The 56670-nt window shown below is 64.2% G+C and carries 50 protein-coding genes and 1 pseudogene (2 of these 51 cut by a window edge); 34 read left to right on the forward strand and 17 right to left on the reverse strand.

Translation table 11 applies throughout. The annotated features are described in order from the left end of the window. The 3 genes in view from pheS to ihfA are tightly spaced (at most 59 nt apart) and all read left to right on the forward strand, a layout consistent with a single transcriptional unit that may run on beyond the window. Window positions 1–393, forward strand: partial view of a phenylalanine--tRNA ligase subunit alpha gene (gene pheS, locus HOP51_RS02425; RefSeq protein ID WP_234272353.1) — the 3' end only. 627 nt of this gene lie to the left of the window's left edge; 393 of the gene's 1020 nt are visible here — the last part of the coding sequence; the start codon falls outside the window, past its left edge; the stop codon is at window positions 391–393. Window positions 394–421: 28 nt separating this feature from the next. Next, a complete protein-coding gene (gene pheT, locus HOP51_RS02430; protein ID WP_234272354.1) occupies window positions 422–2803 on the forward strand; it encodes a phenylalanine--tRNA ligase subunit beta in 2382 nt (793 codons plus the stop codon). Window positions 2804–2862: 59 nt separating this feature from the next. Beyond that, window positions 2863–3168, forward strand: coding sequence for an integration host factor subunit alpha (gene ihfA / locus HOP51_RS02435; protein ID WP_159552279.1), 306 nt, complete (start codon window positions 2863–2865; stop codon window positions 3166–3168). Window positions 3169–3288: 120 nt separating this feature from the next. On the opposite strand, the gene HOP51_RS02440 is transcribed toward ihfA, so the two are convergent. After that, on the reverse strand, window positions 3289–3501 hold the full coding sequence (locus tag HOP51_RS02440) for a DUF2788 domain-containing protein (protein WP_234272355.1): 213 nt from the start codon (window positions 3499–3501) through the stop codon (window positions 3289–3291). Window positions 3502–3695: 194 nt separating this feature from the next. Between HOP51_RS02440 and HOP51_RS02445 the strand changes: the two genes are divergently transcribed. Both HOP51_RS02445 and HOP51_RS02450 read left to right on the forward strand, forming a co-directional pair. Beyond that, complete coding sequence (locus tag HOP51_RS02445; protein WP_234272356.1) at window positions 3696–4160, forward strand: flavodoxin domain-containing protein; 465 nt, start codon at window positions 3696–3698, stop codon at window positions 4158–4160. Window position 4161: 1 nt separating this feature from the next. Further along, window positions 4162–4527 carry a hypothetical protein gene (locus HOP51_RS02450; RefSeq protein WP_234272357.1) on the forward strand — a complete coding sequence of 122 codons (366 nt, stop codon included), beginning with the start codon at window positions 4162–4164 and terminating at the stop codon, window positions 4525–4527. Between the two features lie 255 nt (window positions 4528–4782). On the opposite strand, the gene ppnN is transcribed toward HOP51_RS02450, so the two are convergent. Next, entirely contained in the window at window positions 4783–6147 is a 1365-nt protein-coding gene (ppnN, locus tag HOP51_RS02455) for a nucleotide 5'-monophosphate nucleosidase PpnN (protein ID WP_267957581.1), read from the reverse strand. A gap of 210 nt (window positions 6148–6357) precedes the next feature. Between ppnN and HOP51_RS02460 the strand changes: the two genes are divergently transcribed. Continuing rightward, window positions 6358–7272, forward strand: coding sequence for a LysR family transcriptional regulator (locus HOP51_RS02460; RefSeq protein WP_234272358.1), 915 nt, complete (start codon window positions 6358–6360; stop codon window positions 7270–7272). A 65-nt stretch (window positions 7273–7337) separates the two neighbouring features. On the opposite strand, the gene gcvP is transcribed toward HOP51_RS02460, so the two are convergent. Together gcvP and gcvH are read right to left on the reverse strand one after the other, a co-directional pair. Beyond that, window positions 7338–10232 carry an aminomethyl-transferring glycine dehydrogenase gene (gene gcvP / locus HOP51_RS02465; protein WP_234272359.1) on the reverse strand — a complete coding sequence of 965 codons (2895 nt, stop codon included), beginning with the start codon at window positions 10230–10232 and terminating at the stop codon, window positions 7338–7340. A gap of 76 nt (window positions 10233–10308) precedes the next feature. Further along, a complete protein-coding gene (gene gcvH / locus HOP51_RS02470; protein ID WP_234272360.1) occupies window positions 10309–10701 on the reverse strand; it encodes a glycine cleavage system protein GcvH in 393 nt (130 codons plus the stop codon). Window positions 10702–11176: 475 nt separating this feature from the next. Here gcvH and HOP51_RS02475 point away from each other — a divergent pair, with 475 nt between their 5' ends. Together HOP51_RS02475 and gcvT are read left to right on the forward strand one after the other, a co-directional pair. Further along, complete coding sequence (locus HOP51_RS02475; RefSeq protein WP_234272361.1) at window positions 11177–12586, forward strand: alanine/glycine:cation symporter family protein; 1410 nt, start codon at window positions 11177–11179, stop codon at window positions 12584–12586. Between the two features lie 100 nt (window positions 12587–12686). Next, on the forward strand, window positions 12687–13799 hold the full coding sequence (gcvT, locus tag HOP51_RS02480) for a glycine cleavage system aminomethyltransferase GcvT (RefSeq protein ID WP_234272362.1): 1113 nt from the start codon (window positions 12687–12689) through the stop codon (window positions 13797–13799). Between the two features lie 102 nt (window positions 13800–13901). Here the strand turns inward: gcvT and HOP51_RS02485 are convergent, their stop codons facing one another. From HOP51_RS02485 to HOP51_RS02500, 4 genes are read right to left on the reverse strand one after another with little or no spacing between them, the layout of a single operon-like run. After that, a complete protein-coding gene (locus HOP51_RS02485) occupies window positions 13902–16010 on the reverse strand; it encodes a YjbH domain-containing protein (RefSeq protein ID WP_234272363.1) in 2109 nt (702 codons plus the stop codon). Then, window positions 16007–16795, reverse strand: a complete 789-nt coding sequence (locus HOP51_RS02490) for a capsule biosynthesis GfcC family protein (protein ID WP_234272364.1) — start codon at window positions 16793–16795, stop codon at window positions 16007–16009. Before HOP51_RS02490 ends, HOP51_RS02485 begins: the two co-directional genes overlap by 4 nt. 14 nt (window positions 16796–16809) lie before the next feature. After that, window positions 16810–17532, reverse strand: a complete 723-nt coding sequence (locus HOP51_RS02495) for a YjbF family lipoprotein (protein ID WP_234272365.1) — start codon at window positions 17530–17532, stop codon at window positions 16810–16812. Window positions 17533–17564: 32 nt separating this feature from the next. Beyond that, window positions 17565–17909 carry a hypothetical protein gene (locus HOP51_RS02500; protein ID WP_234272366.1) on the reverse strand — a complete coding sequence of 115 codons (345 nt, stop codon included), beginning with the start codon at window positions 17907–17909 and terminating at the stop codon, window positions 17565–17567. Between the two features lie 803 nt (window positions 17910–18712). Between HOP51_RS02500 and HOP51_RS02505 the strand changes: the two genes are divergently transcribed. From HOP51_RS02505 to HOP51_RS02605, 21 genes and pseudogenes are all read left to right on the forward strand, one after another. Next, the gene (locus tag HOP51_RS02505) at window positions 18713–19831 is read left to right on the forward strand and encodes a polysaccharide export protein (protein ID WP_234272611.1); all 1119 of its coding nucleotides are present in this window, start codon (window positions 18713–18715) and stop codon (window positions 19829–19831) included. A 9-nt stretch (window positions 19832–19840) separates the two neighbouring features. After that, window positions 19841–20299: a low molecular weight protein-tyrosine-phosphatase gene (locus HOP51_RS02510; protein ID WP_234272367.1), complete on the forward strand. Its 459-nt coding sequence runs from the start codon at window positions 19841–19843 to the stop codon at window positions 20297–20299. A 38-nt stretch (window positions 20300–20337) separates the two neighbouring features. Continuing rightward, window positions 20338–22554 carry a polysaccharide biosynthesis tyrosine autokinase gene (locus HOP51_RS02515; protein WP_234272368.1) on the forward strand — a complete coding sequence of 739 codons (2217 nt, stop codon included), beginning with the start codon at window positions 20338–20340 and terminating at the stop codon, window positions 22552–22554. 125 nt (window positions 22555–22679) lie between these two features. Beyond that, window positions 22680–23996, forward strand: a complete 1317-nt coding sequence (locus HOP51_RS02520) for a nucleotide sugar dehydrogenase (protein WP_234272369.1) — start codon at window positions 22680–22682, stop codon at window positions 23994–23996. A gap of 29 nt (window positions 23997–24025) precedes the next feature. After that, entirely contained in the window at window positions 24026–24976 is a 951-nt protein-coding gene (locus HOP51_RS02525; RefSeq protein WP_234272370.1) for a Gfo/Idh/MocA family protein, read from the forward strand. Window positions 24977–24984: 8 nt separating this feature from the next. Further along, window positions 24985–25569: pseudogene (locus HOP51_RS02530) on the forward strand (acyltransferase); the annotation flags it as partial. Window positions 25570–25584: 15 nt separating this feature from the next. Next, window positions 25585–26718 carry a DegT/DnrJ/EryC1/StrS family aminotransferase gene (locus tag HOP51_RS02535; protein ID WP_338073033.1) on the forward strand — a complete coding sequence of 378 codons (1134 nt, stop codon included), beginning with the start codon at window positions 25585–25587 and terminating at the stop codon, window positions 26716–26718. A 26-nt stretch (window positions 26719–26744) separates the two neighbouring features. Beyond that, window positions 26745–28190, forward strand: a complete 1446-nt coding sequence (locus HOP51_RS02540) for an oligosaccharide flippase family protein (protein WP_234272371.1) — start codon at window positions 26745–26747, stop codon at window positions 28188–28190. Next, entirely contained in the window at window positions 28187–29833 is a 1647-nt protein-coding gene (locus tag HOP51_RS02545; RefSeq protein WP_234272372.1) for an asparagine synthase-related protein, read from the forward strand. The genes HOP51_RS02540 and HOP51_RS02545 overlap by 4 nt, the downstream gene beginning before the upstream one ends. Further along, window positions 29830–30492: a GNAT family N-acetyltransferase gene (locus tag HOP51_RS02550; protein WP_234272373.1), complete on the forward strand. Its 663-nt coding sequence runs from the start codon at window positions 29830–29832 to the stop codon at window positions 30490–30492. Before HOP51_RS02545 ends, HOP51_RS02550 begins: the two co-directional genes overlap by 4 nt. Next, window positions 30489–31415, forward strand: coding sequence for a GNAT family N-acetyltransferase (locus HOP51_RS02555; protein ID WP_234272374.1), 927 nt, complete (start codon window positions 30489–30491; stop codon window positions 31413–31415). Before HOP51_RS02550 ends, HOP51_RS02555 begins: the two co-directional genes overlap by 4 nt. Window positions 31416–31420: 5 nt before the next feature. Beyond that, a complete protein-coding gene (locus tag HOP51_RS02560; protein ID WP_234272375.1) occupies window positions 31421–32872 on the forward strand; it encodes a polysaccharide deacetylase family protein in 1452 nt (483 codons plus the stop codon). Between the two features lie 19 nt (window positions 32873–32891). Next, entirely contained in the window at window positions 32892–34235 is a 1344-nt protein-coding gene (locus tag HOP51_RS02565; protein WP_234272376.1) for a hypothetical protein, read from the forward strand. Then, complete coding sequence (locus tag HOP51_RS02570) at window positions 34195–35313, forward strand: glycosyltransferase family 4 protein (protein ID WP_234272377.1); 1119 nt, start codon at window positions 34195–34197, stop codon at window positions 35311–35313. The genes HOP51_RS02565 and HOP51_RS02570 overlap by 41 nt, the downstream gene beginning before the upstream one ends. Window positions 35314–35324: 11 nt before the next feature. Then, window positions 35325–36575 (forward strand): glycosyltransferase family 4 protein, encoded by a 1251-nt coding sequence (locus HOP51_RS02575; protein ID WP_234272378.1) that lies wholly within the window; start codon window positions 35325–35327, stop codon window positions 36573–36575. Beyond that, the gene (locus HOP51_RS02580) at window positions 36572–37171 is read left to right on the forward strand and encodes a sugar transferase (RefSeq protein ID WP_234272379.1); all 600 of its coding nucleotides are present in this window, start codon (window positions 36572–36574) and stop codon (window positions 37169–37171) included. The genes HOP51_RS02575 and HOP51_RS02580 overlap by 4 nt, the downstream gene beginning before the upstream one ends. Further along, the gene (locus tag HOP51_RS02585) at window positions 37164–37886 is read left to right on the forward strand and encodes an acetyltransferase (RefSeq protein ID WP_234272380.1); all 723 of its coding nucleotides are present in this window, start codon (window positions 37164–37166) and stop codon (window positions 37884–37886) included. Before HOP51_RS02580 ends, HOP51_RS02585 begins: the two co-directional genes overlap by 8 nt. Continuing rightward, a complete protein-coding gene (locus HOP51_RS02590; protein ID WP_234272381.1) occupies window positions 37886–39067 on the forward strand; it encodes a DegT/DnrJ/EryC1/StrS family aminotransferase in 1182 nt (393 codons plus the stop codon). The genes HOP51_RS02585 and HOP51_RS02590 overlap by 1 nt, the downstream gene beginning before the upstream one ends. 48 nt (window positions 39068–39115) lie before the next feature. Continuing rightward, window positions 39116–41083 (forward strand): polysaccharide biosynthesis protein, encoded by a 1968-nt coding sequence (locus HOP51_RS02595; protein WP_234272382.1) that lies wholly within the window; start codon window positions 39116–39118, stop codon window positions 41081–41083. 128 nt (window positions 41084–41211) lie between these two features. Further along, the gene (glmS, locus tag HOP51_RS02600) at window positions 41212–43062 is read left to right on the forward strand and encodes a glutamine--fructose-6-phosphate transaminase (isomerizing) (protein WP_234272383.1); all 1851 of its coding nucleotides are present in this window, start codon (window positions 41212–41214) and stop codon (window positions 43060–43062) included. Window positions 43063–43208: 146 nt separating this feature from the next. Next, window positions 43209–44483 (forward strand): O-antigen ligase family protein, encoded by a 1275-nt coding sequence (locus tag HOP51_RS02605; RefSeq protein ID WP_234272384.1) that lies wholly within the window; start codon window positions 43209–43211, stop codon window positions 44481–44483. A gap of 22 nt (window positions 44484–44505) precedes the next feature. Here the strand turns inward: HOP51_RS02605 and HOP51_RS02610 are convergent, their stop codons facing one another. The 4 genes from HOP51_RS02610 to HOP51_RS02625 all read right to left on the reverse strand — a co-directional run bounded on the left by HOP51_RS02610 (window position 44506) and on the right by HOP51_RS02625 (window position 47903). Further along, window positions 44506–45105: an alpha-ketoglutarate-dependent dioxygenase AlkB family protein gene (locus tag HOP51_RS02610; RefSeq protein WP_234272385.1), complete on the reverse strand. Its 600-nt coding sequence runs from the start codon at window positions 45103–45105 to the stop codon at window positions 44506–44508. Between the two features lie 22 nt (window positions 45106–45127). After that, window positions 45128–46090, reverse strand: a complete 963-nt coding sequence (locus HOP51_RS02615; RefSeq protein WP_234272386.1) for a LysM peptidoglycan-binding domain-containing protein — start codon at window positions 46088–46090, stop codon at window positions 45128–45130. Continuing rightward, window positions 46039–46908, reverse strand: coding sequence for an acyltransferase (locus HOP51_RS02620; RefSeq protein WP_234272387.1), 870 nt, complete (start codon window positions 46906–46908; stop codon window positions 46039–46041). The genes HOP51_RS02615 and HOP51_RS02620 overlap by 52 nt, the downstream gene beginning before the upstream one ends. A gap of 101 nt (window positions 46909–47009) precedes the next feature. After that, window positions 47010–47903, reverse strand: coding sequence for a LysR family transcriptional regulator (locus HOP51_RS02625; RefSeq protein ID WP_234272388.1), 894 nt, complete (start codon window positions 47901–47903; stop codon window positions 47010–47012). A 130-nt stretch (window positions 47904–48033) separates the two neighbouring features. On the opposite strand from HOP51_RS02625, the gene HOP51_RS02630 reads away from it, so the two are divergent. Together HOP51_RS02630 and HOP51_RS02635 are read left to right on the forward strand one after the other, a co-directional pair. Next, window positions 48034–48735 (forward strand): CoA transferase subunit A, encoded by a 702-nt coding sequence (locus HOP51_RS02630; protein WP_234272389.1) that lies wholly within the window; start codon window positions 48034–48036, stop codon window positions 48733–48735. A 78-nt stretch (window positions 48736–48813) separates the two neighbouring features. Further along, window positions 48814–49473, forward strand: coding sequence for a CoA transferase subunit B (locus HOP51_RS02635; RefSeq protein WP_234272390.1), 660 nt, complete (start codon window positions 48814–48816; stop codon window positions 49471–49473). Window positions 49474–49658: 185 nt separating this feature from the next. Here the strand turns inward: HOP51_RS02635 and HOP51_RS02640 are convergent, their stop codons facing one another. From HOP51_RS02640 to HOP51_RS02650, 3 genes are all read right to left on the reverse strand, one after another. Then, complete coding sequence (locus HOP51_RS02640) at window positions 49659–50426, reverse strand: VOC family protein (protein WP_234272391.1); 768 nt, start codon at window positions 50424–50426, stop codon at window positions 49659–49661. A gap of 142 nt (window positions 50427–50568) precedes the next feature. Then, on the reverse strand, window positions 50569–50829 hold the full coding sequence (locus HOP51_RS02645; protein ID WP_234272392.1) for a GrxA family glutaredoxin: 261 nt from the start codon (window positions 50827–50829) through the stop codon (window positions 50569–50571). 259 nt (window positions 50830–51088) lie between these two features. After that, on the reverse strand, window positions 51089–51910 hold the full coding sequence (locus tag HOP51_RS02650) for an inositol monophosphatase family protein (protein ID WP_234272393.1): 822 nt from the start codon (window positions 51908–51910) through the stop codon (window positions 51089–51091). A 98-nt stretch (window positions 51911–52008) separates the two neighbouring features. Here HOP51_RS02650 and hybE point away from each other — a divergent pair, with 98 nt between their 5' ends. Together hybE and HOP51_RS02660 are read left to right on the forward strand one after the other, a co-directional pair. Continuing rightward, window positions 52009–52455: a [NiFe]-hydrogenase assembly chaperone HybE gene (gene hybE, locus HOP51_RS02655; protein WP_234272394.1), complete on the forward strand. Its 447-nt coding sequence runs from the start codon at window positions 52009–52011 to the stop codon at window positions 52453–52455. A gap of 92 nt (window positions 52456–52547) precedes the next feature. Beyond that, window positions 52548–53321, forward strand: coding sequence for a 3-hydroxybutyrate dehydrogenase (locus HOP51_RS02660; protein WP_234272395.1), 774 nt, complete (start codon window positions 52548–52550; stop codon window positions 53319–53321). Window positions 53322–53505: 184 nt separating this feature from the next. Here HOP51_RS02660 and HOP51_RS02665 read toward each other — a convergent pair whose 3' ends face one another. Beyond that, window positions 53506–54045: a response regulator transcription factor gene (locus tag HOP51_RS02665; RefSeq protein ID WP_234272396.1), complete on the reverse strand. Its 540-nt coding sequence runs from the start codon at window positions 54043–54045 to the stop codon at window positions 53506–53508. A gap of 14 nt (window positions 54046–54059) precedes the next feature. Then, window positions 54060–55325 carry an ATP-binding protein gene (locus HOP51_RS02670; RefSeq protein ID WP_234272397.1) on the reverse strand — a complete coding sequence of 422 codons (1266 nt, stop codon included), beginning with the start codon at window positions 55323–55325 and terminating at the stop codon, window positions 54060–54062. A gap of 186 nt (window positions 55326–55511) precedes the next feature. On the opposite strand from HOP51_RS02670, the gene HOP51_RS02675 reads away from it, so the two are divergent. Then, window positions 55512–56670, forward strand: the 5' portion of a protein-coding gene (locus HOP51_RS02675) for a peptide chain release factor 3 (protein WP_234272398.1). 431 nt of this gene lie beyond the right edge of the window; the window shows 1159 of its 1590 coding nt (coding positions 1–1159); the start codon lies at window positions 55512–55514; its stop codon lies beyond the right edge, outside the window.

Consider the following 56670-nt stretch of genomic DNA (forward strand, 5'->3'; position numbering starts at 1 on the left):
GAAGGGCTGTTGGTCGATGAGGACGTGAGCTTCGCCGATCTCAAGGGCACCATCGAGGACTTCCTGCACGCCTTCTTCGAGCGCGACGACCTTTCGGTGCGGTTCCGGCCTTCCTACTTCCCCTTCACCGAGCCCTCCGCCGAGGTCGATATCCAGTGCGTGATGTGCTCCGGCGAAGGGTGCCGGGTCTGTTCGCACAGTGGCTGGCTCGAAGTGATGGGCTGCGGCATGGTGCATCCGGAGGTGTTCCGCCATTCCGGCATCGACTCGGAGCGCTACAAGGGCTTCGCCTTCGGTATGGGCGCCGAGCGCCTGGCGATGCTGCGCTATGGCGTCAACGATCTGCGCATGTTCTTCGATAACGATCTGCGCTTCCTGCGCCAGTTCGCCTGACCGACCGCTGCAGAACACAGGATTTATCATGAAATTTTCCGAACAGTGGCTGCGTGAATGGGTATCGCAGCAGCTTGGCGCACAGGGTCTGGCCGACCAGATCACCATGGCCGGCTTGGAAGTCGATGCCGTCGAGCCTGTCGCATCCGCCTTCGATGGCGTGGTGGTGGCCGAGGTCGTCGACAAGCAGCCGCATCCCGATGCCGACAAGCTCAATGTCTGTCAGGTGGACGACGGCAGTGGCGAGCCGGTGCAGGTGGTGTGTGGTGCGACTAACGTGGCGGTGGGGCAGAAGGTACCCTTTGCCCGGGTGGGGGCGGTGCTGCCTGGCGACTTCAAGATCAAGAAGGCCAAGCTGCGCGGCGTCGAATCGCGTGGAATGATCTGCTCGGCTTCCGAGCTGGGCCTGGCCGAGGAAACTTCGGGGGGCATTCTGGTGTTGCCTGCCGATGCGCCAGCCGGCGAGGATTTTCGCGCCTGGATGGGGCTCGACGACCATACCGTCGAGGTCGACCTGACGCCCAACCGCGGCGACTGCCTGAGCCTCAAGGGGCTGGCGCGGGAGGTTGGCGTGCTCAACCGTCTGCCGATCACGCCGCCCGTCATCGAGCCGGTCGCTCCCCGTCATGACGAGACGTTCCCCGTGCGCGTCGAGGACGGCGGACGTTGCCCGCGTTACATCGGTCGGCTGATCAAGGGTGTCGACGTCACCGCCGCCACGCCGCTGTGGATGGTCGAGCGTCTACGACGCAGTGGCATTCGCTCCATCGACCCGGTAGTCGACGTCACCAATTACGTGATGCTCGAACTCGGCCAGCCGCTGCACGCTTTCGATCGCGACAACTTGCACGGTGCCGTAGTGGTGCGACTGGCCCGCGAGGGTGAGCGGCTGGTATTGCTCGATGGCCAGGAGATCACTCTGGGTGCCTCCACGCTGGTGATCGCCGATGAGCGCGGTCCGTTGGCGATTGCCGGGGTGATGGGTGGTGAGTCTTCCGGCGTTGGGCCGGCAACGCGGGACATTTTCCTCGAGTCGGCCTTTTTCTCGCCGCTGGCGGTGGCGGGCCAGGCGCGCTCCTACGGGCTGCACACCGATGCATCGCACCGCTTCGAGCGCGGTGTCGATCCGCAGCTCACACGTGAAGCGGCAGAGCGTGCCACGGCGCTGCTGATCGAGATTGCCGGCGGCGAGCCGGGGCCGCTGGTGGAGGTAGCGAGCGAGACCGACCTGCCCGCCGAGCGCGAGGTCACGCTGCGTGCGGCGCGGCTCGAGCAGGCGCTGTGCAAGGCGTTGCCCAGCGCTGAGGTGCAGGACATTCTCGAGCGGTTGGGCATGCAGGTGAGTGTCGTCGAAGCCGGGTGGCAGGCGCGGGTGCCGAGCTGGCGCTTCGACATTGCCATCGAGGAGGATCTGATCGAGGAGGTGGCGCGCATTCATGGCTATAACCGCCTGCCGGTGCGTCGTCCGGCGGCGCGTCTGGCGCTGCGCCCCGACCACGAGGCGCGTACCCCTCTGGCACGTTTGCGCCGCCAGTTGGTAGCGCGTGGTTATCAGGAGGCGGTTACCTACAGCTTCGTCGCTCCCGAACTGCAGCAAGCCCTGCTGCCGGATGCCGTGTCGCCACGCCTGGCTAATCCCATTTCCAGCGATCTGGCGGTGATGCGGGCGAGCCTGTTCCCGGGGCTGGTGCGAGCGTTGGAGTACAACCTCAACCGTCAGCAGACCCGTGTGCGCCTGTTCGAGACCGGACTGGTGTTCCGCGGCGACCTCGATGAGCTGGAGCAGGCCCCCATGGTCGGTGCCCTGGCCTGCGGTGAACGCTTCCCCGAAGGCTGGGCCGGTGGTCGCGAGAAGGTCGATTTTTTCGACCTCAAGGGCGACCTGGAGAGCCTGATCGCTCTTGGTGGCGAAGAGGGCGCCTGGCGCTTCGAGCCCGGCGAGCACCCGTCGCTGCATCCGGGGCAGAGTGCGCGAGTCATTCATCGCGGCGAACCGGTCGGCTGGATCGGTGCGCTACATCCGGGGGTGAAGGCCGAGCTGGGTCTCAAGGTCGAGGTCTTCCTGTTCGAGGTTCGCCAGGATGCACTGACCCATGGTCGACTGCCGACGTTCGAACCGCTCTCCCGTTACCCGGAAGTGCGGCGGGACCTGGCATTCCTGCTTGGAGCGGAGCGTCCCGTCCAGGCGCTGCTGGATTGTGTCCGCGCGCAGGCAGGACAGTGGCTGCGGGAGCTTCGCTTGTTCGACGTTTATCAGGGCAAGGGGGTACCCGAAGGTCGCAAGAGTATCGCTTTGGGCTTGACCTGGCAGCATCCTTCGCGCACGCTGAATGACGAGGAAATCAATCAGTTGGTCGATGCCATCGTCGCTGAATCGCATCAGCATCTGGGGGCCGAGCTGCGCGGTTAGCGCAGCACGCCGGAAGCCATGCAGGCGGCGGGCTGGACCGCCACTCTGAGGAAGTAGACATGGGAGCGTTGACCAAGGCGGAACTGGCCGAACACCTCCACGCCGAGTTGGGGCTGACCAAGCGTGAGGCCAAGGCCATGGTGGAGGCCTTCTTCGAGGAGATCCGGGCGTGTCTGCGCGAGAACGAGCAGGTTAAGTTGTCGGGATTCGGCAATTTCGATCTGCGTGACAAGCGCGAGCGGCCCGGGCGCAACCCGAAAACCGGGGAGGAAATCCCCATTTCGGCGCGTCGTGTCGTGACCTTCCGGCCCGGGCAGAAGCTCAAGAGCCAGGTAGAGCGTTACGAAGGTCCGGCGTCCAGCTGATCCGGCTGATGTAGCACCCGCCAGCCCGCCCTCTCGTACGTCGCGAGAGAGCGGGCTGGTGTCGTTTCATCTCCCCAGGCTTCGCCTGAAAAGCCGGTGCGCAAAGATGAGGCCGTTTCTCTAGATGCCGCCGCTCTCCATCAACCAGGTGATGATTACTTTGAAGATGTAGCCCATCATGCCGGCGCCGAGCACGACGAAGAGCATGATGGTGCCGAAACGTCCGGCCTGGGATTTCTTGGCCAGGTCCCAGATGATGAAGCCCATGAACAGGATCAGGCCGCCAATGAGCAGGGGAGTGATCCAGGCTTCGAACGTTTGCGTCTGCAGCATGTTGCCTCCTCGAACGAGAGGCCAACCATTATACTCGGGCATTGCCTGAGCCGCATGCGACAACCCGTCGCTGAGAGTCTCGACGACTTGCTGCGCTTTGCCACGTGCGCTCCTGTCTCATCGAGGCTGGCTGCCTGCGGCAAGGGGCGGGTCGTGGTACCATCGCGTCGAACGAATTCAGGTTTATTCCCGACATGCCAATGCTGAAGATCTTCGTAGGAACCATGTATGGTGGCGCGCTCGATGTCGCCGAACAGGTCGCTCCGCTGTTCGAGGCGGCCGGCTATGAGACTGCCATTCTGGAGCAGCCCACGCTGGAGGATTTGACCGAGGAACGGCCCGACCTGGCGCTGTTCTGTGTCTCCACCACCGGTAGCGGCGACTTTCCCGGCAATTTCGTACCCTTTGCCCGCGGGCTGGATGAGCAGAGTCCGGCCCTTGTCGGCCTTCGCTATGGCCTGATCGCCTTGGGTGACAGCTCCTACGGCGATACCTTCTGTGGCGCCGGGCGTCGGCTGGACGCAATGCTCGAGGATCTAGGCGCCACCCGTCTGGGAGAGCGTCTGGAAATCGATGCCATGGAGACTTTCATGGCTGACGATGCCGCATTGCCCTGGGCCGAGGAGTGGATCGAAACCCAGCAGCTCACGGTGGCCTGAGATGAGTGCGACACCGACCGCGGAGCGACTGAGCCTGTTGGTGGGGCTGCTGGTCCTGATGCTGGCCACTGTGCCGCGCTACCTTGCCGGCGGCCATGAGAACCGCCTGAACCTGATCACGATTGCCTTGCTGGTGGTTGCCGCGGTGGCTGTGATGAACTGGCGCATGCTCGATGCCGGTGAGCGGGGTAGGCTGCCCGGATTGGGCAAGCGTCTGTGCGTGTCACTGGTAGTGGGCTTGGGGGCGATGGGCCTATGGCATGCGCTATTCACCGCCTGGATCAGCTGGCAGCTGCTGATTGCACATGGGGCCACCCTGGGGCTGCTGTTGTATGCCGTGTGGCTATGGTGGCGTCCTGCCGAATAGGCTCTGTACGAAAACTGTCTGCGCTCGCCCATACGGCGTTAAAAATCGGCTCAAAGTACTCATTTACACCCCGTAAACTCCGTCTTTTCGCCGATTTTTGCCTTGCGACCCACAGGGATGTGGGAAGTGCGTTGGCCCGTAGGGAACGGGCCTAGCCCTGGCCATCGCTCGCCGACTTTTCGTACAAAACCTAGCGCAGCCAAGCGGTGCCATGCGCGGCGCCGCTTGGCCTGGTGAGGGTGCGGTCGTGTACCCTCAAACCAGCCGGTAACAGGGCACGTACTCCTGCCCGGGCAGCTTCATGCGACCCTGGGCGACGAAGGAGCCGAGCAACTCGTCCAGGCGACGCATCAATTCCGACTCGGCGTGCAGTTGGAAGGGGCCGTGGGCCTCGATGGCACGTAGGCCGCGTTCCTTCACGTTACCCGCCACAATGCCCGAGAATGCCCGGCGCAGGTTGGCCGCCAGCTCGTGCACCGGCTGATTGCGATGAAGCGCCAGGCCGGCCATGGCCTCGTGGGTGGGCTCGAACGTTTCCTGGAAATCGCGGGCGATGGTCAGGCGCCAGTTGAAATGGAAGGCGTCCTGGTGGGCGCGACGGAACTCCGTGACGCTGTCGATGCCCTGGCGCATGGTGCGGGCGACCTCGATGGGGTCATCGACAATGATGCGGTACTTGCTGCGTGCCGCCTCGCCCAAGGTGTAGACCAGGAATTCGTCGATCCGCTGGAAGTACTCGGCCGAATTGGCGGGGCCGGTGAAGATGACCGGCAAGGCCATGTCGTCATTATCGGGGTGGAGCAGAATGCCCAGCAGGTAGAGGATCTCCTCGGCGGTACCGACGCCTCCAGGGAAGACCACGATGCCATGGCCGAGCCGCACGAAGGCCTCCAGGCGCTTTTCGATGTCGGGCATGACCACCAGCTCGTTGACCAGCGGGTTGGGTGCTTCGGCGGCGATGATGCCCGGCTCGGAGACACCCAGATAGCGACCGTCGGCGATACGCTGCTTGGCATGGGCCAGGTTGGCCCCTTTCATCGGCCCCTTCATGGCGCCGGGGCCGCAGCCGGTGCAGATATCCAGTTCGCGCAGGCCAAGCTGATAGCCGACGTCCTTGGTGTACTCGTACTCCTCGCGGGTGATGGAGTGCCCGCCCCAACACACCACGATACCGGGATCGCGCCCGGGTTTCATCGTGCCGGCCTTGCGCAGGATATGAAACACCGCGTTGGTGGTACCTTCTCCGGTGGTCAGGTCGAAGCGGGAGTGGCGCTGAATTTCGTTGTAGACATAGACGATATCGCGCAGCACCGAGGAAAGATGCTCGCGAATGCCGAGGATCATCTTGCCATCGACGAAGGCTTCGGCCGGGGCATTGGTCAACTTGAGGCGAATGCCGCGGTCCTGCTGGATCACTTCGATATCGAAGTCATGATAGGTCTCCATCAGTACCAGGCTGTCGTCGGTCATGCTGCCGGAGCTGAGGACGGCAAGCGAGCAGCGCCGCAGCAGGTCGTGCAGGCCGGCCTTGGAGGTATCGCGCAGGCGATTGACCTCATGTTGCGAAAGCACTTCCAGGCTTCGCAGGGGAGAAACGGTGGTGGAGATAGTATCGGGCATGCAACGATCCTTGGGTCGTCGGAGTCTCCCGTCGAGGCCGGTGGATGCCAGCACGTGGCTGGGCCGACAGGAGAGTCATTCATTCTTCATCGAGTCGTAATGCGATGCTATCACGGCGGCTGACACGGCGCAGCGCTGCAGCACTGGGCATGCAGTGGTAGGATTAAGCGATCCGGTTTCGACCTCGTCCCTGACTTCAAGCGATGTGCCATGTTCAACGCCCAGTATTTCCGCACCTTCATCACACTGGTCGAAACGGGTAGCTTCACGCGCACCGCACGACACCTCGACATGACGCAACCTGGCGTCAGCCAACATGTGCGCAAGCTTGAGCAGTATCTCGACAAGCCGCTGCTGGAGCGCCAAGGACGACGCTTCACACTGACCGAGGCCGGGCGGCGGGCCTATGACTACGGCCTGAGGCTGTTCTCCGAGCACGAGCAGTTTCGCCACTCGCTCGATGACGACGCGCTCGATACCGGAGAGTGCCGGATTGCCTCGCCGGGCAGCGTCGGTCTGATGTTCTACCCCTATATTCTCGGTCAGCAGCAGATGTCGCCCGGGCTGACGGTCAACTACAGCTTCGCCTTCAGCCACGAGATCGCCTCCGATGTGCTGGCGGGGCGTCACGACCTGGGGATCGTCACCGAAACGATTCGACACCCGGAGTTGGAGTGTCGGCTTTGGCATCAGGAGCCGCTGTGTCTTGTGGTGCCGGCCGATTTCGCCGGTACGTCGCTCACCGAGCTGATGGGTATCGGCTTCCTCAACTACTCCGACGGCATCAATCATGCGGGGGCACTATTGCGCAGCAACTTTCCCGACGAGTTTCGCTCCATGAGCCAGTTCCGCCGCCAGGGCTTTACCAACGAGGTGGGAATGGTGCTGGATGCGGTGGCTCGTGGCCTTGGGTTTACCGTGGTGTCGCGACTGGTACTGGAAACCTCGCCCTGGCAGCGCCAGGTCAAGGAACTCGACCTGCCGGTGACCGAATACGAGACGCTGCACCTGGTCAGCCGCTCCGGTGCCAAGATACCGCGTCGCTATGTGCGGTTGCTGGAGGGATTCCGCGAGCAGCGCATGCGCGAGCGTTTCGGGCATGGGGATATCGTGTCGCCGCTGTAGGTGGGCAAACGGCCCGCCGATCGCTCGGCGGGCCGTTTCGCTTTGCTGCTGCAGTCGGCGACGCGTCAGTCGCGGTAATCGTCGATGCTGGGGCAGGAGCAGATCAACTGGCGGTCACCGAAGACGTTGTCGACGCGATTGACCGCCGGCCAGTACTTGGCTGCCTTGACCGCTTCCGCGGGGAAGGCGCCGACCTCGCGGGAGTAGGAACGCTCCCAGCCCGAATCCATCATGTCGGCCATGGTATGCGGTGCGTTCACCAGCGGGTTGTCGTCGGCCGGCCACTCGCCGCTCTCGACCTTCGCGATCTCCTCGCGGATGGCGATCATGGCGTCGCAGAAACGGTCGATCTCGTAGCGCGACTCCGACTCGGTGGGCTCCACCATCAGCGTGCCTGGCACCGGGAAGGACATGGTCGGTGCATGGAAGCCGTAGTCCATCAGGCGCTTGGCGATGTCCTCCTCGCTGATGCCGGAGGCCGCCTTGAGTGGGCGGATGTCGATGATGCACTCATGCGCCACGGTGCCATTGACACCGCGGTAGAGCACCGGGTAGTGCTGCTCGAGACGCTTGGCGACGTAGTTGGCGTTGAGGATGGCCAGTTCGGTTGCCTGGCGCAGGCCGCGCGCGCCCATCATCTTGATGTAGGCCCAGGAGATCGGCAGGATCGAGGCGCTGCCGTAGGCTGCCGCGGAGACGGCGCCACAGTTCTCGTTGACACCGGCAATGGGTGTCACCACGTGGTTGGAGACGTAGGGCGCCAGATGTGCCTTGACGCCGATCGGACCCATGCCTGGACCGCCGCCGCCATGTGGGATGCAGAACGTCTTGTGCAGGTTGAGGTGACTGACATCGCCGCCGAAGTCGCCGGGGCGGGACAGGCCGACCTGGGCGTTCATGTTGGCACCGTCGATGTAGACCTGGCCGCCGTGGCGATGAACGATGGCGCACGCCTCGCGGACGCCCTCCTCGAATACGCCATGGGTCGAGGGGTAGGTGAGCATGATTGCCGACAGGGCTGCGCTGTGCTGTGCGGCCTTGGCGCGCAGGTCGTCGAGATCGATGTTACCCATTTCGTCGCACTCGACCACCACCACCTTCATCTGCGCCATGGCGGCGGAGGCGGGGTTGGTGCCATGGGCGGAACTGGGGATGAGGCACACGTCGCGATGCCCTTCGCCCTGGGCGGCCTGATAGCGGCGGATGGCCACCAGACCGGCGTATTCGCCCTGGGCGCCGGAGTTTGGCTGCATCGAGATGTGGTCGTAGCCGGTGATCTCGACCAGGAAGGCCGCCAGCTCGTCGATCATCTGCTTGTAGCCGACCGCCTGATCCTGCGGTACGAAGGGATGCAGCTGACCGAACTCGGGCCAGGTAATGGGAATCATCTCGCTGGTGGCGTTGAGTTTCATGGTGCACGAGCCTAGCGGGATCATCGCATGGGTGAGCGAAAGATCCTTGTTCTCGAGGCGCTTGAGATAGCGCAGCATCTCGGTTTCGCTGCGGTAGCGCTGGAAGGTCGGATGTGTCAGGAACTCGCTCTGGCGACGGCTGGCGGCGGGAATGCCGCTGATGCCTTGGCTGGCTACCTGCTCGTCCAGCGCGCTGATCGAGAGACCGTGCTCTTCGTCGAGCAGCACGTCGAACAACACGTCGAGATCGTGGGCGGTCGTGGTTTCGTCCAGGCTGACACCGATGTCGCCATTGTCGAAATAGCGCAGGTTGATCTCGTGGGTCAGAGCGCGGCCATGGATCTTGCCGGCATCGACGCCGGTCAGGCGCAGGGTATCGAACCAGCTATCGTGTACCAGCGCCACCCCTTTGGCCTTGAGCCCTTCGGCCAGGATGGTGGTGAGGCGGTGGATGCGCGTGGCGATGGTGGTGAGGCCTTCGGCACCGTGATAGACGGCATAGAAGCCGGCGATGTTGGCCAGCAGTGCCTGGGCGGTACAGATGTTGGAGGTGGCCTTCTCGCGACGGATGTGCTGCTCACGGGTCTGCATGGCCATGCGCAGGGCGGTGTTGCCGCGGGCATCCTTGGACACGCCGATGATGCGGCCCGGGATCGAGCGCTTGAGCTTGTCGGTAGTGGCGAAGTAGGCAGCGTGGGGACCGCCGTAGCCCATCGGTACGCCGAAGCGCTGGGTGTTGCCGACCACGATGTCGGCACCCAGTGCACCGGGTTCCTTGAGCAGCACCAGGCTCATGATGTCGGCGGCCACGCAGGTCATCACGTGCTTTTCGCGTGCGGTGGCGAGCAGCGGGGCGAGGTCGTGGACTTGGCCGCTCTCGCCGGGATACTGCAGCAGGGCACCGAATACGTCGTGCTCGGCCAGGCTTTCGGCGGGGCCGACGATCAGTTCGAAACCGAAGTAGTGGGCGCGGGTACGTACCACATCCAATGTTTGCGGCAGCACGTCATCGGCAACGAAGAAGGCGTTGCTCTTGGATTTCTTGTTGGCCCTCTGACACAGCGCCATAGCCTCGGCGGCGGCGGTGGCCTCGTCGAGCAGCGAGGCGTTGGCCAGCTCCATGCCGGTGAGGTCCATCACCATCTGCTGGAAATTGAGCAGGCCCTCGAGGCGGCCCTGGGCGATTTCCGGCTGGTAGGGCGTGTAGGCGGTGTACCAGCCCGGGTTCTCCAGCACGTTGCGCTGGATCACGGCGGGCACATGCGTGTTGTAGTAACCCTGGCCGATATAGGTCTTGAAGACCTTGTTCTGGCGCGCCAGGCGCTTGAGATAGTCGAGCGCTTCGGCTTCGCTGCGTGGCGGATCGAGATCCAGCTCGCGGCCCAGGCGGATGTCCGCCGGTACGGTACGTTCGACCAGAGTATCGAGGCTGTCCATGTCCAGCGCCGCCAGCATGGCGGCTACATCTTCGGCTCCGGGGCCGTTGTGGCGGCGGATGAAGGCGTCATGATCGGCCAGTTCGGCCAGGCGGCGGGTGTCGTTAACCATGGAGAACCCTGTCGTTGAGACATGTAAAGGAAGAAAGGAACCCGGCCGCTCGGCCGGGCGCGCCGGGACGTTGCGTTCAGGCTTCGCTGTCGACCACGGCCTGGTAGGCATCGGCATCCAGCAGGGCTTCCACTGCGGCTGCATTCTCGACGCGAACCTTCATGATCCAACCCTTCTCGTAAGGAGATTCGTTGACGGTTTCAGGCGCGTCCTCCAGTGTCTCGTTGACCTCGACGATCTCGCCGGCCAACGGGGCGTAGAGGTCGGAAGCCGCCTTGACCGACTCGATTACGCCGAACTCTTCGCCCTTTTCCAGGGTGCGGCCGACCTCGGGAAGCTCGACGAAGACGACGTCTCCCAGGGCTTCCTGAGCATGATCGGTGATGCCGATGGTGACGGTGCCGTCGCCGTTGTCCAGCACCCATTCATGACTGTCGTTGTAGCGCAGGTTGGCAGGAATCGAGCTCATGATGATTTTCCTATAAGAAAAGGTTTTCCGACTGGGCGAATGCTAACGCCATTGGCGGCGTTTGGCGAGCCTGAAGGCGGGCCCTCTTCCAGGCCAGTCTCGACTCGTCGCATCCATAGCGTGGCGCGCCCCGGGACGAGCGTCTAGTCCCATTCGTCTATGGTAGATGACGCGAGGCATGGCGACGGTAATTCGACACTGCTGCCATGGCTCACTAATCTAACCAAGGAACGCTGTCGTAGCCCCGGCTCCCGAGGCATGTCGCCAATCTGAAAGTTGATGTGGCGCTGACATTTGTTTCCGATACGAAACACGGGCTAAGCTAGCGCAGACGCAATACTCGTCGAGAAGTGTGCAGCAGGCATTTCGTCGAGGTGGTGCTTTCCTGGCATTTTCCGCTATGGTACGCCGTCTCGACGTATCGATACTTCGAGAAAGGCAACAAAAACAGTCCGTACAACAGAGGGAAACGTTCGTGGAAACCTTGACTTCGATCTTCACCTCCATCAACGGCGTGGTCTGGGGACCGTTGATGCTCATCCTGCTGCTTGGGGTGGGTCTCTACCTGCAGATCGGCTTGAAGCTGATGCCCATCCGCAAGCTGGGCACCGGCTTCAAGCTGATGTGGCAGGGGCGTGATGCCAAGCCCGCGCCTGGCGAGGCCAAGAAAGCGGATGAAGAGGGTGAGATCTCGCCCTTCAATGCGTTGATGACAGCGCTCTCTGCCACCATCGGCACCGGTAACATTGCCGGGGTGGCCACTGCCATCGCGCTGGGTGGCCCCGGTGCGGTGTTCTGGATGTGGATCACTGCGCTGGTCGGCATGGCCACGAAGTTCTCCGAGGCGGTGTTGGCGGTGCGTTACCGCGAAACCGACAGCACCGGCTACCACATCGGCGGGCCGATGTTCTACATCAAGAATGGCCTGGGCAGGAAATGGCTGTGGCTGGGCGGTGCCTTTGCCTTCTTCGGGGCCGTGGCGGCTTTCGGTATCGGCAACACCGTGCAGTCCAACTCCGTGGCCGATGCGCTGGATTCGACCTTCGGCATTCCTCACTGGCTCACCGGCGTCGTCATCATGGTGCTGGCAGGGGCCGTGATCCTGGGCGGTATCAAGCGCATCGCCAAGGTGGCCGGCAAGCTGGTGCCGATCATGGGTATCGCCTACGTGCTGGCGGGCCTTGCAGTGTTGGTCGTCAATGCCGGCCAGATCGGCGATGCCTTCAGCATGATCTTCTACTATGCCTTCAACCCGCATGCGGCCATGGGTGGCTTTGCCGGCGCCGCGGTGATGGCGGCCATCCGCTTCGGCGTGGCACGCGGTATCTTCTCCAACGAGGCTGGCCTGGGGAGTGCACCCATTGCCCACGCGGCGGCCAAGACTCGCAACCCGGTACGCCAGGGTATGATCGCCATGCTCGGTACCTTCATCGATACCATCATCATCTGCACCATTACCGCGTTGGTGATCCTGACCTCCACGGTGTGGGTCGAGGGCGAGGCGGGCGCCTCACTGACGGCGCTCTCCTTCGATGCCGCGTTGCCCGGCTGGGGCAATCAGATCGTGTCGCTGGCGCTGGCGGTATTCGCTTTCACCACCATCCTGGGCTGGTCGTTCTACGGTGAGAAGTGCTTCCAGTTCCTGTTCGGCACCCGTTCGATCATGCTTTACCGGGTGCTGTTCGTGCTGGCGATTCCGCTCGGTGCGATTGCGCAGCTTGGCTTCATCTGGTTGATGGCCGATACCTTCAACGCCATGATGGCCATTCCCAACCTGATTGCCCTGGCGCTGCTGTCACCGGTGGTGTTCAAGGTCACGCGCGACTACTTCGACGGCAAGGAAGTGCTGCCGGGTGAGGATCTTGACCACAACGCTCGACCCTAGCACTCGGCTACAACAGGGGATCGGAGGCTCGCGTACGACGAGGCGCCACGTGCGCCTCGTCTCGCCTCCTTTGCCCACCATCATGTCACGAGGAATTTGCATGAGCCAACTCAAGCGCACGCCGCTGTTTGACCTGCATCTCGAACTGGGGGGCAAGATGGTGCCCTTCGCCGGTTACGAGATGCCGGTGCAATATCCGCTCGGCGTCAAGAAGGAGCACGAGCACACCCGTAGCGCCTGCGGCCTGTTCGATGTCTCTCACATGGGACAGATCCTGCTGCAAGGCCCGCGGCCCGCCGAAGCGTTGGAGACGCTGGTCTGTGCGGATATCGTCGGCTTGCCTGAAGGCATGCAGCGTTATGCCCTGTTCACGGGGCAGGAGGGGGGCATTCTCGATGATCTGATGGTGGCCAACCCTGGCGAGGGCCTCTATCTGGTCGTCAACGCCGCCTGCAAGGAGCAGGATATCGCGCTGCTCGAGATGGGGCTCGACGATGAGCACCGTATCGAAGTGCTGGATCGTGGCCTGTTGGCGCTGCAGGGGCCCAAGGCCGCTGACGTCATGCGCCGGCACTGCCCGCAGGCCTGCGAGATGGTGTTCATGCAGCACGGACGCTTCGAGATCGATGGCGTGTCCGTCTGGGTGAGCCGAAGTGGCTATACCGGCGAGGACGGTTTCGAGATCTCGGTGCCGGCCAGCGAGACCGAGGCATTGGCGCGCCGCCTGCTGGCGGAAGAGGAAGTCGAGGCGATTGGTCTAGGTGCGCGGGACTCCCTGCGGTTGGAAGCTGGGTTGTGTCTCTATGGTCACGATATTGAGACCGGGACCACGCCGGTGGAAGCTGGATTGATCTGGGCCATCGGCAAGCCGCGTCGCCACGGCGGTGAGCGCTCGGCCGGTTTCCCTGGGGCCGACGTGATCCTGCATCAGGTCGATGCCAAGGATCATCGCCGCAAGCGTGTCGGCCTGCTGGGCGAGGGGCGCGCGCCGGTACGCGAGGGAACCGAGCTCTTCGATGAAGAGGGCCAGCGTATCGGCTCTGTGACGTCGGGCGGCTTCGGGCCAAGCATAGGCAAGCCGGTGGCCATGGGGTACGTCGACATCGCCCATGCCGAGCTCGGTACTACCGTCTATGCCGAGGTACGGGGCAAGCGGCTGCCCATGCTGGTGAGCAAGATGCCCTTCGTGGCGCCGGGCTATCACCGCGGCTGAGCGTAGCGCTAGACAGTTATACCGTTATCTTTCCTGAAGACCACCGCAATCGCTGCGGTGGTCTTCGTCGTTACGGCGGTCGGTGCCGTTTCCCTAAAGTGCCTAACGCATCATGTCGGCCTGCTGCTCCCAATAGCGCCCCATGCTGCGCTCTTCGGTAAGGTCATAGAGTGCCTGGCGGCGGGCCAACTGGGCGCCGCCATCCCGTGTGAGCGGGCGCCACGCCAGCTGCGCACGCTGGCGGGTGGAGCGGACGAAGAAGGCATCCAGCGGCAGCGAGAGGTAGATTCCCTTGTCGAAGCTGCCCTCGCCGAAGTCGCTGCCGGCATCGGTGAAGGTGGCCCAGCCTCCTAGCCTGATGCCGGAGTCGAACTCGCGGGACACATCGAAGGTCATGCCGAGATCCCCGGCCAGGTAGCGACCCACGCTGACCTTGGCCAGCACGTCTTCGATATCGGTCTGCCAGTATCCGGTCAGGTGACCCGTCCAGGTGGAGTAGTCGCGCATGTCGAAGCGCTGGTCGAAATCGCGCTGCTTGACCCAGTTGATATCGAGGCCGACGGCCACGTCGCCGTTGAAGGGGCGATAGAGCAGTTCGCCGCCTACACCGGCGAACATCGTCTCGAGCAGGCCGCCATAACCCATGGCATACCAGTCGCCGCCCAGGTGGTCGGTATGGGTGTACTGGAGGTTGCTGATGCCGATGTCGGTTTCCGCCAGATAATCGCCGATGTGGGTTCGCACCCGCGGCAGATCGGACGGGCCGATGTAGCGGTACTTGTCGAGATTGTCGTCCACCGTGTAGCTCAGCGTGGCCGAGAGCCAGCCGTTGGCGTTGAAGCGGTATTCGCTGTCGAAGTTGGCGGAGAGCCGATAGAGGTAGCCGTCCGGACCGCCGAAGTTCTGTTCGAGTTGCGGTTCGAGACTGTAGGAGAAGCCGCGGGGCGTGGACTCGTACAGCACCTCTCCCTGCTCGGGCTCAAGCAAGGCATGGGAGTAGATCCCATGGCGATAGGCGACGGCATGCTCGCTGGCATCAATGGCGGCGACCAGGTCGTCGCGCTGGTGCACGCTTTCGCGTAGTGCCATGCCGCGTTCGTGCCAGCGGAAGCGGAAGGTTTCCACCTCGCTGCCCAGATGATTGTGCAGCAGGCGCCCGGCGCGCTGTTCGCTCTCGGCCAGGGAACGGTAGCGCGTGGGCTCGCCCTCCACCATGACACTGGAGCCGTCTTGACGGATTCGGTAGACGCCAAGGCCGGCGTTGGCTTCCAGTTCCCGACTGAGTCCGTTCCAGTCGTCGTCATGGGTGGCGGGAGCTGCCGCCAGTTCGGCTGGAGGCGGGTCGCGTTTGACCTGGGACACGGTGGCCAGATTGGTTGAGAAGCTGATTCCGAGCATGGCGGTATTGCCGCGTTGCCAGCCGGCCTTGAGTTCGATGTTGTCCGTCAGTTGCAGGCGAGCGCCGAGGTTGACGCGTGAATCCTGCTGTTGGTGGTTACGCTGGGGTTCGTGCCGATAGTCGTTGCCTTCCACCTCCAGTTGCAGGACCAGCGGCTCCCATGGGGTCTGGTACTCGATACCACCGAACAGGGCGCTGCGGCCGCTGAACAGGCTGCCAAGGTTGACGCTACCGCCGTCATCCTCAGAGGAGAACCCGGAGCGTCGTTCGAAACGCTCGTCGAGTCGGGCCAAGGGGTTGGTGAAATCCTCCTGGTTACCGAGATAGCCCCAGCCGATCCCCAGGGAGAAATCGAAATCGTACCAGCGCTTGTTGGCCACCAGGTATTCGCCCGCGAACAGGCCGGTGCCGCCGATGTCGCGGGCGCCGACGGCGATCTGCGGCCAGTAGCGATCCTCCTCGCGTAGCCTCACCTTGAAGTCGATGCCCTTGTCGAGATTGTTGCGATCGCCGGTCGCGGCCAGGTAGCGGCGATTCTCCACCTCGATGTAGCGAAAACCGGTTTCGAGCCATTCGGTGGGCTGGAAAAAGAGACTGTAGCGTCGATAGGGTGCCGTGCGTGAAAGCGAGAAGGCGAAGCCGCCGAGCGGCTGCATTCGCGCGCTAGGGGTCTGCATCAAACCCACACCGCCGAAATCGCCCTGGCCATTGCCCAGGCGCGGTTGGCCCGGGGCGGCGGCAGCTGCTCCGGTGGCGGCTATGGCAAAGGCCAATGAAGTGAACGACAGCGTTCGTAGGCCGGGCTGCTTCATCGTGTGGATCCTCCTGCGCCGGCTCGATCCGCCACGTCCGGTAACTCGATGGTGTGGCAGGTATCGCCAGGAAGGCGGGTCGCTAGAAAACCGGGTAGCGCCCGGTTGATCCAGTCGGCTTCCTGTACCGGCTCGGGAAGTGCGAGTGCGATCCTGCTGCCAGCGGCCAGCGGAGCATCGCCGGCATTCCAGGCCGCTATGCCGATACGGCGGGGCTCGCTCTGCGGGGCGATCAGCCAGGCCTCGTCGGCGCGGGACCAATGAGAGCGCGGCTGACGACGAAGCAGGTCGCCTAGACTCAAGCCAGGAGTCCAGCGGTGCCGGGTTACGCCGCCGAAATGCCACAGTTCGATCCAATTGGGGATGACACAGTGACCGACTTCGGCCAGCCTCTCCTGCAAAGGATCGTGCTGTGGCGAGGCGAGAAGGGCGGCAAGGTCGGCCCTGCCCGGTGTGCGCCCGGGCGACTCTTCCAGCTCGGCAAGCGCGGTTTGCCACTGGCGCAGGCCCAGGGCCGCTCCTGTATGGCCGGCCAGTGAGTACCAGTCGCTCAGCGTCGCCAGTTCTTGCTGCAGGCGCCTTGCCTGGCGTTGCTGCGGTGCCTGGTGCCGCGTCAGCAGGTAATAGCTATAGGCGGGCGCCTCTGGCAGCGCATGCTGCTCCAGCCACAGGTGCGAGAGCCGGGGGGCGTCGGCTTTGCTCTGTAGAGGCAGAAAAACGGCCAGTAGTACGCTCAGGCTGACTGCGCACCAGTGGCAGGCAGGAGAGTGGTGACGTTGGGGCATGCTCGTTCTCTTTGTCACGACGATGACGTGCTGTTGGGCTCAGCGTCCTGCCCAACGTCGCGTCCGGTGTCCTCGGCATCGCTCCACCAGGGTCTCGCCACCTTCCAACGCAGGCGTGGACCGTCCGGCCAGAGCGCCATGTCACCCCCCCAGATCCGCAGGCTGACCGGATCGCGCCAGTACACCCCGCGGGTATGCATATTGCGGCTCGCCCAGTCGAGCCGTTCCGTACAACGTTCCAGTGCCAGGCGAATCAAGGGTAGCTCGACGGGCCGGGCCGGCTCGCAGGTACGTTCCGCCGTCGCCACATCCTGCCATTCCTGCCCACTGGCATCCCTCCAATGGGCATGGACCCGGTAGCGATTCGAGCCGGTGTCGCTTGAGTGCTGCCGTCCCAGCAGGATCTCCTCGAAGCCGGCCGTGCTTGCGGGCAAGCCATCGCGCAGATGTAGCGTGGCGCGATCCCCGGCTTGCCAATAGGTATCGCGGCCATGCTCTCCGCTGCGATGTGCCATGATCAGTAGTGCCTGGTTGCCCTGGCTGCGGGCCACCAGCGAGGCATAGGGCAGGGCTTCTGCTTGGGCTGCTGGATCCTCGCCATGCCTGTCGCCAAACAGCGTGGCTCCCATCGGTGTCAGCCGCCCGCCCTGTGCGCAGGCCGTAAGGCCCACGACCATTCCTCCCAGTAACAGCCAGCGCCAAAGCAGGACCGCCTTGCGGCGGTCCTGGATCGGCACACCAACTTCTCTGTACCGTCTGTCACGACTCATCAGCGCGTCCCGGTACCGGTTCCGGTGCCAGTACCCGTGCCGGTGCCGGTAGCACCGATTGCTACGCCGATGCCGGCGGCTCCCCGGCTAACGGCGCCGGCCAGAGCTTGACCGGAATTGCCCGGAGCCTCGCCGCCAGCACCAATGCCGGTGGCGAGGCCGCCGCTTGCCACCGCAGCTGGTGCGGGGGTGTTGGCTGAATTTCCCGGGGCGCCGGGTGTTCCCTGGGGCAACGAGGCTTGCTGAGCCAGGGCCAGTGGCGCCAGGCCCAGCAGGGTCACGCTTGCCAGGGCGACCACGCGTCGTCGCAGCTTCGCGGGATCGAGTCTCATGATTTCAAGCATATCGATATGGCTCCTTCTGTTGCGCCGGCAATTACCGGCGGGGCGATTGGCCGAATGATGCGTTCCATATATCGACTTGGAATCACGATCCGGCCTGCCTGCCTGTGGCAGGCAATTCAGATAGGCCAGAATAGAATTACCCCCGCGACACTTTAATGTCATGGGGGGTGGGATGATGAATTGATACCTCAATTGAAGATTGCTGGAAAGAAACTTATCTTATTTTAGCTTTCACTTTTGTATAGTACGGTAAAAAAATGTGTAAAGCCCGGTCAGGGGTAGTGACAAGCAAAAAAAAAGATTATTCTAACCTCGTCAACTTGGCTCCTTGCATGGAAGTGAGGGCTCTGTCTTATCGATCTCCTTGAGTTTTCATCGTGCCACGGCTTATGCCGTTGGTTGGATTGTGCCTTGCGGGTCAAGGCATTGCGGTTGGCTTCGGGGATTGTCGTTTAACCTCGTGGCGGTAGCGTGCCCACGTGGGTCTCATGAAAAAGAGCGTTTCGAAAGAGGCTGAGAATACTTTGGTTTGGGTCCTTGGGGTTCAAAGTGTCGAAGTCGGGCGACAGTTTAAGCTGGCGAATGTCGCCGAACGACAACGCGAGTGTCTAAAAAGAGTGTCATGGTAAGAAATGTGTAGGAGAAAGGTGTGAGTTATGTGTTTCTTTCTGTGTCACCGGTTGGCGACATTGAGTGCGTAATAAGAGTGACATGTAATGACGTCTTAAAGAGCCAGGCAGGGTAAAGGTTAATAATGGCCAGCGAGTGAAGAGTCGATGAATTACTACTTCCTGCGACCCCGGATGGGTCGTGTGCTTTTCGTATTCGGGCTGTTTGCCCTGGGTGGATGCGCCTTTGCTCCCGGCGGGCATATCGATTATCGAGCCGATTCCGCCCCGATCGACGATCTGGTCGATATCGAGCCCATTACCTTCGGGCTGGTGCGCAGCCAGCGGCAGGAGGCCGAGGCAGCCCGGACGTCGGAGGAGTTCGGCAAGGTCAGCGAGGCGCTGCGCGAGGGTGTCAGCGGCTATGACTACCACATCGGCAAGGGCGATGTGCTCACGGTCATCGTTTATGGCCATCCGGAGCTGACGATTCCCGCCGGCGGCGAGCGCAGTGCCGCGGAATCGGGTAACACCGTGCATAGCGACGGCACCATCTTCTATCCCTTTATCGGCCGCATTCCGGTGGAGGGGCGTACGGTGCGCGAGGTGCGCGACATCATCGCCCGGGGGTTGGAGCCCTATGTGGCCATGCCTCAGGTCGAAGTCCAGGTCGCCCAATACAACTCGCAGAAAGTGAACGTCACCGGTGCGGTGCAGGATCCCGGCCCGCTGGCAATTCGAAACGTACCAATAAGCGTGCTCGATGCGATCAACCTGTCCGGCGGCTTGGCGGAGCATGCCAACTGGCACGATGTCCTGCTGACGCGGGACGGAGAGGAAATTCGCGTTTCCCTGCACGAGATGCTCAATCGCGGGCGCCTCGACCAGAACCTGCTGCTGCGCGACGGCGATGTCCTGCATGTTCCCGACAACAGCGACCAGAAGGTCTACGTCATGGGCGAGGTGCGCGAGCCGCAAAGCCTGCCCATGGGGGCAAGCCGGCTCACGCTGACCGATGCGCTCTCCGAGGCCGGCGGTATGAACGAGGGTAATGCCAACGCCTCGGGCATCTTCGTCATCCGCCGGGCTCCCGCGGACAGCGACAAGCTTGCCACGGTCTACCAGCTCGATGCGCGTAACGCGACCGCCTTGATGTTGGGGGCCGAGTTCACCCTGCAGCCCACCGACGTGGTGTACGTCACCACGACGCCGCTGGGACGCTGGAACCGGGTGGTGCGCCAACTCCTGCCCACGGTCAGCAGCATCTACCAGACCACCCGAACTGGGCGTGAACTGGAACGTATCGGCGAGTAGGGGGGAGGCATGTTTCAGGAGGTTCTGGTGGTGTGCACCGGCAATATCTGTCGCAGCCCGGTCGGGGAGGCGCTGCTCAAGCGGGCGCTGCCCGGTCATCGCATCGCCTCGGCGGGGCTGGGGGCTCTGGTGGGGCACAGTGCGGAGCCCACTGCTGCGCGACTGGCGGAAGCCGACGGGCTCGATCTTTCCGATCACCGGGCGCGCCAGATCGACGCCGGAATGATCAGAGATGCCGACCTGATTCTGGTCATGAGCGAGGGGCAGCGTCTCGCCCTTGCCGAGCGTTTTCCCTTCGCCACCGGCAAGACCATGTGCTTCGGGCGCTGGCTGCCGAGTGAGACGGGCAAGGGGACAGACATCCCCGACCCCTATCGCAGGAACGAGGAGGTCTTTGTGCGCGTGCATCGACAGCTCACCGAAGCGGCACGGCTGTGGCAGTCACGCCTCGGTAGCCCTCGAGGCTGACGCGAACGACCCACCTTATTCACGCCAGGACGCTATCAATGGTGAAAGAGACGAAGACGGGCTCGCGCCCGGGGTATGACGACATCGATCTGGGCAGGCTGTTCGGCGTTCTGCTGGACAACAAGTGGTTGATCATGGTGGTGACGGCTGTCTTCGCTCTGGCTGCCGTCGTGCATGTGCAGCTGGCCACGCCGATCTTCCGCGCCGATGCGCTGGTCCAGGTGGAAGGCAAGACCGGATTGAGCAATCCTCTCGCCGAGGTGCGTTCTATCCTGGGCGAGGAGCCCAAGGCCGATGCCGAGCTGGAAATCCTGCGCTCGCGCATGGTGCTTGGCCAGGCGGTCGACCAGGAGCGCCTCGACATCGATGTGATACCGACCCGCTTCCCGGTCGTTGGCGGCTATCTGGTGCGGCGGGGCATGGAGCGGCCTGAGTTCGCGCGCCGCAGTGTATGGGCCGGTGAATATCTCAACGTCGGCGAGCTGCGTGTCGATCACGAGTGGCTGGGGCGAGCGCTGCGACTGGTGGCCGGCGTCGACGATGGCTATCGGCTCTACCACGGCGAGGAGCTGCTCGGTGAGGGACGCGTCGGTACCACCGAGAGTTTCGTTGATGGAGGCATAGAGCTGCGCGTGGCCGAGCTGGAAGCCGGCGAGGGCGCCGAATTCACCGTGGTGAGACGCACCCGCCTGGCCGCCATCAACCAGCTCCGTTCACGCTTCAGTGTCGCGCAACGCGGCCGTGACAGCGGCGTGTTCAACATGACCCTACTCGATGAGGATCCCCGTCGCGCCCAGCGTACCCTGAGCGTCATCGGACAGATCTACCTGACCCAGAACGTTGAGCGCCAGAGCGCCGAGGCGGAGCAGAGTCTCGAATTCCTCGAGGCGCAGGTGCCGCAGGTGCGTACTGAGTTGGCCACCGCCGAGGATGCGCTGAACGCCTTCCGCATGCAGCACGAGAGTGTCGACCTCAATATCGAGACTCGCTCGGTGCTGGACCGCGTGGTGGATCTCGATGCCCGACTCAGTGAGCTGGAGATGGAGCAGGCCGAGCTGAGCCGGCGCTACAACGCCTCGCACCCGCTCTATGCGGCAATGATGGAGAAGCGCAGCAACCTGGAGCGCGATCGCGAGCGGCTCAATGAGCGCATCCACGATCTGCCCGAGACCCAGCAGCAGATCCTGCGTATGTCGCGTGACGTGGAAGTGACCCAGCAGGTCTATGTGCAGCTGCTCAACAAGATTCAGGAGATGAGCATCACCAAAGCCAGCACCGTGGGCAACGTGCGCATCCTCGACGATGCCGTCGCCCAGCCGGGACCGGTGGAGCCGCGCAAGCCGGTAACGGTGGCCATGCTGACTCTGGTGGGCGCCTTCCTGGCGGTGGCATTCGTCATCGTGCGCAGCATCCTCAACCGCGGCGTGGAGAGCGCGGAGCAGATCGAGGATCTCGGCCTGCCGATCTATGCCACCGTCCCGCTCTCCGACGACCAGCAGAAGCTGGTGCGGCGGGTCAAGCGCCATAATCGGCGCCGCGGTCGAGCCGTGACCTGTGGGGTACTGGCCCAGAACGCTCCCGACGACACCGCCGTCGAGGCCCTGCGCGGCCTGCGTACCTCGCTGCACTTCGCCATGCTCGAGGCCAACGACAACCGGCTGATGATCACCGGGCCGAGTCCGAACATCGGCAAGAGCTTCATCAGCGTCAACCTGGGTGCGGTCATCGCCCAGAGCGATCGGCGCGTGCTGATCCTGGATGCCGACATGCGCAAGGGCCACGTGCACACTGCCTTCAACGCCGACAGCAAGGGCGGATTGTCGGAAGTTCTCGCCAACAAGGCCGAGCTCGACCAGGTCATCCGCCAATCGCCGATCAATGGGCTGAGCTACGTGGCGCGCGGCAAGGCGCCGCCCAATCCCGCCGAGCTGCTGATGAGCGAGCGCTTCGCGCGTTTGCTCGAGGCGTTGAGCGAGCGCTTCGACCTGATCATCGTGGATACGCCGCCAATCCTTGCCGTAACCGATGCCGCCATCATCGGCCATCACTGCGGCACCACGCTGATGGTGGCGCGCTACGGGCTCAACCCGCCGCGCGAGGTCGACGTGGCCATTCGTCGCCTCGAGAGCAGCGGCGTCACGGTCAAGGGCGGCATCCTCAATGCCATCGAGCGCAAGGCCGCCACTAGCTATGGCTACGGTTATTACCACTATGCCTACAAGACCACCGAGGCCTACAAGACCTCCGAGACCTGAGCGCCGCAGGAACCTGTCCGTGCCTGCCTGAGCAGGCCGTTCCCTGACGCGAGGCCAACGGGCCGCAACCTGCTTGCTGCCGGGTCCCGTGTCGATCACTACCACTCGAAAACCATGGAAGCGTCATGACCACTATCAAAGATCGTCTGATTGGCCGGCTCGAGCGCAAGGAAGCCGTGATCGGGATCGTCGGGCTTGGCTATGTGGGGCTGCCCCTGATGCTGCGCTATAGCGAGATCGGCTACCGCGTGCTGGGCATCGACATCGATGTGGGCAAGGTGGAGAAGCTCAATGCCGGGCGCAGCTACATCGAGCATATCCCCGCTGAACGAGTCGCCCGGACCAAGGATACCGGCTTCGAGGCGACCACCGATTTCTCCCGTGTAAGCGAAGTCGATGCGGTGATCCTGTGCGTGCCGACGCCGCTCAACAAGTACCGCGAGCCCGACATCAGCTTCGTCATCGGTACCGTCGATGCGCTGAAGGTGCATCTGCGCGAGGGACAAGTGGTGTCGCTGGAGAGTACCACCTACCCCGGCACCACCGAGGAGGAGCTGCTGCCGCGCATCGAGGAGGGCGGACTCAAGGTCGGCGACGGTCTGTTCCTGGTCTATTCGCCGGAGCGCGAGGACCCGGGCAACCCCGACTTCGAGACCCGCACCATTCCCAAGGTGGTCGGGGGCCATACCCAGTCTTGTCGCGAAGTGGGCGTGGCACTTTACCGGCCGGCCATCGATCGGGTGGTACCGCTCAGCTCGACCCGGGCGGCCGAGATGACCAAGCTGCTCGAGAACATTCATCGTGCGGTGAACATCGGTCTGGTCAACGAGATGAAGATCGTCGCCGATCGCATGGGCATTGACATCTTCGAAGTGGTCGATGCCGCCGCCACCAAGCCGTTCGGTTTCACTCCCTACTATCCGGGGCCGGGACTGGGCGGGCATTGCATCCCCATCGACCCCTTCTACCTGACCTGGAAGGCGCGCGAATACGGCCTGCATACGCGCTTCATCGAGCTTTCCGGCGAGATCAACCAGGCCATGCCCGACTATGTGGTCAGCAAGCTGATCGAAGGGCTCAATCAGCGCGGCAAGGCGCTGAAGGGCAGCCGCGTGCTGATCCTCGGCATCGCCTACAAGAAGAACGTCGACGACATGCGTGAGTCGCCGTCGGTATTCATCATGGAGCGCATCCGCGACCGCGGTGCCGAGGTGGCCTACAGCGATCCCCACGTACCGGCGTTCCCGCCCATGCGCGAGCATCACTTCGACCTGGAGAGCGTGCCGCTGTCGTCCGAGACCCTGGCCGAATACGACGCCGTGGTGCTTGCCACCGATCATGACCGCTTCGACTACGACATGATTCGCGCCCATGCCCAACTGATCGTCGATACGCGCGGCATCTACCGCGGCGTGAGCGACGAGCGGGTGATCAAGGCCTGATCTTCATGTCCAACACACAGGTAAACGCCATGAAATATTTTGCACTGATCGGTGCCGCTGGCTACATCGCTCCGCGCCACATGAAGGCCATCAAGGAAACCGGCAACCACCTGGCCATGGCCTACGACATCAACGACTCGGTGGGCATCATCGATTCGATCTCGCCGGAGAGCGAGTTCTACACGGAATTCGAGCGTTTCCTCGAGAGCGCCTGGCAGCGCAAGCGCGATCCCTACACGGCACTCGACTACGTCTCGGTGTGTTCGCCCAACCACCTGCATCACGCCCACATCGCCTCCGGTCTGCGCCTGGGCTGCAACGTGATCTGCGAGAAGCCGCTGGTGCCCACGCCAGCCCTGCTCGATGAGCTCGGCAGGGTCGAACAGGAAACCGGGCGTCGCGTGTTCAATATCCTGCAGTTGCGCCACCACCCGGCCATCGTCGAACTCAAGGAGCGCGTGGCCGGTACACCGCGTGACGACAAGTACGATGTCGAGCTCACCTACATCACTTCGCGCGGCAAGTGGTACCACGAGAGTTGGAAGGGCGATCCGCGCAAGTCCTTCGGCGTGGCGACCAACATCGGCGTGCATTTCTTCGACATGCTGCACTTCGTGTTCGGCGACCTGGAACGCAACGTCGTCCACTACCTCGACGAACACCGTGCCGCGGGTTACCTCGAGTATGAGAAGGCGCGGGTGCGCTGGTTCTTGTCGATCGACAGTAACGACCTGCCGAGCAGCGTGCAGGGGCAGCAGACCACCTACCGTTCGATCCTGTGCGAGGGTCGCGAGATCGAGTTCTCGGGTGGCTTTACCGACCTGCATACCGTGTCCTATCAGGAGATCCTCGCCGGACGCGGTTTCGGTCTCGAAGATGCCCGCCACTGCATCGAGACGGTCGATACCATTCGCAATGCGGCCCTGGAAATACCCGCTCGCAACGAGGCGCATCCCTGCCTCAAGCGGCACCTGATGTGAGGCTCGCCATGGATAGCAAAGCGCTCGAAAACCGTTACCCCGGCGTCCAGATCCATTCCAGCGCCATTGTCGATTCCGGCGCCGAGATCGGCGAATCGTCCCGTGTGTGGCACTTCGTGCACGTATGCAGCGGGGCTCGCATTGGCCGCGGCGTTTCGCTGGGGCAGAACGTCTTCGTCGGCAACCGGGTGGTCATCGGCGACCACTGCAAGGTGCAGAACAACGTCTCGGTGTACGACAACGTCACCCTCGAGGCGGGTGTCTTTTGCGGCCCGAGCATGGTCTTCACCAACGTCTACAACCCGCGTTCGTTGGTCGAACGCAAGGACGAGTACCGCGACACCCTGGTGCGCGAGGGAGCGACCCTTGGCGCCAACTGCACCATCGTATGCGGGGTGACCGTTGGCCGCCATGCCTTCATCGGCGCCGGTGCGGTGATCAACCGAGACGTGCCCGACTTTGCGCTGATGCTGGGGGTGCCTGCCCGCCAGCAGGGCTGGATGAGCCGTCATGGCGAGCGTCTCGAGCTGCCACTGGAGGGCGAAGGCGAAGTGACCTGCCCGCATACCGGCGATCGCTATCGGCTCGAAGGAGGCAGGCTTCGCTGTATCCCGGCGCAGGAAGGGAGCGCCGCCGCTGACAAGGACACCCGTCGCATGGACTTCATCGATCTCAAGGCCCAGCAGGTGCGCATTCGCGACCGCATCAATGCCGGCATCCGCAACGTGCTCGATCACGGCAAGTACATCCTCGGCCCCGAGGTGGACGAACTCGAAGCGCGTCTGGCCGACTATGCCGGCGTGCGCCACTGCATCACCTGCGCCAACGGCACCGATGCGCTGCAGATCGCGCAGATGGCGCTGGGCATCGCCCCCGGTGACGAGGTGATCACGCCGGGCTTCACCTACATTGCCACCGCCGAGACCGTGGCACTGCTGGGCGCACGCCCGGTCTACGTCGACGTCGACCCGCGCACCTACCTGCTCGACCCGGAGAAGTTGGAAGCCGCGATCACACCGCGCACCCGCGCGATCATTCCGGTTTCGCTCTATGGCCAATGCGCCGACATGGACGCCATCAATGAGATTGCCGGACGTCATGGCATCCCGGTGATCGAGGACGGAGCCCAGAGCTTCGGCGCCACCTATCGCGGACGGCGCTCGTGCAGCCTGTCGAGCATCGCCACCACCTCGTTCTTTCCCAGCAAGCCGCTGGGCTGCTACGGCGACGGCGGGGCGCTGTTCACCGATGACGACGAGCTGGCCAAGGTGCTGCGCCAGATCGCCCGGCACGGCCAGGGGCGGCGCTATTACCACGTCAGGATCGGCGTCAACAGCCGCCTGGATACGCTGCAGGCCGCCATCCTGCTGCCCAAGCTCGACATCCTCGACGAGGAGCTCAAGCTGCGCGAGCAGGTGGCCGAGCGCTATGGCCGGATGCTGCGCGCCCATGGCTTCGACTCGCCTCATGTGGCGCCCTACAACACCAGCGCCTATGCCCAGTACACGGTGGAAGTCGACGACCGGGAGGTGGTGATCGCGCGTCTGGCCGAGGCCGGCATCCCGACCGCCGTGCATTATCCGATTCCGCTCAACCAGCAGCCGGCGGTGGCCGATCCGGCCGTGGACCTGCCGGTCGGCAATGCGGCCTCGCGCCGGGTGATCAGCCTGCCGATGCACCCTTATCTCAGCGCCGAGGACCAGGAGCGCATCGTTACGGCACTCGGAGAAGCGGTGGCCTGAGGCCACCTGTCAAGGAGAGACATTACGTGCTGAATCGGCTCGTCATACCGGCCAGGCGTCTGCTGCCGACCCATGCCTTCGCTCGCGGGGTGAGCGTGCTGGTGGGCGGCACGGCGGGTGCGCAGCTGCTGGCCATCGCGGCGGCACCGCTGTTGACCCGGCTCTACGCCCCGGAGGATTTCGGCCTGCTGGCAGTCTATGGCGGCCTGCTGGCCCTGTTCACCGTGGTGGCCAGCGGTCGTTACCAGCTGGCGATTCCGCTGCCCGAAACCGACCGCGAGGCTGCCGAGGTGTTGGCGCTCAGCCTGGCGGTGGTAGCGCTTACCACCCTGGCGGCGCTATTACTGGTGGTAGTGGGAGGAAGGGCGCTTACTGAGGCGCTTGGCGTACCGGCCTTGGCCCCTTGGCTGTGGCTGCTGCCCTTGGGCGTGGTCTTGGCCGGCGGTTACCAGGCGGTCAGCCACTGGGCGGTACGCACGCGTGCCTTCTCCCAGGTCGCGACGACGCGCATCAAGCAGTCCCTGGCGCTGCTGACGATCCAGCTCGCCGCCAGCCCCCTGGGCGGAGGCGGCCTGTTGCTCGGGCATGCTGCGGGTCAGGGAGCCGGTACGCTGACCCTGGCGCGCCCGGCGTTGCGTGCTGTCGCCGATCAGCGCGTCAGCCTGGCCGGTGTCTGGGCGGCGGCGCTGCGCTATCGCAAGTTCCCGCTGTTTTCCACCTGGTCGGGCCTGTTCAACACCCTTGGCAAGCAGCTTCCGCCGTTGCTCTTCGCCGCCCTGTTCAGCCCGGTGGCGGCGGGGCTCTACGCGTTGGCGCATCGCGTACTGGCGCTGCCGATGTCGTTGATCGGCGAGGCCGTCGGCAAGGTGTTCTTCGCCAGCGCCGCCGAATCCCACCGGCGCGGGGAACTGGGCGCACTGGTGGCCAAGGTGCATGCCATGCTGGCGCAGATCGCCATGCCGGTAGCCGTGGTGCTGGCGCTCATCGGTCCGGAATTGTTCGCCATGGTCTTCGGCGAGCGCTGGCGGGAGGCTGGCGAGTTCGCACGCTGGATGGCGCCATGGCTCTACCTGGTGTTCATCACTTCGCCGTTGAGCCACCTGTTCTCGGTGCTGGAGCGCCAAGGCCAAGGCCTGGCCTTCCAGACGCTGCTGCTCGGCGTGCGTGTGGTGGCGATCGCGATCGGCGCGGCCCTCGATGACCTGCTGCTGACGGTGGCGCTGTTTTCCCTGGGCAGTGCCGCCTGTTGGATCGGCTTCCTCGCCTGGATTGCCCACCTGACCGGCAACCGTTCCTCCGTCCTGGCGATGGCCACTCTTTCCGCGCTGGCCTGGAGCCTGGTGCTGCTGGTGCCGCTGATGGTCGCCGAGTGGTTGGCGCCCGCGTGGCTGCCGTTGAGCGTGGCACTGCCGCTCAGCGGCGTGCTGGTGGGATTGCGTTATCTCCTCCTGTTTCGAAAGGCCTATTCATGAGTTCGATACATTGTCACTTTTCCTCCCCGCGCTGGCAGGAGGGCACGCTGTCGGGCGATGACGGCTACGTATGCGGCAGTGCCTGGCTGAATGGGCATCGCCTTTCCGCCAGTGGTGCCCTCAAGCAATTGGAACTGGCCGAAGGCATCGAGGCATGGCGCAAGCGCATGGGCGATCTCAATGGGTTCTACGCCCTGGTGCGGCGCAGAGGCAACGACATGGTGGCGGTCGTGGATCGCGTACGCTCGATCCCACTGTACTACGGCGTGCATGCCGGAGACGTGTACCTGAGCGATGATGCCGACTGGGTGCGCCGACAAGTCGACGAAACACAGATTCACGATGAGGCGCGGGCCGATTTCGAGCTGTCCGGGTACGTCACCGGCCAGGACACGCTGTTTCACCGGGTCAAGCAACTGCGTGCTGGCGAAGCTCTGATCGTCAGCGATTCCGACCTGGGGCTGACGCTTTTCGTGGAGCGCTATTTTCGCTTTCAGTACGTCCGCTGCCAGGACGATGGCATCTCTGACCGTGACGACGGCCGGCGCCTGATCCGGCTCGAAGAGGTGGTCGAGGAGGCCTGTCAGCAGATGGTCAGGATGGCCAACGGGCGACAGGTCGTGGTGCCCCTCAGCGGTGGCTACGATTCGCGCCTGATCGCCACGCTGCTGGCACGCTGCGGTTATCCCCGAGTGCTGACTTATGCCTACGGCCATCGCGACAACCAGGAGGCGAAGGTGAGTCGCGAGGTGGCCCAGAGCCTAGGGCTGCCGTGGACCTTCGTCGAGTACAGCCAGGAGGCGTGGAGCCAGGTCGCTGACAGTGAGGAGTACTGGCGTTACCAGCAGTGGGCTTCGGGCTGGAGCGGCATCGTCAACATGCAGGACTGGCTGGCGGTCAAGCTGTTGACGGAGCAGGGCAAGGTCGAGCCGGGCTCGCTGTTCGTGCCGGGCCACTGCTGCGTGACCGGCTTCCTACCCTCGAGCGTGTTCGAGGCCAAGCGGGCGGGGCGCCTGGTGGAGGCGGGCGAGCTGACCGAGGCGCTGCGCCAGCGGCACTTCACCTTGAACGAGAGCGCCGAAGGCGAGGCGCTCTTCCGCGAACGGGTGTTGCCGCGCCTGACGCAGGACTACCGGTTGGACGAAACCCTGGACCCAGATGAGTTCATTCGCCAGTTCGTGCTGTTCGGCTGGCAGGAGCGCCAGGCCAAGTTCATCGTCAACTCGGTGCGCTGCTTTGAATTCTTCGGCCATGACTGGTGGATGCCGCTCTATGACCGCGACTTCATGGCGTTCTGGCAATCGGTGCCGCTCCATTGGCTGGAGTGCCGCTCCGGCTATGTCACCTTCGTCGAGAACCTGTTTGCCGAGGTCAGCGGCCATAGCGCGCCGCTAGGCAACGCCGCACAGCAGTCGCGCCGGAGCCTGCGCGCACGCCTGACTCGCCTGGCCGCTTTCCGTCGCGGCCCGGGGGCACACCTCAAGCGCTTGGCGAAGCGGCTGCTGCCAGGCCTGGCCCAGGGCAACACCCTGGCCTCCACGGGGCGCTTTCCTCCCGAAGCCCTCGAACGCCTGCGCTCCCAGGGCTATTCGCACAACGGAGTCGCGGCACAGCTCTTCCTCGAGAGGTTCAGTCGATCATGAACGTCAACGCACCGAAGCGATACCTCCGGCTCGCTTTCGAAGCGGCCGGGTTGATTGCCCGTAACCTGCGGCGAATCCGCGGGTTTTCCGCCGTGCCGCTGCGCTGCCACGAGGGCTACCGGCTCTGTGCCATGGAGCGCAGCCACTTGCCGGGGGCGCTGGCGCTGTATGCCGGCCTGCACGATGGCCAGCCGCTGGATCTGCCGCGACGCTGGCTGTACCGCCTGGCAGGCGATCGTCTCGGCGTGGTTGCCCTGGATATCGAAGGCCGTGTGGTAGGGGCGGCGTTCTATGGCTTCAGCCGTCGCGACCTGCGCGAAGGCCGGGTTCATTCCAACTTCAGCGGAGTGTATCCGGCGCATCGGGGCAGGGGGCTGGCAACCGAGTTGCGGCGCACCGGCATCCTGCATTTTCGCGCCAACGGCGTGCGCGGCTACTCCGCGCGCATCTCGGCCGACAACGTCGCTTCGCTCAAGCCGAGCCTGCGGCTCGGTTTCCGCATCGCCGAGCGCTACCACGACCCGGACAGCGGCGAGCAGCGCTATTACCTGGTTTGCGACTTCGACGACGACTACCACGATGGGGCAGCCCAGGAGCCTGGGTCGGACCCCGAACCGCAGTCCCCCACACCGGAGACGGAAAGGAAAGCCGTACCATGAACAACGATCCCTTGTTCCATGCCGGATGGATCCGCTTCAACGAGCAGCGCTGGGGGCTCATGGCCGAACCGCTGAACCTCGAGCCTGACAAGGGCGATGGCTGGCGGCTCGAGACCGTGCTCTATCGCAACCGGCACGGTCGCCTGGTGACGCCGCCACGCAATCCTCACCTGCCCATCGACTTCCAGTGCACCAGCGAGCGGCCTGCATCGCGCAACCGGCGCAAGCGCCTGGCGCTTACCCGGCTGGCCGAATATCTGCAGCAGTGCGAGTTCGGCGGCAGTCTCAGCCTTTCCTCGGTGGCGGACGACGTGCGGCCCTTCGAATGGGCCAACATGGCGGCGCGCCCGCGCTACACCTATCACCTCGACATCGCCACACGTGAAGCGGCCATCGACCCCAATGCGCGCAAGAAAGCTCGCAAGTGTCGCCGACTGGGCTATCGCTGCGAGATCACCGAGGACTATGCCGCCGTGGCTGACTGCCTGGCAGGGCCGGAGGCCCGCAAGGGGTTCGACTACCGCCTCGACGCGGGGGAACTCGCGCGCCTGGCCGAGTTGATGGGGCCCGAGCACTTCGTCTGCTTCCTGGCGCGCAACGGCGAAGGGGAAGCGATGGGAACCCGTGTCTGTCTGTTCGTGCCGGGCGGCCATGCCCTGGCCTGGTCGGCGGGCATGAAGACCGAAGCCATGAAAGATGGTGTCAACAATCTAGTAGCCGAGGAGGCGCTGGATTTCTTCGACCGTCAGGGATGCACCGTCTTCGATTTCATTGGTGCCAACATCGCGCCGGTGGCGGAGATGAAGGAGGCATGGGGCGGACGGCTGGTATGCCACTACGCCATCAGTCAGCGCGGTATCCGTCAGTTGGCTCGCGAGGCATACGTCACGGCCCGTACATTGATGAAGAGGGAATCCAAGTGAATGACATGACTGCACTGCATGATCGGAATTCCCAGGTCCGGCTGAACGCCGCACCGAAGACACCTCAAATGTCGGGTAGCCAACCCAGTGTCTCGGCAGCGGTCGCGACGACGGGCGAACCGGTACTCGCCTGGCTGGAGCAGATCCTGCTGGAGCGCTTCGGACTGCCGCTGCGCCTGGAGCGCGACGGCCCCGAACGGCTCTATCTGCGGCATGCCGAAGCTCCGGGGTACCTACTGTTCGACCGCCTGCAGCCGGGCTTCTACCTGGCCGGCGTGGATCTGCCACACACCCAGTGGGACGCGGCGGTCGAAGGCTTCAGCGCACCGCTAGACATGCCGCTGCCGGCGCCGGGTGCTGCCAGCCTGCCCCGGCCGCTGGTGGAGCCGACGTCGGATGGGCTGGCGATCCACTATGACATCCTGGGCCTGACTTACTGGATGCTGTCGCGCCAGGAAGAGGTCGAGGCCCAGGTGCTCGACCGCCACAGTCGTTTCCCCGCCAGCGCCTCCCATGCCGGTCGCCACGGCTATCTGGAGCGGCCGGTAGTCGATGAGTGGCTGGCGGTACTTGGCCAGGTGATTCGCCGCCAGTGGCCCCAGGTGAATCTGCGCCAGCACGCTTTCGCCCTGCGTCCGAGTCATGATGTCGATCGCCCCAGTCGCTACGGTTTTGCCCGCGACGTCAAGCTGGCTCGGGTCATGCTGGGTGACACCTTGCGCCATGGCCGCCCGCAAGCGCTACTGGTCGGCCCCTGGATTCGCCTGTGCACCCGTCGCCGGCTGCATCCGCTCGATCCGCTCAATACCTTCGATTGGTTGATGAGCGTATCGGAGCGTCATGGCTTGACTAGTGAGTTCTACTTCATCTGCGGGCGAACCGATCCGCGCAAGGACGCCGACTACGAGCCGGAGCATCCGGCCATACGCGACCTCATGCGGCGTATCCATGCGCGAGGCCACGAGATCGGCCTGCACCCCAGCTATCATACCTTCCGCAATCCCAAGGAGCTGGCCAACGAGGCCGGTCGCCTGCGCCGGGTGTGCGCCGAGGAGGGAATCGAGCAGGTCCAGTGGGGTGGGCGCATGCACTACCTGCGCTGGCAGATGCCATTGACCCTGCAGGGGTACGTACAGGCCGGTCTCGATTACGACACCACGCTGGGCTATGCCGAAGCCCCCGGCTTCCGTTGCGGTACCTGCTTTGAGTATCCGGCATTCGACCCGGTCAAGGGAGAGCCGCTGGCGCTGCGCATCCGGCCTTTGATCGCCATGGAGGCTTCGGTGATTTCGTCGCTCTACCTGGGGCTTGGCACGGGTGAGGAAGCCTTCGAGTGCTTCATTCGGCTCAAGGAGCGCTGCCGTGCCATGGGCGGAACCTTCAGCCTGCTGTGGCACAACTCCGAATTGACCACTTCGGCCCAGCGCGACCTCTACGAACGCGTACTGGCCGATTGAGCGATCCAGGGGTATCGGCATGATCCTGTCCGGCGATGCTCTGACGGCGCGCGCTTCCGCTATCGGCTTCTTCGTGCTCTTTCCGGGCTTCATCCTTTATCACACGCTGGTGGCGATGGGGATGATTCCGGCACTGCTGGGCGGCCTGTTCGGCGTGGTATCGGTGATGATGTTCGTCGTCTACTGCGCGCTGCTGCCGTCTCAGCTCTACTCGTTACTCAGTACGACGCGCGGTTATGCGTTGTTGACGTTCGCGCTGTTTGCCTATGTCCTGCTGTGGGCCGTGGCCAACTACGTCCTGCTCGGCAGTGGCGTCATGCGCGCGGCACTGATCCAGACCATCGAGACGCTGGTGCTGTGGCTGGTGCTGTTCGTGATGGGGTATCGCGTACCGCTCGCATCGCCGCGGCTGGCCCGCGCTTTCTGGATTGCCTTCGTGCTGATCGCCGCCTATCTGCTGTTCCACGTCGCGACCACCGGCCAGTGGATGTTCTTTGCCCGGCGGATGATCGAGGCCGAGGGAGGCGAGAACGTTTCCACTTATCAGGGGTATGCCCGCAGTGCTCTGGTGCTGCTGGTGTTCCTGATCGCGGTCAGCGAGCGCGCGGTGGTGCGCGCCGCGCTGATCGTGCTCGGTGCCTTCGTCATGTTCGTGCTGGGAGCGCGTTCGGAGCTGTATGCCTTCCTCGCGCTCTCGACGTTGCTGCTGACGCTGTGGGCGGGCATGAGCGTCAAGTACATGCTTACGCTGCTGGCCGTGGTCGCGGCCCTGATCGCGCTGGTGGTCAGCCAGTTCGAAGCGCTGGCCGGCAGCCGCCAACTGCAGATCCTCGACCTGTCGGGAACCAGTTCGTGGCTGGCGCGCCAGAATCTCGGCCAGCGTGCCGTCGAGCAGATCCTGGATAGCCCGCTGCTGGGACGCTTCGGCGGTCACATCAGTTCGGCGGAAGCGACCGGCGGCTATGCCCACAGCATGCTCTCCGCCTGGGTCAATTACGGGCTGCTGGGCTTCGTGCTCTACCTGGGGTTGACCGTCAGCGCTTTCTTCGGCGCCGCCTACCGCATGTTCGTCGTCGGCGATCGTGCCGCCGGGTGGGTGTTCGCTTTTTCCATCAACTTCGTCTGCCTGCTGTTGATCGTGCTGGCCAAGCCGGTGTTCTGGCCGCTGCCGGCATTGGGCTGGGGCGCCTATGCCAATGCCCTGGCCGCGGCACGCTGGGCACCGGGCAGCGATACCGCACGGCGGGGCGGCGTGACCGGCGCCCACCATGACGAATCGGAGCAGCATGACGCTGCCAGGGACTCACAAGGACGCAACGATAATGAAAGTGGCACACCTGACCTCCGCCCATCCGCGCTATGACACTCGCATCTTCCACAAGCAGTGCCGTTCGCTGGCTGCCGACGGTCACTCGGTGACGCTGGTCGTCGCCGATGGCGAGGGCGATGAGACGCGGGATGGCGTGGAACTCGTCGATGTCGGACGCCTGCCTGGGCGGGTCAATCGCATCGTGAAGACCACGCGCCGCGTCTTCGATCGGGCCAGGGAGCTCGAGGCCGATCTCTATCATCTCCACGACCCCGAGCTGATGCCCGTGGGGCGGCGGCTCAAGCGTTTGGGCAAGTGCGTGGTGTACGACGCTCACGAAGACCTGCCACGCCAGATGCTGGCCAAGCACTATCTCGGCAAGATGACGCGTCATGCGCTTTCACGTGGGGTCGAGGCGTACCAACGCCGGGTCTGCCGCCACTTCGATGCCGTGGTGGCGGCCACCCCCTACATTCGCGATCGCTTCGGCGAGTTTCATCCGCGGGTCGTGGACGTCAACAACTTCCCCATGCTGGGCGAGCTCGACGGCGCGCCCGATGCGCGCCTGACCGCCGGCGTCGGGGAGTCGCCGATGGTGTGCTACGTGGGCGGCATCGCCGAGGTGCGCGGCATACGCGAGATCGTGCGCGCCATGGAGCGGGTCGAGCAGGATTGCTGGCTGCAGCTTGCCGGCGACTTCAAGACGCTGGCCCTGGAGCAGGAGGTCATGACCTATGCCGGCTGGTCCCGGGTCGAGACGCATGGCTATCTCGACCGTGACGGCGTACGCCGAGTGATGGCCAGTTCGATTGCCGGGCTGGTCACGCTGCACCCGATCATCAACTACCTCGATGCCTTGCCGGTGAAGATGTTCGAGTACATGAGCGCCGGGCTGCCGGTGATCGCCTCCGACTTCCCGCTGTGGCGCGAGATCGTCGAGGGCAGCGATTGCGGGATCTGTGTCGATCCCCTCGATCCCGAGGCGATCGCCGAGGCCATCGACTTCATCGTGACTCGGCCCGAGCGTGCCCGCGAGATGGGCAGGAACGGCCAGCGGGCCGTGGCCGAGCGTTACAACTGGCAGCAGGAGGAACGCAAGCTGCTGGACCTTTATCGCGCCCTTTCCCGCTGACCGAGGATGGCATGAGACACGTCTGGATCCTGAACCACTATGCCAAGCACCCCGACGCGGCCGGCGGCGCCCGTCACTACCAGCTCGCCAAGCATCTGCCGGCGCATGGCTGGCATGCCACCCTGATCGCCTCGAGCGTCGATCACCCCAGCGGCGAGCAGCGCCTGGAGCGAGGCGAGCCGTGGCGACTGGAGGAGTGCGGTGAAGTGCGTTTCCTGTGGCTGCGTACCTCGAGCTATCGCGGCAACGGCGGGGGACGCATGAAGAACATGCTGGAATACGCCTGGCAGGCGGTGCGTCCGTCGCGCCTGGCCGGGCTGGAGCGGCCCGACCTGATCGTCGGCTCGAGCGTGCATCCCTTTGCCGCGCTGGTCGGTTGGTGGCTGGCGCGCCGACACCGCGTGCCGTTCGTGTTCGAGGTGCGCGACCTGTGGCCACAGACCCTGATCGACATGGGGCGCCTGCGGGAGGGTGCGGCAATGACTCGTGCGCTGCGCTGGCTCGAGACCTTCCTGTATCGCCGTGCGCGGCGTGTGCTGACCCTGTTGCCGCGGGCGGTGGACTATATCGCGCCGCTGGGCGTGCCGGAGGAGCGGGTGGTGTGGCTGTCCAACGGGGTCGATCTCGCCGAGTTTCCCGATGCCAGCCCGCCGGCACCGCGGCCCCCCGAGATGCCGCTGTCGCTGATGTACTTCGGCAGCCACGGCGAGGCCAACGACCTCGGCGATCTGCTGGAGGCCATGGCGATCGTCAAGCAGGGCAGGCGCGAAGGCGAGGTGCCGGTACAGCTTCGCCTGATCGGAGATGGACCGGCCAAGCAGGAGTTGATGCGCCAGGCCAACCGGCTCGGACTCGACGGGCGTTGGGTGCGCTTCGAGCCGCCGGTATCCAAGCGCGAGATACCGGCGCTGGCGCGCGAGGCCGATGCCTTCGTCATTACCGTACGCGACCTGCCCAAGCTCTACCGCTTCGGCATCAGCATGAACAAGCTGTTCGACTACATGGCCGCCGCGCGTCCCGTGATCATCGCATCGGCGGCGGTCAACGACCCCGTTGCCGAAGCCGGGGCCGGCATCACGGTTCCCCCCGAAGACCCCCAGGCCCTAGCCGAGGCCATCGAGCGATTGCTGGCACTGCCACCCCAGGAGCGCGCGCGCATGGGGCAGGCGGGGCGGACCCATATGGAAGCCGTCTACGACTACCGGATCCTGGCCGAGCGTCTGGCCGGGATCATGAACGACATCATGGATGAGAAACAATGAAGCGACTGTTCGATATCGTCCTGTCCCTGGTGGCCTTGGTGCTGCTCTCCCCGGTGCTGCTCGTGGTGGCTCTGTTGGTACGGCTGAGGCTCGGCTCGCCGGTGCTGTTCCGCCAGCCCCGTCCGGGGCTGCACGGGCGTCCGTTCGAGATGGTCAAGTTTCGCACCATGCGCGATGCCGTCGACCGCGACGGCAATCCGCTGCCCGACGCAGCGCGCCTCACGCCGCTGGGACGGCGACTGCGCGCGGCCAGCCTCGATGAGCTGCCGGAGCTGTGGAACGTGCTCAGGGGCGACATGAGCCTGGTCGGGCCGCGTCCGTTGCTGGTGGAGTACTTGCCGCTCTACACGCCGCGCCAGGCGCGGCGCCACGAAGTGCGCCCGGGCGTGACCGGCTGGGCGCAGGTCAACGGACGCAACGCGCTCTCCTGGGAGCAGAAGTTCGAGCTCGACGTGTGGTACGTCGACAACCGCTCGCTGTGGCTCGACCTGCGTATCCTGCTGCTGACCGTGAAAAGGGTCCTGACCCGCGAAGGCATTGCCCACGACGGCGATGTCGCCATGCCGCGGTTCCGTGGAGGTCATCGTCATGAGTAAGCGTCGTCGTCTCGCCATTCTCGGCGCCAGTGGCCACGGCAAGGTGGTGGCGGATATCGCCATCCATGCCGGCTGGCAGGACCTGGTCTTCTATGACGATGCCTGGCCGCAGAAGCCCCGGCTCGAACACTGGCAGGTGCAGGGCACCCTACCCATGCTGCTGCGCGATCTACCCAGCTTCGATGGCGTGGTGGTGGCGATTGGTCACAACGGCATACGCGAAGCCAAGCTCGAGGCCCTGCTGGCGCAGGGGGCCAGGGTCGTGTCGCTGATCCATCCGCGTGCCACGGTGAGCCCCCTGGCGCGTCTCGGGCCGGGCAGCGTGGTCATGGCCGGGGCGGTGATCAACGCCTTCGCCGAGCTTGGCATGGGCGCCATCGTCAACTCCGCCGCTACGGTGGATCACGATTGTCGGCTGGGTGTCTGCGTGCACGTGGCGCCAGGTGCCAACGTGGCCGGTGATGTGGAAATCGGACGTACCAGTTGGATCGGTGCTGGCGCCGTGGTGCGCCAGGGCGTGGCCATCGGCGAGGGTGTGATGGTGGGTGTCGGTGCGGCCGTGGTGTCCGACATCGACGGTTATCTGGTGGTGGGCGGCGTACCGGCCCGGCCGCTGCCCTCATCGGCGAAGGATGATGACGGCGACGACACCACGCCTCCCGACACTTCGAATGTACTTCGCTTCGACCTGCTTTCACCGCAAGGGAGATCGTAATGCTCAATGGTTCCTTTTCCCCCTGGCCTGCCTATACCCGTGAAGAAGCCGATGCGGTGACCCGTGTCCTGCTCTCCAACCGGGTCAACTACTGGACTGGCGACGAAGGCCGGGAATTCGAGCGCGAGTTCCGTCGCTTCGCCAACAGCGAATACGCCATTGCCGTGGCCAACGGCACCGTTGCCCTCGACCTTGCCCTGCACGGGCTCGGTGTCGGCGAGGACACCAGCGATGAGGTGATCGTTACCTCGCGCACCTTCCTGGCCTCTGTCTCCAGCATCGTCATGGCAGGCGCCCGGCCGGTGTTTGCCGACGTCGACCGTGACTCGCAGAACGTCACTGCGGCGAGCGTGGCCGAGAAGATCACACCGCGTACCCGGGCGATCGTTGCCGTGCATCTGGCCGGCTGGCCGTGTGAGATGGATGCGCTCATGGAACTGGCCGAACGCCACGGTTTGTATGTGATCGAGGACTGCGCCCAGGCCCACGGGGCCCGCTATCGCGGACGTAGCGTGGGAAGTATCGGGCACGTGGGGTGCTGGTCGTTCTGTCAGGACAAGATCATGACCACTGGCGGCGAGGGCGGCATGGTGACTACCAGCGATGGCGAGCTGTGGCGGCGCATGTGGGCCTTCAAGGATCACGGCAAGAGCTGGGAGGCAGTCTACGAGCGCGATCACCCGCCTGGTTTCCGCTGGTTGCACGAAAGCTTCGGCACCAACTGGCGGCTTACCGAGATGCAGGCCGCCATCGGACGTATCCAACTGGCTCGCATGCCGCAGTGGAAGGCCGCACGTCAGCGGCATGCCGCGCGCATCTGGCAGGCTGCGGCCGGTTCACCGGGGCTGCGCGTTCCCCGGGTGCCGCTCCACTGCGATCACGCGGCCTACAAGTGCTACGTCTTCGTCGAGCCCGAGCGGCTGGCGCCGGGTTGGGATCGTGACCGCATCATGGACGAGATCAACGCCGCCGGAGTGCCTTGTCTCTCGGGTTCGTGCTCGGAGGTGTATCGCGAGAAGGCGTTCGACGGTACCGGCTGGCGTCCTGAGGCGCCGCTACCCGTGGCCCGCGAACTGGGCGAGACCAGCTTGATGTTCCTGTGTCACCCGACGCTGACCGAGGACGAGGTCGCGCGGACCTGTGTGGTGATCGAAGAGGTCATGGCGCGGGCCTGCGCCTGACGCCCCGGAACCCGGCGGGCGTGGGCGCCCGCGTCATGGAGAGACGATATGCGAAACCTGCTGCAATCCCTATTCCGCCTGCCGCGGCGGCAGAAGCGCACCATCCAGTTGACGGTGGACTGCGTGCTGATCGCGGTGAGCTTCCTGCTGGCCATGCTGCTGCGCCTGGAGAGCTGGGCGCCATTGGCAGAGGCTCGTACCTGGATGGCGCTGCTGGTGATGATTCCGTTGAGCCTGGCGATCTACGTCCGGCTCGGTTTCTACCGGGCGGTGATCCGTTACCTGGGGCCGAAGGCGATTCGCGCGGTGGTGATCGGCGTGGTGGTATCGGCGCTGTCGCTGCCGCTGGCCAGTTACCTGTTTGCCTTGGGCATCCCGCGCAGCGTGCCTTTCATCTACGCGATGCTGGCGCTGCTCACCATTGGCGGGGTGCGCTTCGGGCTGCGAGCCATTTACCTGCGCAGCCAGATTCGCCACAAGCCGCGCGTGGTGATCTACGGCGCCGGTTCGGCCGGTCGCCAGTTGGCGGTCTCGCTCAGTCACGGTCAGGAATACCTGCCGATCGCCTTCGTTGACGACGCGGTGAGCTTGCAGAACACCTATATCGAGGGACTCAAGGTCTATCCGCCGCGCCAGCTCGGCTACCTGGCCGACACCTACGGCGCCGAGCGGGTGTTGCTGGCCATGCCCAGCGCCAGCCGGGCGCGGCGGCGCGAGATCCTGGCCGAACTCGAGCCCCAGGGCTTCCCGGTACAGACGATTCCCGGGGTGGTCGACATGGTGACCGGCCGGGCCCGGATCAGCGAGGTGCGCGACGTGGCGGTGGAGGATCTGCTGGGGCGCGATCCGGTGCCGCCCAATCCGACTCTGATGGAGGCCAACATCCGCGGCAAGGTGGTGTTGGTGAGCGGGGCAGGCGGCTCCATCGGCTCCGAGTTGTGTCGCCAGATCCTGCGTCACGGTCCGAAGCGACTGCTGCTGCTCGATATCTCCGAGTTCGCGCTCTATCGCATCGAACAGGACCTGTGCCGTATCGCCGCCGATGAAGGGCTCGAGGTGCGTGTCGAGGCGCTGCTGGGATCGGTGCAGCACCGGCAGCGGCTGACTACCGTGATGAAGGCCTACGAGGTGCAGACCGTCTACCATGCGGCAGCCTACAAGCATGTGCCGATGGTGGAGCACAACGTGGTCGAGGGCGTGCAGAACAACGTTTTCGGCACCCTGTCGTCGGCCCGTGCGGCGATGGATGCCGGCGTCGAAACCTTCGTACTGGTGTCCACCGACAAGGCGGTGCGTCCGACCAACGTGATGGGCACCACCAAGCGACTGGCCGAACTCATCTGCCAAGCCTTCGCCAAGCACCAGGACACCACCCGTTTCTGCATGGTGCGCTTCGGTAACGTGCTGGGCTCCAGCGGCTCGGTGGTACCGCTGTTCCGCGAGCAGATCCAGGCAGGCGGGCCGATCACCGTGACCCATCCGGACATCACCCGTTTCTTCATGACCATTCCCGAAGCGGCCCAGTTGGTCATTCAGGCCGGCGCCATGGCTCGCGGGGGAGACGTCTTCGTCCTCGATATGGGCGAGCCGGTACGCATCGCCGACCTGGCGCGCCAGATGGTTCGGCTGTCGGGACTCCGGGTGCGCGACGAGCGCAGCCCGGATGGCGACATCGTCATTGCCTACAGCGGACTGCGGCCCGGCGAGAAACTGTTTGAAGAGCTGCTGGTGGGCGAGGACGTCGCGCCGACGTCGCATCCGCGCATCATGACCGCCCAGGAAGTGTTCTGGGAGTGGCCGCGGCTCGAGAACTTCCTCGATCGTTTGTTCGAGGCGTGCCGCAACTTCCATCACGACGGCATTCGTCGGTTGTTGCTGGAGGCGCCGACTGCGTATCGGCCGGAGGGTGACATCGTCGACCTGGTATGGCTGGAGAAGCGTCGCTGCGAGGCGCTCACACCGGTGTCGAACACGGTGGTGACGCCGCTGCGCCCGATGCTGGAGCGCCATAAGTAGGAGTGGTATCGCAGGCGTCGATCAGGAAGGTCGACGGCCAACTCTCATCGCAGCCGGTACATCGACCACGAATCGCCCAAAGCGTGCCCTTCGGCCACGGCCGTGGCACCGTTCATGGAGAACAGAACATGTGTGGCATCGTAGCTGCCGTGGGTTCGGACAACGTCCTGCCCACTCTGATGGAAGGTCTCAAGCGCCTCGAGTATCGAGGCTACGATTCAGCGGGTGTCGCCCTGGTAGAGGCTCCCGGCAAGTTGGGCCGCGCTCGTGAGGTGGGCAAGGTGGCGGCTCTGGAGCGCCTGCTCTCGGCGGCACCGTTGACGGGCCTGACCGGTGTAGCGCATACGCGCTGGGCGACCCATGGCGAGCCCAGCCAGGACAACGCTCACCCTCACGTCTCGGGACGAATCGCCGTGGTGCACAATGGCATCATCGAGAATCACCAGGCGCTCAAGGCCGAGCTCATTGCCGATGGCTACGTCTTCACTTCGGCCACCGATACCGAGGTGATAGCGCACCTGGTCGAACGCGAACTCAAGGTTCGTGGCGAACTACTGGCTGCGGTCGAGGCTGCGGTGGCTCGCCTTGAGGGGGCCTATGCCCTGGGCGTGATCGATGCCGACAGACCCGACCGGGTCGTCGGTGCCCGTCATGGCAGCCCGCTGGTGGTCGGTATCTCGGACCAGGGCTGCTACCTGGGGTCCGATCCTTTGGCGCTGCTGACGGTGACGGACCGCTTCGTCTACCTGGAAGACGGGGACCTGGTGGAGGCGACTCGCAAGGGCTGCGTCGTACATGGGGTCGACGCCGCGGGCACCCGCCATCCCGTGGTGCGTGAGGTGCTGCGCTACGAGCACGACGACCAGGCCGTCGGCAAGGGTGAGTTCGAGCATTATATGCTCAAGGAAATCCACGAGCAGCCGGTCGCCGTGGCCAACGCCCTGGAAGGACGGCTGGGCAGCGATCAGGTGCTGATCGAGGCGTTTGGCCCCCAGGCCCGTCAGTTGCTCGGCAGGACCCGCCAGATCCATCTGGTGGCCTGTGGCACCAGCTACCATGCCGGCATGGTGGCGCGTTACTGGATCGAGGCGCTGGCGGGGGTGCCGTGCCAGGTGGAGATCGCCTCGGAGTACCGCTATCGCGACGTGGCGGCGCCTCCCGGGACGCTGTTGCTGACCCTGTCGCAGTCGGGCGAGACGGCCGATACCCTGGCCGCGTTGCGTCATGCGCGCAAGCGCCAGGGGGAGAATTATGTCGGGGCGCTGGCGATCTGCAACGTGCCGGGCAGCTCGCTGGTGCGTGAATCCGACCTCAGCCTGATGACGCATGCCGGACCCGAGATCGGTGTTGCCTCGACCAAGGCCTTCACCACCCAGCTCACTGCCTTGATGCTGGTGACCCTGGCCCTGCGACAGCTGCGCGGGGGCGATCAGGACCTGACCGCGAGACTGGTACATCGCCTGCGCTACCTGCCGACCTTGCTGGGCGATACGCTGCAGCTCGACGATGAGATCGCCGCTCTGGCCAAGCGCTGCGCCGACTACCGTCACACCTTGTTCCTGGGGCGCGGTGCACAGATGCCTATCGCCCTTGAGGGAGCGCTCAAGCTCAAGGAGATTTCCTACATCCATGCCGAAGCCTATCCCGCTGGTGAACTGAAGCATGGTCCGCTGGCGTTGATCGATGGCAGCATGCCGGTCGTGGCCCTCGCCCCCATGGACGAACTGATCGACAAACTCAAGTCCAACCTGCAGGAAGTCCGGGCGCGGGGAGGCCAACTGCTGGTCTTTGCCGATCCCGAGAGCGGCCTGGAGCAAGAGGAGGGCATGACAGTCATCAAGGTGCCCGGTTGCTGCCGCTTTCTGGCACCGATCGTCTATACCCTGCCGCTACAGTTGCTGGCCTATCACGTGGCGGTGGCTCGGGGTACCGATGTCGATCAGCCGCGTAATCTGGCCAAGTCGGTCACCGTGGAATGACGCGAGCCGGCTTGCTGGATATTGGCTCCATCCCGCATCGATTCCACTATGCTGAGAGGTAATGTGTCAGTACGGCGTCAGGAGAGCCAGGAGGGCAATGCGCCCTGCCGCCGTTCACGGCAGTATATCAACGGACGAACTTTGCCATGATCGAAGATAATTCGTATCGACCGCTAGCCGGGGCCGTACCCCGCCACCTGAAAACGCAGTACCAGACCTGGCTGGCAGTCGCGGCCATGCTGCTGCTGGGCGCGGCGATGCTGGTGCTGCCTTGGACCCTGCTCATCGCCGTGCCGCCGTTACTGCTGTTGACGGCGTGGCTGGGAGGGGAAGGTCAGATGGCGGCGTTCCCCAGTCGCCAGGATCTGCTGCTGCTAGGGGCGCTGGGACTGCAAGGGCTCATCTGGATCGTCATGCTGCGATTGCATGGGGAGGGGGCGGATGGCTTGGCCGATGCCTGGCCCTTTGCCCTTGGCATGGTAACCCTGCTGGCCTTCTCCAGAGCCAAGATGCCCGTCACTTGGCTATGGGCCGGTTTGGCGCTGGGCAGCCTGGCGGCAAGTGGATGGGCCGTGTGGCAGCGTGTCGTCGAAGGAACGGTCCGGGCGAGTGGCCACGAGCCGTTGCATGCCATCCTGTTCGGCAACCTCGGGCTATTGATGGGACTGCTGTGCTTTGCCGGCTTGAGCTGGTCGTTTGCACGACGCGAACGCTGGCCTTGGTCGCTGCTGCTGATCGCCGGTGGCCTGGCGGGGCTGGTCACTTCGGCGTTTTCCGGTTCGCGGGGAGGCTGGATCGGCCTGCCGCTGGCCATCTGGGTGCTCTACCGCGGGCATGGGCGCCGCCTGTCGCTGAGCTGGCGGGTAACCCTGATTGCTGCCCTGATGGCGCTATTGGGGAGTCTCTACGTGATGCCGCAGACCGGCGTGGCCACCCGGGTGGATCATGCCATCGACAGCATGCGTCAGTACGTGGCGGGCGATGACGAGATGACGTCGGTCAGCGCCAGGCTGGAGATGTGGCGCGGCTCCTCGCAGCTGATCCTGGAGCGTCCCCTGATGGGATGGGGAGGCAGCGGTTATCAAGCCGCCATGCGCGAGCGTGGCGCCGAGGGCGTGCAGCATCCTTCGCTGGGACGTTTCTGGCACGCCCACAATGACGTGCTCGATGCTTGGGTCAAGCGGGGGCTGCCGGGGTTGCTGGCTTTGCTGGCGCTCTACTTCATACCGCTTTGGCTGTTCGCGCGCGGTGTCAGTGCCGGCTCCGGCGAGCGCCGGGCGCTGGCGGTGGCGGGAACGTTGGTGCCGGTGGCGTTCATCGACTTCGGCCTGACCTACAGCTTCCTGGCGTATCCCGCCGGCGGACTGGTCTATGCGCTGTTGATCACGATTCTTTGGGGGCTCTATCGCCAGGCGCGTTGATGCCTGACCCAATGCTTCCCGCCTAGTGGTGGATCTGGCGAAACGTCAGGCTGATACGTAGCCCGGGGATGCGCCGAGGCAGTAGTGCATGCTGCAACAGGGTCTGGCAGCCGGGTCCCATCAGCAAAAGACTATCGTGGGGTAGCCAGACGTTGAAAGGTTCCCCTGTGCCATGCTTCCAGCGAAACCGCAGCGGCCGTTCGGCGCCTAGCGTCACGGCCCCGACGATGGGGTCCTGGCCGAGCTCGGGCTCGTCGTCGCTGTGCCACCCCATGCGCTCGTGGCCATCGGCATAGCGGTTGAGCAGCACACTGTTGAAGGTGACTTCGAGGCCCTGTGCCGCTAGTAGCCTGGTGATCCGGTCGCGTATCGCGAGGACTTCCGAATTCCAGGCGACCGGCATGAAGTCGCGCCCCGAATAGCGGTAGCCCGCCTCGGGTTCGCCCATCCACACCTGGCGGCGGGGAATGGGGTGCTCGCGTCCGTATAGGCGCAGGCTGGGCTGCTGCCAATCCAGCGAGGCGTCCAGCCTGTCGAGCACTTCGCTGGCCCTGGGTTCACCGAGTACACCCTGATAGCGAGCCAGGAGAGGTGTGGTCGAGAGTCGCTCCCAGCCTGGCATGCTGCTCTCCTCGATTCCTTCTTCAGCGCAGCACACGGCGGGGATCGATCGGTTTGCCTCCGAGCCGCATGTCGAAGAGCAGGTCGAAGCGTTCGGTGGCGTTGCTGAACCCGACTTCGCAGACCGGCGTGCCACGCGTGACCCGCGCACCATCGTTCACCAGCAGATTGTCGCACAGGGCGTAGACACTCTGCAGGTTGTCGGCGTGGTGCACGATGACCACGCGGCCCAACTGGCGCATGCTGCCGGCGAAGCGCACATCGCCGTCGGCGACCGCTCTGGCCCGGGCGCCGCGATTGGTGGCCAGCAGCATCGGTTGCAGGGTGCCGTTGTTATCGGTGCCGTAGGCACGCACGATACGGTAGTCTTCGAGCGGCCAAGGCCAGTTGCGCGCCGAGGCGGGCAGCGAGCTGGGCGCGGGACTCGGCGAACGTGGGGGAGCGCTCGAGCTAGTGCTGGAGCGGCTGGCGGAGGCAGCACCCGACGAGGACGAGGCGCTTGCCACGGCGCTGCCCGAGCCGCGTAGGGGCACCTGGACGATCTGGCCTACCCGCAGTCGAGTCGGTTCGACCCCGGGGTTGGCCGATTGGATGCGTGCCGGTGTGGTGCCGAAGCGGCGGGCAATGGCCGAATAGGTGTCGCCTGGACGCACTTGGTAGCGATACGGGCCGCCGGAAGGCGCGCGCTCCCGGTGGGTCGGTACCAACAGCCGCTGGCCGACTGCCAACCGGTTGGGATTGACGCCGGGATTGAAGCGCTGGAGGCGGGCAAGCGGTACGTCGGCGCGGGCGGCTATGCCGCCCAGGGTGTCGCCGCGCTGCACCACGACCCAGTGTCCGGCGATTCCCGGATCGCCGCTACGCTGAACCTCGCCACTGCCGCGGGGCGAAGCGCAGCCCACAAGCAGCAACAGCGACAGCAAGCAGAGCAGCGTCAGCGCGATTCGAGCGCCTGGTCTTTTTCCTGCCACAGGGCATTGAGCCATGAGTGGAAGCGTTCCTTGTAGTGCGGGTCGTCATGGTAGCTGCTGTCTAGCATCCAGGCCGGTACGTCACGGTGCCGTGCCTCGAGAGTGATCGGACCTTCGCGGCCGCACAGGAAACCCCAGAAGGTAGGCCGGGGGTTCGCGTAGTGCAGCGTGACGTCCAGAATGCCGTCGAGCTGTTCGCCGAGCAGGCTGAGCACCTGGGCGATACCGCCGGCCTTGGGTCGTAGCAGGTGGCGGAAGGGGCTATTTTGAGCGTCGCGCTTGGCCGGGGTAAATCGGGTACCTTCAACGAAGTTGAAGATGGCGATAGGCATCTCGCGGGCGCGCTCGCACATGCGTTCGGTTGCCTGACGGTCGATGTGGGCCAGGCGCGGGTTGCGCTCGATCTGCTCGCGGCTGTAGCGACGCATGAAGGGGTACTCGAGTGCCCACCAGGCGAGCCCCACGATAGGTACCCAGATCAGTTGCTGCTTGAGGAAGAAGCGCGGCATCGGGATGCGTCGGTGCAGAACCATCAGCAGCATGAAGATGTCGGTCCAACTGCGATGATTGGAAATCACCAGCCAGCGCTGCTCGGGCGAAAGCCTCTCGGGTAAGGTCGCCTCGAGGCGGGGCTGCAACCAGTGGCGCATCCACCACAGGTTGCAGCCTATCCAGTTCAGGGCCACGCCATTGAGCCCCCGCAGCACGATCAGCCGCAAGGAGCGCGTCGGTGTGATCAGCTTGAGCAGCGTCAGTAGGATCAGAGGAACCGACCAGAACAGGGTAGTGATAACCAGTAACAGTACGCTGACGAGCCCTTTCAGGGTCGACATTCCTGACTCCTCGAGTTGCGTCATGGCACTTATCGACGAATAGCCGCACATGCTAATGGATCGGGCCGTGACTGCCTAGCAGCCTGTGCCAGCGCTTCCACTCACGCTGTCGGCTCGCACAGCGTGATTTGCAGTACGTCATGCAGCGCCCGCGCTGCGGTCGAGAGCTCCTGGCCGGCACTCAGGACCACGCCCACGGTGCGGCGGATCTGCGGATCGAAGAGCGGCACGCAACGCGCGCCGAGTTCGTGCATCTGCTCGCGGCACAGCGTCGGCACGGCACTGACGCCCAGGCCGCTTGCCACCATGCGGCCGACGGTAGCAAGCTGGTGGCTCTCGAAGGCGACCGGCAGTTCGGTATGCCGGCGGGCCAGTGCCTGCTCCAGCAGGATGCGCACCATGGAGGGACGTTGCAGGGTAATGAAGTCGTGCGCGAGTAGCGTCTTCCAGTCGATCGAGTCGGCCGTCGCGGAGGGGGAGTCCGGCGGCAGGACGGCTACGAAGGTGTCGTCGAACAGCGGCAGGAAATCGATGCCCTCGCGGGTTTCCGGTTCGAAGGCGATACCGAGCTCGACCTGCTGGCGGCGCACCATGTCGATCACTTCCTCGTTGATCACGTCATGTACCGTCACGTTGACCCGCGGAAAGCGTTCGCGAAAGCGGCGCAGGGCGCTAGGCAGCCGATTGCAGGCGACCGATGGCATCGCCGCCAATGCCACGCGACCGAGCTGCAGGGTAAAGCGCTGGCGCAGAAGCTCCTCGGTGTTGTCCCAGTCGGCCAGCAGGCGCTTGGCCAGCGGCAGCAGCGTTTCGCCTTCCGGGGTGAGGCGCACGCTGCGTGTGCTGCGAATCAGCAGCGGACCGCCCAGGGTTTCCTCCAGGCCCTTGATGGCCAGGCTTAGCGCCGGCTGGGAGAGATGCAGCCGCTCGCAGGCTTGGGTGAAGCTCAACGTCTGGGCCACGGCAAGGAAGGCCCGCAACTGCTTGGCGGTCATGTCGGCTGGCTCATTTTATAAATCATTCATATTAATTCATAAAAAAAACAAACTTAACAAATATATGGGGTAGGGCAACACTGTCTGCTACCGTCAATTTACCCACTTCACAACAAGACGAGGCTTTGCGATGTCCGGATTCGACAAGCGCGTGTACTCCTACGAAGAGGCAATGGCTGGCATCGAGAGCGGCATGACCGTCGTTGCCGGGGGCTTTGGCCTGTGCGGTATCCCCGAGAACCTGATTGCCGAGATCAAGCGTCGGGGCGTCAAGGACCTCACGATCATCTCCAACAATTGCGGCGTCGATGGATTCGGCCTGGGCCTGCTGCTGGAAGACAAGCAGATCAAGCGCTTCTATGCATCCTACGTGGGCGAAAACGCCCTGTTCGAGCAGCAGATGCTCAACGAAGAGATCGAAGTGATCCTGACGCCGCAGGGAACCCTGGCCGAGAAGATGCGCGCCGGCGGCGCCGGGATTCCCGCTTTCTACACCGCCACCGGTTACGGCACGCCGATCGGCGAGGGCAAGGAGGTGCGCGAGTTCAACGGGCGTCACTACATTCTCGAGGAGGCGTTTCACGCCGACTTCGCCATCGTCAAGGGCTGGAAGGCCGACCGCTACGGCAACGTGATCTACCGCGACACGGCGCAGAACTTCAACCCACTGGCCGCCACCTGCGGCAAGGTCACCGTGGTGGAAGTCGAGGAGATCGTCGAGCCGGGCGAGTTGCGTTCCGATCAGATCCATACGCCGGGCATTTATGTCGACCGCATCATTCAGGGCACCTTCGAGAAGCGTATCGAGAAGCGCACCGTACGCGAGGGTTGAGCCCTCCGTCGTTCAGGCGCCGGCTCACCGCCGGTATCGATTTTTTCGCTTCTCCACCGAACACAAGAGGCAAACAAGATGGCACTGACTCGTGAACAGATGGCGCAGCGCGTGGCGCAAGAGTTGAAGGACGGCTTCTACGTCAACTTGGGGATCGGCATTCCGACCCTGGTAGCCAACTACGTCCCCGAGGGCATCGATGTGATGCTGCAATCGGAGAACGGCCTGCTCGGCATGGGGCGTTTCCCCACCGAGGACGAGGTCGATCCGGACATGATCAACGCCGGCAAGCAGACCGTGACGGCGCGCCCCGGCGCGGCCATCTTCAATTCCGCGGAATCCTTCGCCATGATCCGTGGCGGCCATGTCGACCTCACCGTGCTCGGCGCCTTCGAGGTCGATCAGGAAGGCAACATCGCCTCGTGGATGGTACCGGGCAAGCTGATCAAGGGCATGGGCGGAGCCATGGATCTGGTGGCAGGAGCCGAAAACATCATCTGTACCATGACCCACGCCTCCAAGCATGGCGAGTCCAAGTTGCTCGAGAAGTGCACGTTGCCGCTGACCGGTGCCGGTTGTATCAACCGGGTACTGACCGATCTCGCTTACCTGGAGATCGAGAACGGTGCTTTCATCCTCAAGGAGCGTGCGCCCGGAGTGAGCGTCGAGGAGATCGTAGAAAAGACCGCCGGCAAGCTGATCGTGCCCGATCACGTACCGGAAATGACATTCGACTGAGCCTCTCTTGACGGCACCTCAGGCCCGGGCTTTGCCTGGGCCTTTCTGTTTCGGCATGTGATGATTTTATGATCAATGTCATCGGGGCGCGTCGTTTCCGGCCCGATGCCGGTTACCACAGCGTCTTGCACAGCGTTATCCACAATTTCTGTGGATAACGCCTTTGGTGGCTATCGACAGTCGCCTCAGGTGATCTCGCAGCGGGTGTGATGCGGCAGCAGCAGTTCCACGGCGCGCTCATGGTCGCTGCTCAGGCGTTTCTGCATCAGCGCCAGACCGCCCAGGCCGATGCGGTGTTCGTCCCCATCGGCGAATGCCAGGCGCCGTGAGCAGGTGGGGTAGAAGCGGTACTGGAGCAGCGGTGAGACAGGGAAGATCCCGTGATGGCGGTCTTCGCTGCCTGCCAGGCCGGCTGCGGCAAGGGCGGCCTCGAGCTTGTCGAAGCGATGACCAAGCCGCTCGCAGTCGAAGCCGGCATGATGCACGCTCGGCCCCATGACCGCGATCCAGCCGGCCAGCGGATGGGCCTCGTAGAGCAGGCTGTAGAGCTCCCAACTGGGCATGGCCCAGGGGCGCCCCCGGCACAACAGGTTCTTGCCGCGGGTGTCCTGCGGGTGGGTATGGCTCACTAGCGCGGTCAGCTTGTCGCGTGGCTCGCGCGACAAGCTGCTGAGCTGTAGCTCGGCCAGCACCAGCCAGGCGCCATCGTCGGGCGGGGCCAGTAACGACACCAGCAGGCCGCGATCGGCCATGGCATAGCGGTGTACGGGGCGGTAGCCGAGATGGCCGAGTGTCGGCAACAGGTCCTGCTCGGCGAATGGCGACTGGTCGAGCGTAAGTAGGGTCAGGTACTCGACCGGGGCATCCGTTGGCCACAGGCGCAGCATCCCCACATCCGGATGGTGATGGATGTAGTCGAGCCAGAGTTGCTGGAGGAATTCTTCCCTTTGCATCGTGCCGTTCCTTTGTCCAGATGCGCCAAGCATTAGACCTCAGTATAGGGCTTGGCGAGGAACGTCTTTCAACGCGAGGGAAAACGTTAAATGAACGCTGGTTTGGGCCCGGGGTGGCGAGCCGGGCCCGGCGCGGAGAGGGTTACGCCAGAAGGGCGTTGTCGCGCACGTACTGGTCGAATTCGGTGAAACCGCCGACGTGGGTCTGGTCGATGAAGACCTGCGGGACGGTCGATACCGGCTTACCGATGGTCTTCTCCAGGTCGGCCTTGCTGATGCCTTCGGCCCAGATGTCCACGTAGCGGTGGCCCTCGATCACGTTGGCGCTCTCCAGACGCTCGGCAAGGGCCTGGGCGCGTACGCAAAAGGGGCAGCCGGGACGACCGAAGATGACCACGAACATACGAATGTCTCCTGAAGGGGTAATGAGAGTCGTCATTGTGACGGATGGCGCCCCTGACGGCCAATAGGACACTACTAGTGGAGCGATTGCAGGCTACTATTGCCTGCGAGCACTCAGGAAACACTGCACAAATGCCTGCGCGAGCGAATCGCTACGTTGCGCGGTGCGCGGAATCCTCACCTATACCCCATAGGCTCCGGTTCCTGTGCTCCGTGCGCCTTGCGCTTCATCTCGCTCGTCGATTTGTTCAGCGTTTCCCTCAGTAGAGACGCAGCTCATTGGCATCGGCGGCACGTAGCAGCTCACCCAGCTCGGCATGGATCTCGGGGGCGCTGACCAGCAGGTTCTCGCCATAGAGATCCTCCGGGATCCCCTTGGGACAGGGATAGAGGTGGCCGGTACGGGCGCCGGCCTCGCGGGCGATCAGCACGCCAGCGGCGAAATCCCAGGGCGAGACGCTCTCGTAGTAGGCATCCAGGCGCCCGCAGGCCACGTCGCACAGGTCGAGAGCGGCCGAGCCGTTGCGCCGCACATCCTGGCAGTGTTCCAGTACGGCCATCAGCCGGCGCATCAGCGGCGGGCGGCTGTCGCGACGGTAGGGAAAGCCGGTGCCGACCAGGCAGCGCTGCAGGCTGGTGGTGCGGCTGGCGTGGATCGGTCTGCCGTTGCGCCAGGCCCCTTGGCCGTACAGGGCGGTATAGGTCTCGCCGAGGAAGGGGGCGTGTACCACGCCCAGCCGGGTCTTGCCTTCACTCATCCAGGCGATGGAAACGGCAACGTGGTGCAAGCCATGCGCGAAGTTGACGGTACCGTCGATGGGGTCGATAACCCACAGCGACTCGGCCGTATGTGCCACCTCGCGGTCGGGGGCAAGCTCCTCGCTGAGGCGCTGTTCGCCGGGCAGGGCGGTATCGAGCCGCTCGCTGATCAGAGTGTCGACCGCGATGTCCACGTCGGTGACGAGTTCGTGCCCATTCTTGAGCTGCTGGTTGAAGGTCTGTTGGTTCCTGGCCTCGACGATCCGTTCGCCGGCCTCCAGGGCAATGGAGACGGCCAGCTCTAGACGCTGCTGGGGGAGCATGAGCATTCCTCGTTGGGCATGGACCTGCCAGAATAACAGTCGCGAGGCGTCCTGCCGAACGGGACGCCTGTGCCCCTCAGCTTACCAAGGAGTGTGCCATGCTGGCCCCGACGCCCGAGCAATACCAGCGCTTGAACGAGATAGCCCAGGCCTGGAAGCGACGGCATGGCGCTGCGCTCGAAGCAGCGCCGGGTCGCAACCCGTGCCTCGAGGTCGATGCGTTGTGTTTCCAGGTGTGTCCGGACGATGGCGTGACGGCGACCGGACGCGACTATCTGGTTGGCGCCTTGATCAGTCCCGTCTCGCTGTCTCTCGTGCTGTTTCCGGTCTTTGCCAGCGCCGCCCCGCCGAGCGAAGGCGAGTGCCGGGCCTTTGCGCTGCCTTCGGGCCGCTACCCCTTCGTCGCCGAGACGCTGGAAGAGGGCATCTGGCTATGGCGCTGCGAGCTGCTCGACGACCTGTCCGACCTGGAGACGCGCGAGGAGGGCAGCCGTCTGGCCCAGCGGCTGATGGACAAGGTGATGAGGCCGGCGGAGGGGCAGTAGTTCGCCGGCCTTTTCAAGCTGGCCTTGGTCGCAACCCCGGGCTTATGCTGAAGGACCCGTGAACTTCCAACGCCGCGTAGAAGGATTTACTCATGACCAATGCAACGACTTCCGTGCCACGCGTCGCCCTGGTGACGGGAACCGCCAGCGGTATCGGCGAGGCCGTGGTACGCCAGTTTCGTGAGCTCGGCCACCAGGTGCTGGCCGTCGATTTCAATGAGCAGGCCAAGGACAAGGCCGACGCCGCCGGGGCGGCGTTCTACCAGGCCGATCTCACCGACGTCGAGGCCTGCAAGGGGGCCGTGGCGGAGGCGATACAACGGTTCGGGCGGGTCGACATTCTGGTCAACAACGCCGGCATCCAGCATGTCTCGCCGATCGAGGATTTCCCCGAAGCCAAGTGGCGGCAGATCATCGACCTGATGCTGACGGCTCCTTTCCTGCTGACCCAGGCGGCCTGGCCCTCGATGCGACGGAACGGCTGGGGGCGGATCGTCAACATCGCCTCCGTGCATGCCCAGGTCGCCTCGCCGGGCAAGTCGGCCTATATCAGCGCCAAGCACGGGTTGATCGGGCTGACCAAGACGGCAGCACTGGAAGGCGGCCCGCAGGGAATCACGGCCAACGCCATCTGCCCGGCCTACGTCAAGACACCCTTGGTGGAGAACCAGATCGCCGACCAGGCCCGCTTGCACGATATGGACGAGCAGGACGTGTTGGAGCAGATCATGCTCAAGAACGCCGCGGTCAAGCGCCTGATCGACCCTGAAGAAGTGTCGGCGCTGGTGGCCTACCTGGCTTCGGACGCGGCAGGCGCGGTGAGCGGCTCGAGCTGGAATATAGATTTGGGCTGGACGGCTCAGTAAGCGCTACGGAAATTGTTACTCACGCGAGCGGCACCGGGGACAGGTCGAAGCGGAGGTCTTTTTCCAGGGAAGGAAAAAGTAGCGCCCAGGGATGGGTTTACAGCGCCTCCGCGCAGACCTGTCGCCGGGAAAGCCGCGACATCAACCTCCAACCTGGCAGCCGAAACCTTGCCACGCTGGAAAGTCAGCGCCGCACCGGCCGCTTCTGCAGCTTGCGCTGCAGGGTGCGCCGGTGCATGCCCAGGGCACGGGCGGTGGCGGAGATGTTGCCGTCGTGCTCCTGCAGCACCTTTTGGATATGCTCCCAGGCGATGCGGTTGATCGAGGGCGGATTGTCGGCCACCTCGGCATCCGGGTCGCCCTGTTCCCGTTCCAGCGCGGTCAGGATCTCGTCGGCATCGGCGGGCTTGCACAGGTAATTGACCGCGCCGAGCTTGATCGCCTCCACGGCGGTGGCGATGCTGGAGTAGCCGGTCAGCACCACGACACGACAGCTCGGCACTACCTCGAGCAGCTCCGGCAGCAGCTTCAGGCCCGAGCTGTGCTCCAGCTTGAGGTCGAGGGTGGCCAGTTCGGGGCGGTGACGGCGGGCCAGGGCGAGCGCCTGCTCGGCATCGTTAGCCACCAGCACTTCGTAGCCGCGCCGGCCCAGGGCGCGGGAGAGCACGTGGCAGAACATTTCGTCGTCATCGACGATCAGCAGGCGTGTTTCGGCGTCTTGCATGGTGTCCTCGTCGTTCAGGGCTCACTGTGCGGTAGGATCACTTCGGTCAGCGTCCCCCCGTCAGGATGATTATACAGTCTCACGCCGCCGCCGAAGCGGTTGATGGTGGCGTGGGTAAGGAACAGGCCGATGCCCAGCCCCTTGCTCTTGGTCGAGACGAAGGTCTCGCCCAACTGGTCGGCAATGTCCAGGGTGACGCCGGGACCGTGGTCGCGAATGTCGATCACCGTCTCCTCGGCGCTCCAGTCAAGGCGAATGTTGATGTCGTCCGGATTGGCGTCGGCGGCGTTGTTGAGCAGGTTGGTGATGGCCTGATCCAGCGTGGTGTCGACCTTCAGCCAGGGCGTGCCGCACTGTTCGCTGACCTCGAGGCGGTAGCTGACGTCTGGGCGCAATACCAGCCAGCGCTGCACGACCCCCTGGAGCCAATCGCGCGCGTCGCGCACCTCGGGTTCGGCCATGCGCCGCCGGTCGGCGCTTTCCACCAGGTGGCGCAATCGCGACTTGCACACGTCGACCTGTCGGCGCAGCAGTTCGATATCTTCGATCAGCTCCGGGTTGTCGCGAGCATCCTCGCGCATTTCGGCGAGCAACACCGCCATCGTCGACAGCGGCGTTCCCAGCTCGTGGGCGGTGCCTGCCGCCTGGGTGGCCACCGCAACGATCTGTTCGTTGCGCAGAGCGGATTCGCGGGTCTGGGAAAGGGCCTGTTCGCGGCTGCGCAGGGCGTGGGCCATCTTGAAGATGAAGAACGTCACGAGCCCCGCCGATAGGCCGAAGTTGAGCCACATGCCCAGCACGTGAAGGTTGATGCCAAAGCCCCCGTGGTAATGGGCGAACTGCGGCACCGGGTGGTAATCCCACATCAACAGCGTGTACGAAGCCATGGCCGCCGAAGCGACGATCCAGGCGTAGCGCCAGGGCAGGGTGGCGGCGGCGATGGTGACCGGCACCAGGTAATAGTTGATGAAAGGGTTGTTGGAACCGCCGGTCAGGTAGAACAACAGCGTCAGCCCGAGGATGTCGGCCATCAGGTGCAGCACGTATTCGGTATGGCTGACCGCCCATTGGCGGCCCAGTCGCCACCAGGTGAACAGGTTGACCAGCCCCATGCACACGATCACGCCGATGACGGCAGGTACCTCCAGCTCGAAGTGGAGCAGCTCGATGCCCACGATAACCGCCGCCAGGAAACCGGTCCAAGTGATACCTCGCACGATGGTCAGGCGAACCAGGTTGCGGCTGGGCGTGGAAAGCGGTAGGGGCGGGGCGGTTGGCATGGGGGCTCCAGCGATGAATCCGCGCACATGATACCGTGTCGTACCGCCATTCGCTCAGGCTATCGCGAACCCGGTAATGGCCATTCGCGTCGTCGCCCTACAACTGTGCCGGGCAAAACCGTAGAATGCGTGCCACTTCACCATTCACGCACCGTCTCGTGGTGCCAATGACGACGAAACTATCTGATGTCAGCTGCCGATCTGGCCCGTGAAGTCGGGCTGCGTAGAACCTTCGCCATCATCTCGCACCCCGATGCGGGCAAGACCACCATTACCGAGAAGATGCTGCTGTTCGGAAATGCCATCCAGCTTGCCGGTTCGGTGAAAAGCAAGCGCAACGACCGCCACGCTACCTCCGACTGGATGAAGATGGAGCAGGAGCGGGGCATCTCGGTGACAACCTCGGTGATGCAGTTCCCCTATGGCGGGCGCATGGTCAACCTGCTCGACACGCCGGGGCACGAGGATTTCTCCGAAGACACCTACCGCACGCTGACGGCGGTGGATTCGGCGCTGATGGTGATCGACGGCGCCAAAGGCGTCGAGGAGCGGACCATCAAGCTAATGGAGGTGTGTCGCCTGCGCACCACGCCGATCCTCACCTTCGTCAACAAGATGGATCGCGACATCCGCGATCCCATCGAGGTGATGGACGAAGTGGAGACGGTGCTGAACATCCAGTGTGCGCCCATGACCTGGCCGATCGGCATGGGGCGCCACTTCAAGGGCGTCTACCACCTCTACAACGACGTGATTCATCTCTACTCCCAGGGGCAGGGCAACCGTATCCCGGACGACAAGCGTATCGAGGGGCTCGACGACCCCGAGGTCGACGAGGTGCTGGGTGCCGAGCAGGCCGAGGAACTACGCATGGAGGTGGAACTGGTGCGCGGCGCTTCCCACGAGTTCGATCTCGACGCCTACCGTCGCGGTGAACTGACTCCGGTTTATTTCGGTACCGCCATGGGCAACTTCGGCGTGCGTGAGATGCTCGACGGCTTCGTCGAATACGCGCCACCGCCGCAGCCGCGCGAGACTGATACTCGTACCGTGGAGGCCGAGGACTCGCGCTTCACCGGCTTCGTTTTCAAGATCCAGGCCAACATGGACCCCAAGCATCGCGATCGCATCGCGTTCTTGCGGGTGTGCTCGGGCAAGTACGAGAAGAACATGAAGATGCGCCACGTGCGTATCGGCAAGGACGTCAAGATTGCCGATGCCCTGACCTTCATGGCCTCCGACCGCGCCCACGTCGAGGAGGCCTGGCCCGGTGACATCATCGGCCTGCACAACCACGGCACCATCCAGATCGGCGATACCTTCACCATGGGCGAGGATATGCGCT

The organism is Billgrantia zhangzhouensis, from assembly GCF_021404465.1.
Classification (GTDB): domain Bacteria; phylum Pseudomonadota; class Gammaproteobacteria; order Pseudomonadales; family Halomonadaceae; genus Halomonas; species Halomonas zhangzhouensis.

Bases quoted from the DNA above. Each gene is read 5' to 3' on its own strand.
- HOP51_RS02595 (WP_234272382.1), top strand. From the start codon at position 39,116: ATGCGAAACCTGCTGCAATCCCTATTCCGCCTGCCGCGGCGGCAGAAG.
- HOP51_RS02670 (WP_234272397.1), bottom strand. From the start codon at position 55,325: ATGCCAACCGCCCCGCCCCTACCGCTTTCCACGCCCAGCCGCAACCTG.
- HOP51_RS02545 (WP_234272372.1), top strand. From the start codon at position 28,187: ATGAGTTCGATACATTGTCACTTTTCCTCCCCGCGCTGGCAGGAGGGC.
- HOP51_RS02610 (WP_234272385.1), bottom strand. From the start codon at position 45,105: ATGCCAGGCTGGGAGCGACTCTCGACCACACCTCTCCTGGCTCGCTAT.
- HOP51_RS02505 (WP_234272611.1), top strand. From the start codon at position 18,713: ATGGGTCGTGTGCTTTTCGTATTCGGGCTGTTTGCCCTGGGTGGATGC.
- HOP51_RS02485 (WP_234272363.1), bottom strand. From the start codon at position 16,010: ATGAAGCAGCCCGGCCTACGAACGCTGTCGTTCACTTCATTGGCCTTT.
- gcvP (WP_234272359.1), bottom strand. From the start codon at position 10,232: ATGGTTAACGACACCCGCCGCCTGGCCGAACTGGCCGATCATGACGCC.
- HOP51_RS02660 (WP_234272395.1), top strand. From the start codon at position 52,548: ATGACCAATGCAACGACTTCCGTGCCACGCGTCGCCCTGGTGACGGGA.
- HOP51_RS02625 (WP_234272388.1), bottom strand. From the start codon at position 47,903: ATGACCGCCAAGCAGTTGCGGGCCTTCCTTGCCGTGGCCCAGACGTTG.
- gcvT (WP_234272362.1), top strand. From the start codon at position 12,687: ATGAGCCAACTCAAGCGCACGCCGCTGTTTGACCTGCATCTCGAACTG.
- HOP51_RS02555 (WP_234272374.1), top strand. From the start codon at position 30,489: ATGAACAACGATCCCTTGTTCCATGCCGGATGGATCCGCTTCAACGAG.
- HOP51_RS02605 (WP_234272384.1), top strand. From the start codon at position 43,209: ATGATCGAAGATAATTCGTATCGACCGCTAGCCGGGGCCGTACCCCGC.
- HOP51_RS02570 (WP_234272377.1), top strand. From the start codon at position 34,195: ATGAAAGTGGCACACCTGACCTCCGCCCATCCGCGCTATGACACTCGC.
- HOP51_RS02515 (WP_234272368.1), top strand. From the start codon at position 20,338: ATGGTGAAAGAGACGAAGACGGGCTCGCGCCCGGGGTATGACGACATC.
- HOP51_RS02525 (WP_234272370.1), top strand. From the start codon at position 24,026: ATGAAATATTTTGCACTGATCGGTGCCGCTGGCTACATCGCTCCGCGC.
- HOP51_RS02450 (WP_234272357.1), top strand. From the start codon at position 4,162: ATGAGTGCGACACCGACCGCGGAGCGACTGAGCCTGTTGGTGGGGCTG.
- HOP51_RS02665 (WP_234272396.1), bottom strand. From the start codon at position 54,045: ATGCAAGACGCCGAAACACGCCTGCTGATCGTCGATGACGACGAAATG.
- glmS (WP_234272383.1), top strand. From the start codon at position 41,212: ATGTGTGGCATCGTAGCTGCCGTGGGTTCGGACAACGTCCTGCCCACT.
- HOP51_RS02575 (WP_234272378.1), top strand. From the start codon at position 35,325: ATGAGACACGTCTGGATCCTGAACCACTATGCCAAGCACCCCGACGCG.
- HOP51_RS02615 (WP_234272386.1), bottom strand. From the start codon at position 46,090: ATGGCTCAATGCCCTGTGGCAGGAAAAAGACCAGGCGCTCGAATCGCG.
- HOP51_RS02565 (WP_234272376.1), top strand. From the start codon at position 32,892: ATGATCCTGTCCGGCGATGCTCTGACGGCGCGCGCTTCCGCTATCGGC.
- HOP51_RS02445 (WP_234272356.1), top strand. From the start codon at position 3,696: ATGCCAATGCTGAAGATCTTCGTAGGAACCATGTATGGTGGCGCGCTC.
- HOP51_RS02510 (WP_234272367.1), top strand. From the start codon at position 19,841: ATGTTTCAGGAGGTTCTGGTGGTGTGCACCGGCAATATCTGTCGCAGC.
- HOP51_RS02560 (WP_234272375.1), top strand. From the start codon at position 31,421: ATGACTGCACTGCATGATCGGAATTCCCAGGTCCGGCTGAACGCCGCA.
- ihfA (WP_159552279.1), top strand. From the start codon at position 2,863: ATGGGAGCGTTGACCAAGGCGGAACTGGCCGAACACCTCCACGCCGAG.
- HOP51_RS02650 (WP_234272393.1), bottom strand. From the start codon at position 51,910: ATGCTCCCCCAGCAGCGTCTAGAGCTGGCCGTCTCCATTGCCCTGGAG.
- hybE (WP_234272394.1), top strand. From the start codon at position 52,009: ATGCTGGCCCCGACGCCCGAGCAATACCAGCGCTTGAACGAGATAGCC.
- HOP51_RS02645 (WP_234272392.1), bottom strand. From the start codon at position 50,829: ATGTTCGTGGTCATCTTCGGTCGTCCCGGCTGCCCCTTTTGCGTACGC.
- HOP51_RS02630 (WP_234272389.1), top strand. From the start codon at position 48,034: ATGTCCGGATTCGACAAGCGCGTGTACTCCTACGAAGAGGCAATGGCT.
- gcvH (WP_234272360.1), bottom strand. From the start codon at position 10,701: ATGAGCTCGATTCCTGCCAACCTGCGCTACAACGACAGTCATGAATGG.
- HOP51_RS02520 (WP_234272369.1), top strand. From the start codon at position 22,680: ATGACCACTATCAAAGATCGTCTGATTGGCCGGCTCGAGCGCAAGGAA.
- HOP51_RS02635 (WP_234272390.1), top strand. From the start codon at position 48,814: ATGGCACTGACTCGTGAACAGATGGCGCAGCGCGTGGCGCAAGAGTTG.
- HOP51_RS02590 (WP_234272381.1), top strand. From the start codon at position 37,886: ATGCTCAATGGTTCCTTTTCCCCCTGGCCTGCCTATACCCGTGAAGAA.
- ppnN (WP_267957581.1), bottom strand. From the start codon at position 6,147: ATGCCCGATACTATCTCCACCACCGTTTCTCCCCTGCGAAGCCTGGAA.
- pheT (WP_234272354.1), top strand. From the start codon at position 422: ATGAAATTTTCCGAACAGTGGCTGCGTGAATGGGTATCGCAGCAGCTT.
- HOP51_RS02490 (WP_234272364.1), bottom strand. From the start codon at position 16,795: ATGCCCCAACGTCACCACTCTCCTGCCTGCCACTGGTGCGCAGTCAGC.
- HOP51_RS02580 (WP_234272379.1), top strand. From the start codon at position 36,572: ATGAAGCGACTGTTCGATATCGTCCTGTCCCTGGTGGCCTTGGTGCTG.
- HOP51_RS02585 (WP_234272380.1), top strand. From the start codon at position 37,164: ATGAGTAAGCGTCGTCGTCTCGCCATTCTCGGCGCCAGTGGCCACGGC.
- HOP51_RS02640 (WP_234272391.1), bottom strand. From the start codon at position 50,426: ATGCAAAGGGAAGAATTCCTCCAGCAACTCTGGCTCGACTACATCCAT.
- HOP51_RS02550 (WP_234272373.1), top strand. From the start codon at position 29,830: ATGAACGTCAACGCACCGAAGCGATACCTCCGGCTCGCTTTCGAAGCG.
- HOP51_RS02500 (WP_234272366.1), bottom strand. From the start codon at position 17,909: ATGCTTGAAATCATGAGACTCGATCCCGCGAAGCTGCGACGACGCGTG.
- HOP51_RS02620 (WP_234272387.1), bottom strand. From the start codon at position 46,908: ATGTCGACCCTGAAAGGGCTCGTCAGCGTACTGTTACTGGTTATCACT.
- HOP51_RS02440 (WP_234272355.1), bottom strand. From the start codon at position 3,501: ATGCTGCAGACGCAAACGTTCGAAGCCTGGATCACTCCCCTGCTCATT.
- HOP51_RS02460 (WP_234272358.1), top strand. From the start codon at position 6,358: ATGTTCAACGCCCAGTATTTCCGCACCTTCATCACACTGGTCGAAACG.